Below are 51,187 nucleotides of genomic sequence, written 5' to 3'. Positions count from 1 at the left end.
GGCAAACTGGACATGGCGAGGGCCATGTCCAGTTTAATCCAGGTGTGTTTATTCAAAAATAATACTTAAAAACAACACAAACCCCATTTTCAACAAAGTTGAAATGGGGTTTGTCTACGTTCTGAGAAGATCGACTTTAACTAGTCGATCTTCTTTCATTCTATTAGAGTTCTTTTAAAAATCCTTTTTGTTCGAACCTACTTTTCTTAAAGACTTTTTTTCTTTACAATGAATTATAAGAATATTCTGTAAAGGGTGAAGTCATGAAGTGGGATGATGATCTTGAAAATTTTCCGTATCCGTTTAAAGGTTTGACTTACCGCTACTCAAATAACTCGATTCCTATGAAGACTCCACTTAGTGTAGAAGTTACACGAGATTATATACAAGAAATAATGTTAAAGCGTCACCTCTTAACCCATCATCCAGAACGCTGCTATCAATCACTTTCTCATACTCTTACAGGTCAATGGGAAATTGTTGAGTTGGTGATCGAACATCTCCTTGCACAGTATCCTGACAAGTTTTCATTAGAGACCAATGGAGCACAATGGACATTTTACAATAAAATCTTAAATGAAAAGCATGAGTTTACTTTTGGGGTGGAAACGAGTCTTCCTTGTGAACCATTAAAATTCATAAGCCGTCATGTTCAAGAAGATCTTATTTTAATGATGCAACGGGATGGGGATTTGTATCTTGATGCAGGACAGCTTTGCTTTCCGGCAAACTGGTCATTGGCATTCAATATAGGTATGGACTTCAAAAGCATCCATCATCCTATCCCAGGTTTTCATGAAGAAGGACTAGATGAACGCATTCTGCAATTCCTCATGAGACTTGAAGCAGGTAATCCATGGGAAAGAAAGAACTGGTCGCTCATGGCAGGTGACAGGCTGGATACTTCACTAGAAACGTTTGATCAGTGGGGGAAATTAAGGAAACAGGTGACCAAAGAGAATGCGGGTGAACTTGTGCATATTCGTGTAGAAGTTCAAAAGCTTTTTAGACTCCCTCGTACGAACGCTATCCTATTTACAATCCATACTCATCTACTGTCATTAGAAAAATTGGCTACGAATTCTGAGTGGCTTAAGCAGTTTTATGAAATTCTTTCTGAACTGCCTCCACATATTACAGATTACAAAGGGATTGCTTTATATAAAGAGGCAGTGCTGGATTATTTAGAAGAACGACTGGAAAGCGGGAAAGTTTTATGACCCTTAACGCCGGCTTTGTACCAGGAAAAAGAAAGTATGTCATTTGTGGAGATCAAGAAGGTTTAAAACAATTAAGTTGTTTAATAGAACGGATAAAAGAAGAAGGGTTGTTACATGAAATATTTGTATGGGAAGGTCATGTAGAAGACTCACAGCTATCCAATTATTTAATGGATCAAAAGATGGGGACGTATCTGTATGTGGCCGTGCCCCATAGGCAACTCCAAAAAGTGAAACGAGTTGTGGAGGTCACTGGGTTAACTGACGAAGAAGCCCGATACATCGGTTACGGTGAAAAAGTAATAAGGGTGTTTTGCTGCAGGTGTCATGAAGTAAACGAGGTAACAAGCCATTTAAAAGAAATAAAATGCCACCAATGCAAGCTTGAACTTTCCGTTTCAGATCACTACTCGGTCTATCATAACGCCGTATTAGGTTATGTGGCAAAACTTTAGGGGTGGGTGCTTTGTATAAAGAAAAAACGATTCCGGTTGTTGTTAACGATATTAGGGATGAGACAGCATTTGTGAAAAGATTTAGGCTTTCTTCAATTGATGGTAAGCCACTTCCGAAATTTAGTGGTGGTGCTCATATTTCCACGTATATCGAGGCTAAGGAATTGCTCGTCAGACAATACTCCTTAACCAGCAACCCGGATCATACACAACACTATGAGATCGCCGTCCGCTTAAGCGATATTTCCAGAGGTGGTTCTCGTTATTGGCATAAGAGTATGAAGGTTGGAGACAAGCTACATATCAGCTATCCTAAAAATCATTTTCCTCTTAGTTTTAAAGCGAAGCACCATGTTTTTTATGCAGCTGGCATCGGGATCACACCATTTTTATCGATGATGAAAGAACTGCAATCTAGGAATGCTTCCTTCGAACTTCATTATGCTTCTAAATCAAGAGATGCCTGTGCTTTCTATGATTTTCATCAGAAACATTATCTGAATCATTGCCGTTTCTATTTTTCTAATAAAAAAGAGCGAATCAGCGCATCTTCTTTAGAGGAACACCCTATCGGAACTCATGTCTATTTTTGTGGCCCTGACACATTTATATCAGACCTAACGGGGTCAGCATATCAGCTAGGCTATCCACCATCCGCTGTACATATGGAACGTTTTACCCCGCCACAGCCGAAAGAGATGAAACCATTTCACGTTCAATTAACTGATGGAACGCTGATTCAAGTCAGTAAGGATCAGACGTTGCTCGAAGCACTCCTGAACAATGGAGTTAAAGCACCGTATTCATGCAGAGTAGGCAGGTGTGGCACAAGTGAACTCCAAGTCATAGAAGGCGAGATTGCCCATTATGATTCCTTTTTGAGTGAAGAACAAAAACGGGATCAATCAAGAATCTTAACTTGTGTTTCACGTGCGAAGTCAGAATTGTTGGTGTTAAATGTATAGCTCATAACGAGCTAATCTTTTTTAAAAAAGTTTAATCAGGTGTATAATTTAGGAGTTCAAGCTTTGTTTAAGTCTGTCTGAATTACTTTCAGCAGACTTTTTTATTTCATAATGCTAGGAGTTTTTAGATTGAAGCATCGAACTCTATTGGTCTATCTTGTCGCATTTGCTGCTTTTCTTGGTCCTTTTTCGCAGACCATATACGTACCTCTCATTCCGGAGGTTACGAAAGAACTTCATACTACTTCTTTTTTAGTTAATTTTTCAATATCCATCTATACTATTTTCTTAGCACTCATGCAGATGGTTTACGGACCGCTAACGGATTCGATCGGGCGGCGAAAAGTCATGCTCGCAGGAATCGTTATTTACTTGGTTGCAACGGTTGGTTGTTTTCTTTCGGGCTCCATTGAATCCCTATTAGTTTTTCGTTCTTTACAAGCTGTTGGTATTGCAGCTGGTTCAGTTGTTGCTGTCACGGTAATCGGTGATTTATTTGAAGGAAAAGACCGAATTCAGCCAATGGGCACCTTCCAGATGATGGTTTCGCTTGGTCCAGTTCTCGGTCCTGTGGCTGGTGGATTTATAAGTGGTTCATTTGATTTTCATGTCATCTTTATTGCTTTACTCTGTGTGGGAACGATTGTTTTAGCAGGTAACTTTGTTTATCTAAAAGAAACGAAGCCTCCAAGCAGCAAAAAACAAAACTTTAAGTTCACAGATTTTATTAACATTCTAAAAAATCGAATTGGATTTTCAGTAATCGGTATCGGATTTATCCAATACTACGCGCTTTATAACTTTTTGGTATTCCTACCGGGAATCATGAGTGAACGTTACGGCTTATCTGTAGAACAAAAAGGACTTGTCTTTCTTCCGTTATCACTTGGCATTGTGGTTGGAAGCTTTGTTGGAGGAAAACTGCGACGTTTCGAAGAGAGAAAAGTCGTCGTAGGCACTGCATTCCTTAATGTCTTGTCACTATTATTTTTCATTCTAGTATCAGATGTTTCACTTCGAATGTTAATCGTATCTATCAGCCTATTTGGATTGTTTCTGGGCATGTCTCTGCCTGTGCAGACGGCGTTGCTCACTCAAGAATTTCAGAAGAACCGGGCCACTGCCATTGGCGCTTATAACTTTTTCCGCTATATGGGCATGTCGATTGGACCATTACTAGGAAGCTTTCTTTTCCATATCGGGAGTTATAATCTAGCATACGGTTTCGTCGATGCTATCTTGTTCATGTTCGCCTTGATCATGAGTAACCAACTATTAATGAAACGAAGATCATTCCCATAGATTTGGAATGGTCTTTTTTTGGTATATTGAAAGCACTGACTTCATGAGGTAATCTTAGGTTAAACCAATGTTAAAAAAGGGAAGAGAATCAGTATGTATTTAACTATTAAAGAAACAGCCGAATATTTATCAATGCCTGAAGCGGTAGTGGAGAGTCTGATTCAACAAAAAAAGATTCGTACGATCTTTGACGGGAGTCAGCACCTTATTAACAAGGAACAGTTCAACACACACTTTGAACAGCTTGAGAAGTATAAGAAATTGGTAGAGGAATACTTGAGTGAACCGATTCCAGAAGACTGGGATGCAAAAGATGAAGATTAGTAAAACTAAAAATTGTAAATAGAATTTCCTCGATATATGATTAAGATGACAAGAGAATACGGGAGATTGGGAGAGTGTAAAAGAAATGCATAGAGATAAAGCACTGCATTCTTTTTTAATTGAAAAAACATGGCAAATGACCGAGGAATGGTATGCTTCTATCGATAAAAGCAAAGCCACTGGTGTCTATGCTTCTACAAATCCTAATACGATAGCTACACTAAAAAAGCAGAATCATGAGTTTCATCTACATTTCTGTGAAGTATTTGTTAAAGAGGAGTCAGAGTTTCTAAGTGACTTTGAACCATGGGTCGTCATGATCGCAAAGGATGATGAACATTTAAATACACCTGTGACCGTAATCATGAACGAGTTCTTTAACGTGCAGCGGCAGTATCTTGGGTTCGTAAAAGAGTTTGCAAACCTTCATAAAGGCGAATATACACAAGATACTATAAACTTATGGACTGATATCATCATCAACACATTTAATAAAATCGTGACATGGTTCGTGGAAGAAAACCAAAAGTATAGTGAAGAAAAGTTGTTTGCACAGCAAGAAATGATCAATGAACTGAGCTCTCCTGTTATCGCACTCAATAATCATATGGGACTTCTTCCGTTGATTGGTGTGATTGATACGGCAAGAGCAAAGCTGATCGTAGAAAACACGCTCGAACAATGTACCGAAAAAGACATCTCCCATCTTTTAATCGATTTATCGGGTGTTTTGATCATCGACACGATGGTTGCTCAGCAAATTTTCTCCTTAATAGAGACGCTTGGTTTGATAGGGGTTAAATCAACACTTTCAGGGATCAGGCCAGAGATTGCTTTAACGGCCATACAACTTGGGCTTTCTTTCGACCAAGTTACTATTAAATCAAATCTCGCACAAGCACTCGCTTCAAAAGATTTTTCATAGACTGGGGTTAAACCTGGTCTTTTTTTATGCCTTCCTTTCATAGTAATAGAGTATAGTGAAACATTTCCTGCACACGAACGTTAAAATGAAAAATAGATTGCTAGATTCTGGGGGGATTATCTTCAGTGAAATGGATAACAAGAGTTGTATTTGTCTCGTTAATGGGTTTTCTTGCGTTTTTAATTATAGATGAGATGAGAAAAAAGAATGTTCCGATGCCAACTGAGATCCACCCACTCGTTGCTGAAAAGAGAGATCAACTTGTCCAGAAAGCTGCCCAAAAAGGAATAAGGATTGTGATTACGGATGATTTCCGTTCAGCAGAAGAACAGGATGAACTTTACGCTCGTGGCAGAAGTACGGGAGGAACGGTTGTTACACATGTGGAAGGTGGGGAATCCTATCATAATTACGGGCTGGCGATCGATTTTGCGCTTCAACTGAAGGATGGAAGGGTCGTTTGGGACTTGGAGCGCGATGATAATAAGAATGGAAAGTCTGATTGGATGGAAGTTGTACAGATTGGAAAAGAATTAGGCTTTGAATGGGGAGGGGACTGGATTGGTTTCAAAGACTATCCCCATTTGGAGATGGATTTTGGACTGAGTATACGCGAACTTCAATATGGAGAGCGACCCCCGGTTAATCATAAATGATAAATAAAAAAGCAGGTCTCCTTAGCGGGAAACCTGCTTTTGCTTCTTATTTAAGCTTAAATGAACTCTTTAATGAAACGATTTGATTAAATACGATTTTATCTTCTGTTGTATGCTTTGGGTCCACGTTGAAGTAGCCGTGGCGGAAGAACTGAAACTTGTCATGTGGCTTCACGTCCTTCATGTTAGCCTCGATGAATCCCTGTTTTACGATAAGAGAATCTTTGTTCACATAATCCAAGAATGTCTTGTCTTCGCTGTCTTCCTCGTTATCGATATCAGCATCTAAGATCAATGGCTCATATAAACGGAACTCAGCAGGAACGGCTTGAGAAGCTTCTACCCAGTGAAGTGTCCCTTTTACTTTACGTCCTGTAAATCCAGTACCTGACTTCGTTTCAACATCATACGTACAATGAAGCTCAATCACGTTGCCGTCTTCATCTTTAATGAAGTCTTCACATTTAATGAAGTATGCATGCTTTAAACGTACTTCATTTCCAGGGAAGAGACGGAAATACTTTTTAGGAGGGTCCTCCATAAAGTCTTCGCGTTCAATATAGATTTCACGAGAGAAAGGAATTTGGCGTGTGCCCATCTCTTCGTTCTCAGGGTTGATCTCGGCATCAAGCATTTCAACCTGGCCTTCAGGGTAGTTTGTGATAACCACTTTTAGCGGATCAATGATACCCATCGTACGAGGCGCTTTTACTTTTAAATCTTCACGGATGAAATGTTCCAGCATCGCCGTATCAGCGGCACCAGAGCCTTTTGATACCCCGACAGCTTTTACGAATTCAACGATAGATTCAGGTGTGTAACCTTTTCGGCGCAATCCGGAGATTGTCGGCATGCGCGGATCATCCCATCCATCCACATAGCCTTCGTCTACAAGCTGCTTTAATTTACGCTTACTCATGACGGTATTGACAAGACCTAAACGGCCAAACTCGATTTGCTGAGGCTTGCTCTCCATCTCACATTCTTCTACGACCCAGTTGTAGAGAGGGCGTTGGTCTTCAAACTCAGTTGTACAAAGCGAGTGTGTTACGCCTTCAATCGCATCCTCGATCGGATGAGCGAAAGCATACATCGGGTAGATGCACCACGTATCACCCGTGTTATGGTGAGTAACATGAGATACACGGTAAAGGACCGGGTCACGTAAGTTAATATTTGGTGAGCTCATATCGATTTTAGCACGCAGAACCTTCTCGCCATTACCAAACTCGCCTTTACGCATGCGATCAAACAAGTCTAGGTTCTCTTCAACAGAGCGGTTGCGGTAAGGACTTTCTTTACCAGGCTCAGTAAGTGTTCCGCGGTATTCGCGAATTTCATCTGCGTTCAGGTCATCAACGTATGCCTTTCCTTTTTTAATGAGAAGTACAGCACGTGCGTACATTTCTTCAAAGTAATCAGAAGCATAACGAAGGTTTTCCCACTCGAAACCAAGCCATTCCACATCTTTCTTGATTGCATCTACGTATTCTTGATCTTCTTTTAATGGATTTGTATCATCAAAACGCAGGTTTGTTTCCCCGCCGAATTCATCAGCTAATCCGAAGTTGATGACAATCGATTTTGCATGTCCAATATGAAGATATCCATTAGGTTCTGGAGGGAAGCGAGTCACTACCTTTTTGTGCTTTCCTGATTCCAGATCGTTCTGGATGATTGTTTTAATAAAATTCGAAGAACTATTCTCCATCCCGTATCAAGCCTTTCCTTATATGTAAACTAAAGTATACTTTACATTATAACAAAAACAATTTTCAACTAAACGTATTCTTTTGTTCGTTAAGGATTATATTTAATCACCAATTCGTCTTATAATAATGTAATAAATATTCAAAAGAACGGTGGGGCTAAAGATGAATGTTATCGATCTACATTGTGACGCATTGTTAAAACTATGGGAAACAAAAGGTAAATTGCGGTATGCGGACGCGCAAGAGCTTTCGACAAATAAAAAAAGACTCCAAAAAGGTAAGGTAAAGGTCCAGTTCTATGCGATCTTTGTAGAACCATTCATACCATCCGATCAAAAGTTCCAGGCGGCACTCGATCAAATTCATTACTTTTACAACGAGGTTTTAGGAAAAAATTCAGAAATCAAACATGTGAAGGAATGGAGTGATCTTCCTCAAATAAAAGATGGGGAGATCGGGGCAGTGCTGACGCTGGAAGGTGTAGAAGCGATCGGTGATGATTTAACGAAGCTAAACATTCTTTATCACCTTGGCGTTCGGCTGATCGGGCTTACGTGGAATCATGCAAACCTTGCAGCGGATGGCGCACAAGAACCGCGTGGAGGTGGATTAACGTTATTCGGAAAAGAGATCGTTCGGTTTAACAATCAGCATAAAATTTTAACGGATGTCTCTCATCTATGTGACCAAGCATTTTGGGATGTGATGCAGATTGCGAAGTACCCTTTAGCGAGCCATTCCAACTCTCGGGCATTGTGTGATCATCCACGTAACCTTACAGATGAGATGGCGAAAGAAATGTTCCGAAAAGGCGGCGTGATCCATGTAGTATATAACCCTCCTTTTACAAAGAGTGAGGGGTCATCAAGTATTTCAGATTTGATCAAACATATCGATCATTTCTGCGCACTTGGGGGAGTGAAACAGATTGGACTAGGCTCTGATTTTGACGGAATCGCTTCACATATTGTGGATTTAGAGGACGCTTCTAAGACACAGAACTTGATCAATGAATTGTTAAAACATTACTCAGAAGAAGAAGTGAAGGGATTCGCGCATCGAAACTTCTTAAACTATCTTCCGAAATAATAAAGATTTATAGATTGTAAGGGGGTGTAGTTGTGAAGATTCGAGATCGAGGGATCATTGTCGGAACTTTGTCTACAGGGAAGAAAAACTGTATTACAGATGTAAAAGGCGTGAAGGTCGGTCATGTTACGCTGGATAAACCGATCGATGAAAATGATCATGCATGCACAGGCATTACGGCAATCTTACCGCACGATAGTAATTTGTTTCGAGAAAAAGTTACGGCTGCCAGCTATGTGATCAACGGCTTTGGCAAAACTACAGGGCTTGTTCAGCTGAATGAACTCGGGGTGCTGGAATCTCCGATCATGCTGACGAACGCATTTGGCGTACCTGCTGTTACACAAGGAACGTTGGAGTATATGTTGGAGCAGTGCCCTGAGATTGGTGAGACGACAGGAACGGTAAACGTTGTAGTGGGAGAATGCAATGATAGCTACCTTAATTCGATCCGCCTTTTTCCTGTAAAAGCGGAGCATGCCATCGAAGCCATCCAGAACGCAATGGATGAAGCTGTGGTGGAGGGAGCTGTCGGAGCTGGAAAAGGTATGATCTGTTTTGGTTACAAAGGCGGAATCGGAACCTCATCACGTACCGTATCTGAATCGTATACACTGGGCTGTTTAGTACTTAGTAATTTTGGTAAGAAGGAAGAATTTAAATACGGTCCGTTAAAAGGTGAAAAGGTAGAGGGGTTATCGGAAACGAGTGATGGTTCCATTATGATTGTGCTCGCAACAGATGCACCGTTAAGCGATAGACAGCTTTTACGAGTGGCGAAAAGATGCGGGATTGGGCTCGGACGAACGGGCAGTCATTTTGGCAACGGCAGCGGTGATATTGTGATCGCCTTTTCTACAGCGCACAAAATTCCTCATACTTGCGAGGGTGAAACTGAGGTTCGTACTCAGCTCCGAGAAGATCACCCTGTAATGAACGAACTTTTCACGGCATCTGCAGAAGCAACGGAAGAAGCCATACTGAATTCGTTATCTCAAGCTGAAACAACAACTGGGAGAAAAGGGCATGTCGTTTCCGCTTTTCCTTTTCGATAGCTAGAGCATTTTTACGGTACGTGTTTTTATATTTTATTACACGTTCGCTCAAGATTTCTGAGTTTCGCTCAAAAATGCCGAGTTACGCTCAGAATCGTCGAGCTACGCTCAAAACACCTTTTGTTTCGCTCAGAATTTTCATTTTTCGCTCAACATAGAACTAATAAGACCGTCTCTTATAAAAGGAGGCGGTCTTATTGCCTTCTTTTATCTTACAGCTATGCATAGTTTTAATGGAGCAGGTAAATGAAAGGAGCTTTGTGATGTATTACAGCTATCCGAGTTATCAAAACATGGGATTTAGACAGATGAACGAAGAGTCAAGACCAAATCGATTAACGGTTACTGGTGAGGGTTCTGTTTCAGAAGTGCCTGATCAGGCGATGATCACAATCGGAGTTATTACTGAGAACATGAACCTAAGTACGGCACAATCAGAAAATGCTGCAAAAACATCATCGGTCATCCAGTCTTTAATGTCATCAGGTATCGCACAGCAAGATATCCAGACATCCACTTATCGGATCGAACCGCAATATACTTACGAAAACGGGCAGCAGACATTTCGCGGATACCGTGTGGAACATCAGCTTCAAGTCACAATAAAAGATATTCAAAAAACAGGTCAGATCATCGATCAGGCTGTCGCGAATGGAGCTAATTCTGTTTCGTCCATTCAGTTTTCTGTAACGAATCCAGATGCTTTTTATAATCAAGCTTTGACGGCTGCTATTCATAATGCCCAGCAAAAAGCAGTGGCTATGGCGCAGGCGCTTCAAGTCACACTCCAGCCGGTTCCGATCTCTGTTCAGGAATTGTCGCAGCCTCTTCCGCCGCCTCCAATACCTTTCCAAGCTGCAACGCTTGCACAAGGTGCTGGTACGCCGATTCAGCCAGGGGAGAATAAGATCACGGCTACTGTAAAAATCGAATACACCTACAGGTAGGACAGGAACAAATTGACAACTTCTTTCACTTTGCGCTATACTTAACCAAATGGTTAAATATAATGCTGATAATTTAAATGATGTGTTTTCTGTTTTATCAGACCCCACCAGAAGGAGTATTATCGAGCAGCTGTCAAAGGGGGAAAGGAGTGTTCAAGAGTTAGCAGAGCCTTTTGATATGTCGCTCCCTGCGATCTCAAAGCATTTAAAAGTTTTAGAGAATGCAGGACTTGTAACGAAAAGGAAAGAGGGGCGTTACCGGTATTATGCGATAAAACCCGACTCGATGGAAAATGCGTGCGAGTGGATGGATGCGTTAAAAGAAGTATGGTCAAGGTTTGAAGGGATGTTTGGCTGCAGTAAAAATAAAAAGCAGTGATAAAGGTCTGGAGTGTGAAAAATGGAGTCATCCGAAGAAATTATTAAAGTACAAGGGCTAGTTAAACGATATGGGGATTTTACTGCAGTTGATGGCAGTGAGTTCTCTGTACATAAAGGGGAAGTGTTCGGACTGCTTGGCCCAAATGGTGCTGGTAAAACAACAACACTTGAAATGCTGGTCGGGCTTCGTAAACCTGATGAAGGTACTGCGATTGTTGGCGGGTATGATATTACTCGTGAACTCGATAAAGTGAAGGAAGTCATAGGGGTGCAGCTTCAATCAACGACTCTTTTTGAACTTCTGACAGTGGAAGAGATATTGCATCTATACGGAAGTTTTTATCGGGAACACATCTCGATTCCGGATTTGATTGAAGACATGCTTTTGACAGAAAAGAAGAATAGCAGGATTAAGGGATTGTCTGGAGGGCAGAAGCAGCGTCTTGCGATTGCACTGGCACTCGTTCACGATCCGCAGATTATCTTTTTGGACGAACCGACTACAGGTTTGGATCCGCAAGCGCGAAGAACGCTTTGGGATATTATCCTCCGCTTAAAAGAACGTGGTAAAACGGTCGTGCTGACGACTCACTATATGGATGAAGCACATGTCCTTTGTGATCGCATTGCGATTATGGACCAAGGGAAGCTGATCGCCCTTGATACGCCTGGTGAACTCGTGAAAAACCTCCAATCCGATAGTGCGGTAGAATTTCGGTTTGATGAAGAAGCGGATGTCGTACTGTCAGAAATCGAAGGAGTTAAACAGGTGGGGAGCCAGAAAGATGTACATATCCTTTACACGGATAATCTTCAACAAACACTTACGAGCTTAATCGCAATAGCTTCTGAAAAAGAATTGAGGCTGGTAGATTTGCAAACTAGAACAGCAACACTTGAAGATGTATTTATTCATATGACAGGAAGAAGGTTAAGAGAAGGATGAGAGCCTATTATCAACTGACGTTAGCCCAGCTCCGGATTTTCCTTCGAAACCGGCAAGTATTGTTTTGGACCCTCGCTTTTCCGATCTTTTTAATGATCATGCTCGGATCGTTCTTAGGTAACGGCAATGGCATCTCTTTGACTGTAGCCGTAGTGGATCAGGACAACAGTGAGCAATCGAAGTTATTGGTAAAAGAACTTAAGAAAAACAAGGCCATTACAATCGAGAAAAGTTCAGATGAAAAAAACATGCTACAACTGCTGAAAGATGGTGATCTGCAGCTTGTTGTAACGATTCCAGAAGGATATGCGAAAAGTTTAGCCGCCGGTGAAGGGACGAATCCGTTCAAACTGCCAGTCTATTATAACGAGACGAATCTAACGGTTTCACAGGTTGGACTGCAACTCGTCAATAATGCAGTAGACACGATCAGTAAAAAGCAAGTAGATTACAAGCCGGTTGTTGTTACAGATTCTAAAGGTGTTGAAGCTTTGAATCTGCGCTACATAGACTTTCTCGTACCGGGAATTGTAGCGATGATGATCATGAGCAACAACATGAATGGTGTGGCCGGTCAGATTTCCTCATGGCGTGAGAGAGGAATCTTGCGGAGGATGCAGGGAACAACATTGAAAGCATCCACTTTTATTGCGGCGCAGATTACAGCTCGCTTCATGCTGAACGGTCTGCAAGCGATGATTGTGCTTGGCGTAGCCTGGGCAGTCTTTGGGATTGAGGTCCGCGGCTCATGGCTGACGGTTGTTGCTTTCGTAACTCTTGGGACGTTAGCGTTTATGGCGATCGGTTTTATTATTGCAGGTATTGCGAAGACCCCTGAGAGTGCGGGACCGATCGCGGGATTCCTTTCATTCCCGATGCTGTTCTTAGGCGGTGTGTTTTTCCCGATAAAAGATATGCCAGAGTTTATTCAGCCGATCGTTCAGGTACTGCCGATTGCTCATCTCAGTCATGCACTTCGTGAAACGATGAACGTGGGGGCTTCATTCATGGACCTCGGCATGGAAGCGATTATTCTGAGCTGCTGGCTTATTGGGGCGTTTATCGCCGCAAGTTTTACATTCAAGTGGGAGTAACTTCATAGAGAAAGAGGAGAAAAGATGGAAACACAACATTATAAAAATCATGCACGGACGCACCCGATCTATCATTATGTGTTAAGCTTGCTAGTCGTTGGGGGGCTGATTGCGAGCATCGTATATTTAGTTAAAACAGAGGACGCTTTTTTAGGAGTGATTCTTGTCGTAATGTCCCTTAGTATGGCTGTTACGTTTGCTCTGCTTCGAATATATCCATTGAAGGCACAGGATCGCGCTATTCGTGCTGAAGAGAACCTGCGTCATTATGTGTTAACGGGAAGATTGTTAGATTCGAAGCTGACTCCCGGTCAGATCGTAGCTTTGCGCTTCGCACCAGACAACGAGTTTCCTGGATTAGCAGAAAAAGCAGCGGCAGAGAACATGAATCCAAAAGAAATTAAACAAGCGATTAACAATTGGAAAGCAGATCATCATAGAATCTAGCGATTTCAGATAAAAAAGGGGCTCAACAGGTGAAAGATTATGTTGAGCCCCTTTAATGTGTGAATGAGTCGGGAAATCGGATGTCTTGAGCGAAAAACAGCAGAATCGCGGCGGTTCGACAAGCATCTTGAGCGAAGAAACGCAAATAACGGCGGTTCGACAACAATTCTGAGCGAAACTGGCCAAGGCTAGAGCGAACGTGTAATAAATAAAAGAACACGTACCGTAAAAAAACCACAAAAAACGAACTCAATCATGTTGAGTTCGCTCATTCTCATACCGTCTCCCGCTCAATTAACTTAACAGGAATCTCCTCATGTGTAACACGCTCTCCATCCATGGCTTGATGAAATAGCTTCCGACCGACTTCTACGAGCGGGATTTCTAGTGTAGTAATATGCATCACTTTTGAAATGGGCTGGTTATCGAACCCCATAATCGCTAAGTCTTCAGGAATAAAAATGCCTTGTTCTTTGCAGCAAGTTAATATACCTGCTGCCACCTGATCACTCGTGACTAAAAGTGCTGTCGGCCGCTCCTTCATCTGCACGAATTCGGTCACAACTTTCACTCCGTCTTCAAAATTAAAACACCCTGAAAATATGAAATCTGAATGGAAGGACAAGGAGTTTTCCTTTAAAAAATTAACATAAGCTGAATGTCTTTGTTTACTGTTTGTTCCCGATTTTCTTCCGATACAATACCCAATCCGCGAATGTCCTTTTTTATGAAGATAATCTAAAGCGATAGAAAAACTTTTATAATGGTCAACGAACGTACAAGAAACCTCCTTTTCTCGTGCGTCTTCACAAAGAACGATTGGTCCGTACTGAGTGAAATCCTTGATTGCCTTCCAGTCGCATATCCGCGAACAGATGATTAATGCATCGATTTGCTTATTCTTAAGCATGGTCAACGCTTCAATCTCTTTTTCTTCTTCATAATTCGTTTGGATCAAAACAAGCTTGTAGTTATGCGTGAGAGCAGCATTTGCTATTCCATCGATAAGCAGCCCAAAATAGGGATGGTTTGAGAAAGGAACTACCACGCCTACTAAAAAGGTTTTTCCTTTACTTAAATGTACCGCATTGATATTCCGCTGATAGTTGCATTCCTCCATCGCTTTTCTTACGGCTTCCGCTTTTTCGGCACTCACATAGGGATAATCGTTAAGGACACGTGAAACAGTAGTCACTGATACTCCGGCCATTTTTGCGACATCTTTTATATTTGCCATACTCAGTCCTTCTTTTCTAAAAAGATTTTTCTTGCTTTGAAACGCGTTTCATAAATTATCCTCTGCTTATAAAGTAAAAGGAGGAATAAATCATGGTTATTCTAACAGGTATCATGAGTTTGATTTTCTTGTGCGGAACAATTATTATACTCTCATCATTCCCGATCGCCTTGCACGAAAGTAAGGGTTTTATACGAAAAAAATCTGATCGAAAGGATCCTTTCAGCTATCTATTTGATGTGTATGGTAAATCGAACGGTTAAGTTTATTCTAGTAACATTTGTAAACTTGTTCAACTTCATTGCCGTCTATACGCCAATCAGTTAAACTGTAAAAATATTAATTGTTACATTTTGGGTAGAATGAAGGTAAGTACGAAATTGGAGAGTATGCGTAATGGAGATGGAAAAACAAGAAACATATGACATAATGGCGGTTTGTTTATTGGCAGGTAAAATTATGCTGCAAAGCGGAGCGGAAACGTATCGAGTCGAGGATACGATGATGCGCATTGCAGCTTCTTTTGGTGCCAAACAATCTCACCCCTATGTAACACCGACAGGTATACTTTTTTCTGTTGAAGGAAACGAACCTACGAAAACCAAGCTGATTCGCATTATCGAACGGACGACAGACTTAGAAAAAGTAGCGAATGTTAATGGAATCTCCCGTAAAATAAGTGCTGGCGAGTACACGATCGAGGAAGCATATAAGGAATTAAAGAAGATTAGTGAGTCTGGTTCACCGTATTCGCTTTGGGTGCATGTTCTTGCAGCTGCGATTTCATCTGGCTGTTTTTTAATCATGTTCCAAGGGAACTGGGGAGACTTTTTTCCGGCTTTCGTCACGGGCGGTTTAGGTTTTCTTTCTCTCCTCTATTTTCATCAGCTCGTACCGATTAAATTTTTCTCCGAGTTTTCGGCCTCCCTTTTAATAGGCTTACAGGCTCTCTTTTTTGTTTCAATCGGAATAGGTGGAGAACTAGATAAGATTATTATAGGATCGGTGATGCCGCTCGTACCGGGTCTTTTGATCACAAATGCAGTGCGTGACTTGATGGCAGGTCATCTCATATCTGGGCTCGCAAAAGGTGCTGACGCCTTCCTGACTGCCTTTGCCATCGGGGCTGGGATTGCCGTTACATTTTCATTGTTATAGAAAGGAGCGTCACGATGACGATTATTGAACAGCTTATCACGAGTTTTATCGCGTCGGCGGCTTTCGTTATCATTTTTAATGGGCCGAAACGCTCTTTATTTCATTGCGGCCTAGTTGGAATGGTCGGTTGGATTTTATATTTTCTCTTAGAGACTAATGGGGTGGATATGGTACTTGCAACGGTGATCGCAGCTTTCTCCATCGCGATTGCCTCACAATATTTTGCTAAAAAGTATAAAACGCCTGTTATCATCTACAGTGTTGCAGGTATTATTCCCCTTGTTCCGGGTGGTATCTCCTATAATGCGATGAGAAATTTCGTGCAGAATGATTACAATCTGGCTATAAATCTGGCAGCAAAAGCTTTTATGATATCTGGGTCCATCGCTATAGGGCTCGTATTCTCAGAAGTGATCAACCAGATAATCCGAAAATCAAAGTTAAAGACAATCGTTAATAAGTCTCAGTAAAACCAAACCAGCTGAATCTAAAAGCTGGTTTTTTTATGTGTACATATTCGAATATATTCTACTAGAGAAATGACTGTTATTGGGATTCAACTAGTAACTTGTACGTTACTAAAGATACAAATGTCCATACTGGAAAGAATTTTATCTTGTTTTCTGATTTCTTTTCATTTAATAATAGAAAATACCTAAGTGATGAAACCTGTCACAATTTGTAATCGTATATGATTTATTTTATAATTACAAATAGAGTAAATTTTCAGTCAAATACAAGGGGGTAAAGTTTTGAACAGCTTTGAAACGTTTGTAGGAGATTTAGTTGGGATTCTTTGGAGTCAGCCAATGATTTATTTTTGTTTGGGCGTCGGGCTATTATTTTCTCTTTTAACAAGGTTTTTGCAAGTCAGGCACTTCAAAGAAATGATTAAACTAATGCTGGAAGGTAAAAGTTCTAAAGCCGGGGTATCTTCGTTCCAAGCTTTAGCAATCGCGTTATCAGGTCGAGTAGGAACAGGTAATATTGCCGGTACTGCAACTGCGATCGGTTTTGGGGGACCGGGTGCGGTTTTCTGGATGTGGATGATCGCGTTTATCGGTGCATCCAGTGCTTTTGTTGAATCAGCGCTTGCTCAGGTTTATAAAGTTAAACAGGACGGCGAGTATCGTGGTGGTCCTGCGTATTATATTGAAAAGGGAATTGGCTGGAAGTGGTATGGAATCATTTTTGCTGTATCGGCTCTAGCAGCGATGGCTCTTTTAATGCCTGGTATCCAGTCTAACTCAATTGCTGCTGGAATGGAAAACGCATTTAATATTAGTCCAGTCGTTACGGGTATTTTCTTAATACTCATTTTAGGTACCATTATTTTTGGTGGTGTAAAACGGATCGCAAACGTAGCACAATATGTGGTTCCGTTCATGGCGATTGGATATGTACTCGTTTCATTAATTATTGTGGCTTTCCATCTTACACAGATTCCTGAAGTGTTTTCGCTTATTTTCAGAAGTGCATTCTCTTTTGATTCTGCATTTGGGGGAATTGTGGGTTCTGCGATCATGTGGGGCGTTAAGCGTGGAATCTATTCCAATGAAGCAGGACAAGGTTCGGGACCTCATCCGGCTGCAGCTGCAGAAGTTTCACATCCAGCGAAGCAAGGTTTGGTGCAAGCCTTCTCTGTATATATTGATACTTGGCTCGTATGTACTGCAACCGCCTTTATGATTCTCTTTACTGGAATGTATAATGTTCAAAATGAAGCAGAAGGCAATTTTATTGTTGAAAACATTCCTGGGGTTGAAGCAGGGACTGCCTTTACGCAAGAAGCGATTGAATCTGTCCTGCCTGGTTTCGGTTCTGGGTTTGTCGCTGTATCCCTATTTTTCTTTGCATTTACTACCATTATGGCTTATTACTATATCGCTGAGACAAATATTGCTTATCTCATGCGGGGGCGTAATAACAGAATTCCGATGTTCTTGCTAAAAATCGTACTGTTAGGAACTACGTATTATGGAGCTGTTAAAACGGCTAGCCTAGCTTGGGCACTCGGAGATCTCGGTCTTGGTGTTATGGTTTGGCTGAACTTAATTGCCATATTGATTCTGGCTAAACCAGCATTAGCTGTTTTAAAAGACTATGAGCAACAAAAGAAAGCAGGACTTGATCCAGTATTCGATTCCACTAAACTGGGCATTAAGAATGCTGAGTATTGGGAAGGTGGATATAAGGAAGCAGAAGGAAACAAGGAAGAAAAAGTTTCATAGTCAATCGAACGAGAGACAGGCTGCATTTTGCGGCCTGTTTTTTAATTGGTATGGTTTAAGTTTAATTTCTTGTATTTTCAGGAATTCTTATAAAAAGACATTAAACAGGAGTGGAGGCATACCTTTGATTGAACTACTTAAAAAAGGAAACAAATCGTCCGGCATTGCTGCATTAGGAAACACGGTACTCGCTATAGCAAAAGGGATTGCAGCCGCAGTTAGTGGAAGTGGTGCGATGTTTGCGACCACTCTTCATTCAGCAGCTGATGCCTTGAACCAGGCCTTTGTCTTTTTCGGAAGTGCTCTTTCGGAAAAAGAACCGACTGATAAATACCCAGCGGGATTTGGCCGTGTCGTGAACTTATTTGTCTTAGTGGCAGTCATCGTTGTTTCGATCATGGCCTACGAAACGATATTAAAAGGATGGAAGCTCATTCAAGACCCGCATCCATCCACAAATTTATTGCTGAACATCGGTATCATGATTCTTGCTATCTTAGTTGACGGTTTTATTTTGATTAAGGCGATGAAAGAGATTGTACATGAGACAAGAAGCGAAGCTACGGGATTAGGAATCGTTAAAGAGTCATTTAAAAATGTTAGCTTGGCTGCACCGCCAACTCGTCTTGTGTTTTATGAGGATCTGATTGCGACTTCTGGTGCCGCGTTAGCACTGATCTCAATTCTTCTTGCTGATCTAACGGGTGCTTATATTCTGGATGGAATCGGAACGTTGCTGATCGGTATCCTGCTTGTGGTTGTTGCGTTTAAACTTGGTATTGAGAACACAAGAGGACTGATTGGAGTGGCTGCACCAAAAGTGGTAGAGGACAGAATTGCAGAAACGATTTTGTCTGATAAGGATGTCGTGGATATTAAAGAACTTAGAATTCTTCAAGAAGGAAGAAGATATCATGTGGAGAGCTATATTGAGCTAAAAGAAGGGTTCACCTTAGCAGATGCCGATGACATTAAGTTCCGTGTACGAGATAAACTTTTAGAAGATACTGATATCGGGGACGTTACGATGGGTATCTTGGAAACGGACCACGTGAAAACATGGCCAAAAGAAACAGAAATAGAAGTAAACGGAGAAAAAGATCAGACCGAACAAACCCGCTAAATTTACAATAGCGGGTTTTCTTTTTATTTTTTGAAAGCTTGGTGTTTTATATTATTTTTTCATCTTATGCTATTTGAAGGGAGCCTAAGGTGCAAGACTCCTGCAGGAAGAGTGGGGCAAGTGAGACCACTCAATGTCGCGAAGCGGCGAGGGGGGTCACCGCACACAAGCGAGCAGCCTTGAACGGAAATCAATTCTTTCAATAAGCATCAGTGTATCCATAAAAAAAATAGGATAAGAAGTCGAAATAGTTAAATATTTTTGAGAAAAAGGATAAAATAATAGTAGATTGTTAAGTTCGTTAAACATCTAGGGAGTTCGGGGGATCAATTTATGTGGAAAGTATTTTCTTATTTAAAAACGTACCGGTTGGCTATAGCGGCTGCTCTTTTCCTGACGCTTTCAGAGTTAGCAGTCGAACTCATACAGCCTTTGATCATGGCTAGGATCATTGATGAGGGCATCTTAAAAGGTGACCTGGATGTTGTGAAGTATTGGGGTGCAGTGATGTTAGGGCTGGCTCTTGTTGCTTTTGCTGCAGGGATCGCCAATTCCTTCTTCTCCGCTCATGTCAGTCAGAGATACGGGTTCGATATCAGGCGACGGGTGTTTGAAAAAGTCCAAGCTTTTTCTTTCGTGAACTTTAATAAGTTTCCGGCATCTTCGCTGATTACAAGAATGACCCATGATGTCACTCAGCTTCAGAATACGGTCTTTATGAGTTTGAGGATTATGCTAAGAGCACCGTTGCTTTTGGCAGGCGGGGTCATTATGTCGCTCATCGTCAATTGGAAGCTTGCTATGGTTTTGGTAGTCGCACTTCCTTTTCTTCTTTTTTTCTTAAGCTGGGTGCTTCGAACGGCAGGGGCTATGTTTCGTGATGTGCAGGACAGACTCGATGGTGTAAACCGGGTAATGAGAGAAAACTTGATGGGAATGAGACTGATCAAAGCCTTTTTGCGAAGAGACTTTGAATCAACACGTTTTGAAAAAGCAAGTGATGATCTAAAAGTGAAGACGGTATCCTCACTTCGTTTAATCGAAGTTTCTATTCCTGTTTTGCTTTTGGTCATGAACATGGGAATTTTAGCTATCCTTTGGTTCGGAAGCAGGCAAGTGAACTTAGGGGCTATTGAAGTGGGGGAAGTGGTTGCGATTGTGAATTATTCCTTCCGCATCTCATCCGTTTTAACCATTATATCCTTTATTATTATGGCGTTTTCACGTGCGAAAGCATCTGCTCAGCGTATTGGAGAAGTGCTGGACACCGAGATCGATCTCATTGAATCAGTGGATACCGATCAATCATTACGTATTGAAAAAGGAGACGTAATATTTAAAAATGTTTCTTTTAAATATCCAGAGAGCGATTCGTCCGTACTGCAAAATCTCTCTTTTTCCGTGAAGGCAGGCGAAACATTAGCGATTCTCGGCTCGACAGGTTCAGGAAAAACCTCGTTGTTTCAACTCATTCCTCGTTTATATGACGTAACGGATGGAGAAGTACTCGTCGATAACCGCAATGTAAAGGAATATCCGATCGACTCCCTTCGAAAAGGAATAGGTGTTGTTCCGCAGGAAGCGGTGCTTTTTACAGGCTCGGTATCTGAAAATATTGGCTGGGGAAAAGAAGGTGCGTCTCAAGAAGAGGTGGTTCAAGCCGCCAAAGATGCCCAAATACATGAAACGGTTGAAAAATTACCTGATCAGTATGAAACACGTGTAGGACAGAGGGGCGTGAACCTTTCAGGAGGGCAAAAACAGCGCTTGTCCATCGCACGTGCATTAGTGAGAAAACCGAAAATATTAATGCTCGATGATAGTACGAGTGCGCTTGATTTGAAAACGGAAGCTAAGCTATTGGCAGCGTTAAGAAAGTATTCCTGTACAACGTTTATCATTACACAAAAAATCAGTACGGCGATGGAAGCCGACCACATCTTACTGTTAGATGATGGCCGTATAGAAGCATGGGGAACGCATGCTGAACTACTTGAAAAGTCACCGCTGTATGTCAAGATCGTTCAATCACAGTTTGGGGAGGAGGGTTTCCAGCATGTCAAAGGGTTCAAACAGACCTCATCCACATAATCATTTGTTCGGAGAAAAGGTAAAACCAAAAAATTGGGCAAGTACGGTAAAGAGAATCGGAAGCTACTTTTCGAACCAAAAATGGCTATTAAGCTTAGTACTGCTTATGGTGATCATAAGCTCTGCATTAAGTTTGCTTGGTCCATTTCTGATCGGGATCGCGATCGATACCTATATTGTTGAAAATCATACAGATGGACTGACGAAATTGTTGATCGGTCTGATCTTTGTCTTTGTCGGACACTCTTTATCGATCTGGCTGCAAAACTATTGGATGATCGGCATTGCTCAACAGACGGTGTATCGAATGAGGAATGATCTGTTCAAACAGTTCCATAGACTTTCGATTTCTTTTTTTGATAAGAGGCAGCATGGAGAACTGATGAGCCGTGTAACCAATGATATTGAAAACGTCAGCTCCACACTGAACAGTTCATTTATCCAGGTGTTTTCAAGTATTCTGACGCTCATTGGCACAATTGCTGTCATGATCTATTTAAGTCCGGTCTTGACGATCATTTCCCTTTCCATCGTTCCTCTTATGGTCCTTGGACTGAAATGGATCACGAAAAGAACGGGTGTGAGATTTAAGGAGCAGCAAAGAAACCTTGGTGAAATCAACGGATATATAGAAGAGATCACTTCGGGTCAGCGTATTGTTAAATCATTTTCTCAGGAAAAGAGAGTCATTGAAGAATTCATGGTGAAAAATGAAAGATTGAAAGAGTCTGGCTATTGGGCTCAAACCTTCTCTGGATTTATTCCGAAGCTCATGAACGTGCTCAACAACGGAAGTTTCGCTTTAATCGCCGGAATAGGTGGGGTTTTGGCTTTGAATGGCAAAGTTTCAATCGGGGTAATCGTGATCTTTGTGGAGTACTCCAGACAGTTTACGAGACCATTGAATGACCTCGCCAATCAGTTTAATACACTTCTTTCTGCTGTTGCCGGTGCGGAGAGAGTCTTTGATGTTCTAGATGAGTCGCAAGAAGAAAGAGATGAAGATGATGCGATCGAACTCTCGGCCGTAAAAGGGAATGTAGAATTCAAGGATGTTTCTTTTTCCTATGAAGGTGACGATCAAACCGTATCCGACCTAAGTTTTTCAGTAACAGAAGGTGAAACGGTCGCTCTCGTTGGACCGACAGGAGCAGGGAAAACAACCGTCGTAAATCTACTTTCGCGTTTTTATGATGCCGATACAGGACAGATTTTAATCGACGGTCATGATATTAAGAATGTAAAACGAAGCAGCCTAAGGAGCCATATGGCTTTTGTGCTGCAGGATTCTTTCTTGTTTGAAGGTTCTATATTCGACAACATCCGTTATGGAAAACTGGATGCTACTGATGAAGAAGTTATTGAAGCTGCAAAACTGGCAAATGCCCACTCGTTTATTCAAAAGCTTTCAAAAGGCTATAAGACGATTTTAAATCAAGAAGGAAGCGGAATCAGCCAAGGGCAGAAACAACTACTATCCATCGCGCGTGCTATCCTTGCTAATCCTTCATTATTGATTCTAGATGAGGCTACGAGCAGTATTGACACGATAACAGAGGTAAAAATTCAAGAAGCTTTACAGAGATTGATGAAAGGCAGAACGAGTTTTGTTATCGCTCACAGATTAAACACGATTCAGCAAGCTGACCAGATTCTCGTTCTTCATAATGGCGGAATCTTGGAAAAAGGAACCCATGAGGAATTATTAAATCATAAAGGATTTTACCATTCTTTATATAACAGTCAGTTGAAACAGGAAGCTTAGTGGAGACCAAATTAAAACTTTGGTCTTATGAAAACGACGTTTTTGTCACTATTTTGGGCGATTCTTGAAGGAATCTCCCTTTTTTTGTCGTAATTATAGTAAACAAGCCATTATGAGCAGGGAGTAAAAAATGATCATTGAAAAGCTGCTTTTGCATGTATTGATTGTTATTGCACCGGTACTTAGCTATAGCTTTTTGTTTGAGAGTAAAAAGATAGGAAAATCACCATACTTTTTGGGCGTTCTATATGGTGTATCTGCTTCACTCTGCATGTATTTTGCCTACATGGATTCAGGTCTATATTGGGATTTACGCTATGTTCCCTTAGTGCTTTCTATTTTTTATGGCGGTCCGATCTCAGGGATAATTACATTAACGGCCCTTTTAGCAACTAGAACAGCAATGGATGGAGAAACACTCTACTTAGCATACATAAGTGCATTTGTAGCCTGTATTGTCCCTTTCATGCTTTACAAGTATTTCTGGAGATTTGCTCCCCGAAAAAGAATTTACATATCAATCTTAGCCGGGTTATGGCCTGCTATCGTCCAATTATTAATACTTGTAACCTATCTATACATGAATGGTAAAACAATAAAGGTGGATCAAGAAATCTATTTATACATAGCTGTTTTTGGGATTATTCAAATATTGGCCGTCGTGTTTGGTTCCATCCTAAATGAAGCTGTCATCGAGAGAAACTTAATGAAGGATGAGATTCGTCGCTCTGAGAAACAACATACACTTGGAGAACTAGCGGCATCTATCGCGCATGAAGTTCGGAATCCATTGACGGTAGTGAAAGGATTTCTTCAGCTGATGGAAGGTGAAGATGAAAGGCATAAGCATTACTATCCTTTGATTTTGAGTGAATTAAGCAGAGCAGAAAGCATCATAAGTGATTATTTGAATTTTGCCAAACCAGAGTTTAAAAAGATTGAAACCTTTTCAATCGCTGAATTAGTAACAGAACTAAGTATTTTATTAAATCCGTATGCTTTAAAAGACGGGATTACTCTTTCGCACTCGATTGCAACGGATGTAAAGATTACGACAGACCGAAACCAGTTAAAACAGGCGTTGATCAATATCTTAAAGAACGCCGTTGAGGCTACTCCGAAAGAAGGACGTGTATCCATTAAGCTTGTTCCTGACGGGGAACAAGTCAAGGTTATCGTAAGGGATACAGGAAAAGGTATGTCAAAAGAACAGCTATCCCGAATCGGATCTCTGTTCTTTTCAACGAAGCAGCAAGGAACGGGATTAGGTACGATGGTATCTATTCGTATTATTGAATCCATGGGTGGAAAAGTGGAGTACACGAGCAAGATTGGAAAAGGTACAAAAGTCAGTGTCTCGCTTCCTTTAATCAGCTCGTTTGAAGAAGAGACGGTTTAAAACATGCAAAAAAGGGGAAAATGCTGTAAAGAGGTGAAGCAGCATGGATAACTTTATGGCGGATATTTTTCGTTTTTTAGGCGGCTTCTTGAACGTCAGCTTATTGTTAATCGTCATTATTGTGATACTAATCGTACGGCAGACTAGAAAGAAAAAACCGCGAAATCAAGAAGAAGACTATCTTGAACATGATCATTCAAAAGATAAGAATAAGTAATAAAAGCCTGCATATGAATTGCAGGCTTTTTTGGTGCGTTTAAAGGTTCATTTAAGGAAAAGGACCATTAACTCTTCATCATAATAGGTCTCATTCACTCTAAGTGCTTTCTCTTCTTTTCCATATGTCGTAAAGCCTAGTGAGCTGTAGAGTGCCTTGGCTTTTTCATTGCTAGAGACCACGGTTAAATTAAGTTTCAAAAGGTCAGGTATCTGTTTTGCATGGTTAATCGCAGCTTTAACTAGGGCGTTCCCGGCTCCAGAGTGGCGGTGTTCGGGTTTCACATACATAGCGAATATGTGTGCGCGATGCTTCATCTTTGTGATCTTGTCTTGGACTAAGGTTACGGAACCGATCAGGGAATTTTCCTGAAATGCTCCAAACGTAAAATCACCGTCCACTTTAAGTCTGTTGGCCGTCTGTTCAATTGGATTTTCGCGTTCAAGTGCTTCTTCATAACTTGTTGCAAAGGCTTCAGGATGATTCTTTAATGCTTCAAGGCGCATCTCCCAGTAAGCCTCAGCATCCTCTGGTGTGAGCAGTCTGATCTCCATACAAACAACACCCCTAATATTTATTTTAATTGGTAGTTTAACACAAATGATAATGAGGTGGTATCTGAATATTGATTTCTGAAGAACAAAAATGAAATGAGTTATGTAAGTAGTCGAGAATGGAGCATTTCTATCGGGTGTTTGCTCGTTTTTGGTGCGGGAAATAAATTGTTGGGGGACAGTCCCCCCTAGCGTGAGCGTTTCAGAAGATGTAAAGTGTAAGGGTATGGATTTTGCGGGAAGATAGGAATAACACTGCAAGAAGGGAGGATAAAAGCATGGATCAACCTAAGGATCTCACAGAGAAACGGAAAACAGAGCATATCAGGATCAGCCTTCATGAAGATGTTGAGGGAAAGAATATTACTACAGGGTTAGAGAACTTTCGTTTTATACCCAATGCATTGCCTGAACTATCTTTTGAGGATGTGGAACTATCTGCTTCTTTTTTAAGAAAACCGATGAAGACTCCCTTTTTGATCAGTTCGATGACAGGCGGTACGGAAACGGCGTTTAAGATTAATCAGAACTTGGCCGAAGCGGCACAGGAGAGAGGCTGGGCAATTGGGCTAGGATCCATGAGAGCGGCTGTGGAGAAAAAAGAACTTGCTCACACTTTTCAAATTAGAAAGTTTGCTCCTGACATCCCCGTTATTGCAAACATCGGTGCTGTACAGCTGAATTATGAGTATGGGCTGGAGGAGTGTAAGCGAGCGGTCGAAATCGCTGAAGCGGACGCGATCGTGCTTCACTTAAATACACTGCAAGAGGTGTTTCAGCCAGAGGGTGATACGGACTTTTCTCATTTGTTAAGCAAGATTGAAAAACTAATTGTAAACATGCCTGTTCCTGTTGGTGTGAAAGAAGTAGGGATGGGAATTGATAAACATTCGGCGGAGCGGCTGATTTCAGCTGGTGTTCATTTTATTGATGTGGCTGGAGCAGGTGGTACCTCTTGGGTTCAGGTAGAGAGTTATCGTTCCGAGGATGATGAACGGAAAAAAGCAGCTGAAGCTTTTCTAGACTGGGGTCTTCCGACATCGGAAAGTATAGAAGGTGTCAGGGGAGTTTCAAAAGTGATTCCTGTAATTGCGAGCGGAGGATTAAAGAATGGGGTAGATGCAGCGAAAACATTGGCTCTAGGTGCCGATCTTGCTGGATTTGGCCGAAGTCTGCTTCAGTCAGCGGTAAAGAAAGATGCAGAAGCTTTGATTTTACAGATGGAACGGATTGAGTTTGAACTAAGAGCGGCCATGTTTGGAATTGGTGTGTCTGATATAAATGAATTAAAAACTACGAAACGACTGGTAAAAAATAATAAGGGTTTCTCACTTTAAATCAAGGAATCCCACGTTAAAAGCGGTTATTCCTGGCTTAATTTTAATAATCTCACGAAAAACAGTGATTATCCCACGTTAAAATTTAAATAACCACGAGTCGACATCTTGCGACAAATGATAACATCATACAAATATTAAAAAAGCGCTCCTGCAAGATCAGGAACGCTTTTTTCTATCGATTATTTTACTTCATCTAATGTGTCTTCCATATCATCAAATTGGTTCTGTACTTTTTGTGAAGGATCTTTTGTAAAGATACTTACTAAGATGATAGCAAGGGCACTTAGGAAGAACCCTGGAATCATTTCATATACTTGTTCTTTTAAATCCGGGAATTGTACCCAAGTTAGAACCGTAACAGCACCAACGATGATACCTGCTAAAGCTCCCCACATGGTCATACGTTTCCAGAATAAAGATAGGAGAACAAGTGGTCCGAATGCAGAACCGAAACCTGCCCATGCATAACCAACAAGGCTAAGGATGGTATCACTTGGATTGAGTGAAAGCAATGTTGCGATTACAGCAACCGTTAATACTGAGATTCTACCTATCAAAACTAATTGTTTTTGAGTGGCGTCTTTTTTGAAAAACTGCTTAAAGAAGTCTTCTGTTACAGATGAAGATGTAACGAGAAGCTGTGATGAGATCGTACTCATAATCGCAGCTAAGATCGCCGCTAATAAGAACCCTGTAATAAGCGGGTGGAACAACAGATTAGCAAATTCGATGAAAACTGTTTCCGGATCAGCTAATTTTCTGCCTGCTTTTGCAAACCAAGCTACCCCGATAAATCCTGTTAAACCAGCACCGATTAGTGAGATTATCATCCAGGTCATACCGATTCTGCGTGCTTTTTTAATATCTTTTACCGATGTAATGGCCATAAAACGAACAATGATATGCGGTTGACCAAAGTAACCTAATCCCCATGCTAATAATGAAATTAACCCTAGTGTCGTAAGTCCTTTTGTTAGGTTTAGAAGTGATGGATCAACACCGCGTACTGTGTCGATTACAGTTTGCGTGTCACCTATGTCAGTAAATGCGACGATTGGAACAATAATTAGAGCGATAAACATAATACACCCTTGAACAAAGTCCGTCCAGCTGACAGCAAGGAACCCACCGAAAAGTGTATAAGCAACAACAACTGCTCCAGTTAAAAGCATTCCAGTTGTATAGTCCATGCCAAACGCACTTTCAAAAAGCTTACCACCTGAAACGAGGCCTGCAGAGCTATAAAGAGTAAAGAAAATAATAATTACGAGACCTGAAACAATACGTAAGATCTTTTTCTTGTCATTGAAACGATTTTCAAGATAGTCAGGAATAGTGATTGAATCATCGGCAACCTCGGTATACGTACGAAGTCTAGGAGCAACAAGGATATAGTTCAAGTAAGCTCCAACCGCTAATCCGACGGTAATCCATAGACTGCTAATACCATCTGTAAACATGGCACCAGGAATCCCCATCATCATCCATCCACTCATGTCAGAAGCACCGGCGGATAATGCTGTTACAGCTGGTCCAAGCCCTCTTCCTCCGAGCATGTAATCAGATAGATCATTTGTTTTCTTATATGCCCAGTACCCAATATAAAGCATACCGGCCATGTAAATGACTAAAGAAATAATAACTCCTGTCTGCATGTAAAAAAATCTCTCCTTTTCTTTTTTCATGAAATGGGTCATGTTAGTTTGCTCAACGGATAACAAGTTTATGAAAAAATTGATAGGTTGTATAAAAACTAGAGCTTTTTGTGCAAAAAGAGCTTGTGAGGAGTGACAAAAAAACTTGAAGTCAAAAGCGCGGTGAAAAAACGCATACAAAACATTGCCGGAAAATAGGTACCGGCATCAACAACAAGATAAAAGCCTAAGCCGAAAAAATAGAAAATAGCGGCATCCGTTTTGAGCAAAAAACGTGCCCACTCCTTTTCAGAACATGTTTCTCACTATAACAAAGATTAAGAAAAAACCCAAACTATAACCCAAAGATGCTAATCTGACGCGGTTAAGCTACAATAGTAAATAAGAATTTTACCTTAAGGAATGATTGTGTTTTGAGTATTTTACTAGTCGAAAATTTATATAAAACCTATGGAGAGAAAACGCTCTTTGATAAAATCTCTTTTTCAATCAGCGAAAAACAAAGAATCGGTCTGATCGGTCCGAACGGTACGGGAAAGTCTTCTCTGCTAAAAGCTCTTGCAGGTTTGGACCCCGCCGAAAAGGGGAGCATCACTCACGCTAACCAGTTCAAGATTGAATACGTCGCCCAAGAACCTGAGCTCGACGAAGAACTTTCCATCTTGGAACAGATCTACTATGGCGATTCCACCATTATGCGAACGATGCGTGAGTATGAGCAAGCTCTGCTCGATCTTGAAGCTGATCCTGCCAATGAGAAAAAGCTGCAACGGTTAATGAATAGCCAGCAAAAAATGGACGCGGAAGAAGCTTGGGAAGCGAACACAGTTGCAAAAACGGTTTTAACAAAACTGGGTCTGCGGGATTTTTCAAGACAAGTGAAGTTCTTGAGCGGCGGGCAGAAAAAACGTGTTGCTATCGCAAAAGCATTGATTCAGCCAGCTGATCTTCTAATTCTGGATGAGCCGACGAACCATCTTGATAATGAGACGGTAGAATGGCTTGAAACTTTCTTAGCTGGGTATAAAGGTTCACTGTTAATGGTTACCCATGACCGTTATTTCTTAAACCGCGTAACGAATCACATTTTTGAACTGGATAACGGAAAACTCTATGTATACGAAGGCAATTATGAAACGTATCTAGAGAAAAAAGCAGAGCGTGAAGAGCTAGCTTTGCAGAATGAAGATAAACGCCAAAATACATTGAGACGCGAATTAGCTTGGCTGCGTCGCGGCGCCAAAGCTCGTACGACTAAACAAAAAGCTCGTATCCAGAGGGTAGAGAGTCTGCAGGAAGAAACGGGTCCAGCTTCAAAAGGTAAGGTTGAATTTGCGATCGGATCCCAGCGCCTTGGCAAAAAAGTTATTGAAGTACAAGCATTAACGAAGAGCTTTGATGATAAGAAGCTTGTTGATGGATTGGATTACTTGATCGTTCCCGGGGAGCGTCTAGGAATCATCGGTCCGAACGGAAGTGGGAAAACGACTTTGCTTAATATGCTGGCAGGCAGAATGACACCTGATTCAGGCTCAGTTGAAGTCGGGGAAACTGTTAAAATCGGCTATTATACACAAGATCATGATGAATTCGATGGAAATCTTCGCATGATCGATTATATAAAAGAAACCGCACAAGTTATCACTACAGTGGACGGTCAAACCATTACAGCCGAACAGATGCTGGAACGATTCCTTTTTCCGCGATATATGCAATACACATACATCCGCAAACTTTCGGGCGGGGAGAAACGAAGACTATATATGCTGAAGGTGCTCATGGAAGAACCGAACGTCCTGTTTTTGGATGAGCCGACGAATGACTTGGATATTCAGACGCTTAGTATTTTAGAAGAGTATCTGGAAAACTTCCCAGGTGTGGTTTTAACCGTATCGCATGATCGTTATTTCTTAGATCGTGTAGTAGATCATCTGCTTGCATTCGAAGGTGAGGGTAAGGTCGTCAGGTTCCAGGGCAGCTACTCCGATTATATGGAAGAGAAAAAAGAGCGTGATGAGCTTGCAGCTTCTGTTAAAGCAAGTGCAGTCGTGTCTGAGAGAGCTGAAAGTAATGCCAATCCGCCGCGAAAAGAAAAGCGGAAAAAGCTATCTTATAAAGAGCAGCAGGAATGGGACACGATTGAAGACCGCATCATGGCGCTTGAAGAGAAAAAAGAGCAGATTGAAGCTGAAATCGTAGCCGCTGGCAGTGATTTTGGGCGGATCAGCGAGCTGTATGCAGAACAGAAAAAAGTAGAGACAGAGCTTGAAACGACGATGGAACGCTGGGAAGAACTATCGCTGCTTGTGGAAGAGCTTGAAAAGTAAAATGTAACATATCTTGCCATTGGGCAGGAGGTGTTTTTTTGTGGAGGAGGAGCGGGCGTCCAAAATTCGAGAGACCTAGAAAGAAGACCTAATAATCTCAAATTAGACCTAATTAAAAAAGTCCCCCATCATTTGATGAGGGCACGATACCGATTTAAAACACTTTTGTTGTCCAGCTTTCGCAATTCCAGACTTCATTTGCTACTTCTTTATAAAATTCAGGTTCATGGGAGATCAAAAGCACGCTGCCTTTAAAGGCTTTAAGCGCACGCATCAGCTCGTCTTTTGCCTCAACATCCAAATGGTTTGTAGGCTCATCGAGTACTAATACGTTATTCTCATGATTCACCAATTTACATAAGCGAACTTTAGCTTTTTCGCCTCCGCTCAGAACTTCCACTTTACTCTCGATATGTTTGGTAGTTAATCCGCACTTCGCTAGAGCGGCACGAACTTCATGATGAGAGAAGCCAGGGAACTCATTCCAGATCTCTTCGATACATGTGTTGTAGTTCGCAGATTTTACTTCTTGTTCGAAATAACCAATCTCCAGATTCTCACCGCGTTCTACGGAGCCGGAAACAGGCTTGATCTCTCCTAAAATACTGCGGAGTAATGTGGTTTTACCAATACCGTTCGCCCCGACTAATGCTATTTTTTGACCGCGTTCCATACGCAGGTTTAATGGTTTTGATAATGGTTCATCATAACCGATCACGAGATCCTTCGTTTCAAAGATCAGCTTGCTTGGCGTTCGGGCCTCTTTGAAGTTGAACTCTGGCTTCGGCTTTTCTTTTGCCAGTTCAATGACTTCCATCTTATCAAGTTTCTTCTGACGGGACATCGCCATGTTACGCGTTGAAACACGCGCTTTGTTGCGGGCTACGAAATCTTTTAAGCCGGCGATTTCTTGCTGCTGGCGCTTAAATGCAGCTTCGAGCTGAGATTTTTTCATCTCATATACCGATTTAAAGTGATCGTAGTCACCGACATAACGGTTCAACTCTTGATTTTCCATGTGATAAATCAAGTTGATTACGCTATTTAAGAAGGGAATGTCATGTGAAATTAAGATAAACGCGTTCTCGTACTCTTGTAGATAACGCTTCAGCCATTCGATATGCTGCTCATCCAGATAGTTTGTCGGCTCATCCAGCAACAAAATTTCTGGTTTTTCTAATAAAAGTTTCGCAAGCAATACTTTCGTACGCTGTCCGCCGCTCAGATCGTGAACATCGCGATCAAGACCGATATCATCAAGTCCAAGACCACGTGCGATTTCTTCTACTTTTGCATCAATTACATAAAAATCGTTATTCGTTAACGTATCTTGAATGACACCTACATCCTCAAGCATTTTCTCCAGTTCTTCAGGTGTAGCTTCACCCATTTTTTCATACATAGCGTTCATTTCTGTTTCCATGTCGAGCAGGTATTGAAACGCACTCTTCAACACGTCGCGGATTGTCATGCCTTTTTGAAGAACAGTGTGCTGATCGAGGTAACCAACGCGGACTTTTTTCGCCCATTCCACTTTTCCTTCATCTGGCTTCAACTTGCCGGTAATAATATTCATAAAGGTAGATTTACCTTCACCGTTTGCACCGATCAGACCGATGTGCTCTCCTTTTAGAAGACGGAAAGAAACATCATTAAAAATGGCACGGTCACCAAAACCGTGACTCAATCCTTGTACTGTTAAAATACTCATCTATATAACACCTTTTCTGTCAGTAATGTGTACCTTCTTGATTATAGTATTGAATGGGGAAGGAACTCAATAGGTGTATGTTGAATCGGGGCAATGAAAAAGCACCCAAGGAGAAATATTCCATGAGTGCCATCTTGTTTTACTCTTGTTCATCAGCGCGGTTTTTAAAAGCTTCTTTTGTGACTAAGTTTGTAGAATCCGTCTCGTCACTTTTTTGGACAAGTCTGTTCTGTAGAGTATTATCAGGAAAGCGACCTGGATGGCCCTTTTTCTTATGTTCAAATTCTTTTCCGCGTGCCATGTGTTTTTCAACTCCTCGTCTCTTTTCACCGTATTGTATCCGGAGAGAAGAGAAATTATGAGTATCTAGAAAGGTTTTACTACCATCAATATGATCATTACAACGGCTAGACTGTACAAAAGATACCTATAAGAATCAAGCTGTTTATCAATAGCCCGATAAGCTTCAGGGAGTTTTTCTCCCTCATGTGCTGCAAGAATGTCACCCATTTGTTTTTGTTTCTTAGGAATGATGCCAATAACCAGAATTTGAGCAAGAACATAAATGACAAGAGAAGAGATATACCAAACCTCACTAAAAAGTGCAGAATTTAAATACCCCAAAAAAAGTCCAGTTGCCAAAAGGGTTAAACTTCCGATCTTCGGGAAGATTTCAATTTTTGCATTAACCTCAAGGGCATAACGAGCTTGTTCTGCAGTTTTTGTGAATTTCGTAACGACCGGCATCGCAAAGCTTGCACCGAGACCTACAATGGCTGCAAGAATATGAATCAAGACAATCGTTCCGTATAGTGTCATCTCATGACTCCCCCCGTCTTTAACATGACTTCTTCCCCATTCAATTTATTAAGGGTTACAGGAAAATAGTCCTCTTTTTGATGGTGACTTTTATCCTAAGGAAAGAAGAAGAGGAGTTGAAAGTAATATAGATGATTTGCATTAGATCGGTCATATTTAGACATACAAGATAAGCCTACATACGTATACCTCCAGTCCATAGCACCTGCTACTAGGAATTTGCTACAAAAACGAGCATAAATTATTCCAGTGCAGAATATATCTGAAACACAACTGAATAATCATCTAACGACTACGACACAAACACACGAAGACTCGCTCTTTCTTTATTAGAAGTGGTGAGTTTTTTATTTTGTAAGGGAGGCGGAGATCAAATTATATACCTTTTGTAATTCCTACTTGACAGATAGGTTTTATTGTATTAATTTATTTTAGTTAACTAAAGGGGGGCTTGTAGGTGACTACTTACTTAGTTTTATCGAATATTGCAATTATGCTTATACTTTTAGGTGTTTTGTTTTACATGCAAAAAAAGCACGTCTCGTTTTCAAAACGTGTATTCACAGGACTTGGATTAGGGATTGTTTTCGGTTTAGTGCTTCAGTATGGCTATGGTGCAGATTCTGAAGTTGCTGCAAAATCAACGGATTGGTTCAATCTAGTAGGCGGCGGTTATGTAACGTTCTTAAAAATGATCGTCATGCCGCTTGTGTTCATTTCGATCCTTTCAGCATTTACACGTTTAAATCTTAAAGGAAACATCGGGAAATTAAGCGGATTGATCATCGGGATTCTTATAGGAACAACGGCAATTGCTGCTGTTGTCGGAATCGGGACATCTGTTGCGTTTGATCTTGAAGCAGTACAGATCGAACAAGGAGACGCAGAAGCTGCTCGCGGTGAACAGATGGAAGGTACTTTTGAAGAAGTAAAAGACCTGACTTTGCCACAGCAAATTCTATCCTTGCTGCCAGCCAATCCGTTTTTAGATTTTACAGGAGCTAGACCAACATCAACCATCGCTGTTGTTGTCTTTGCGGCATTCTTAGGAGTTGCTTACCTTGGAGTGAAACGAAAACAGGAAGAACACGCTGAACTCTTTGCAAAGATAGTAGATGCCTTTTACGCAGTGATTATGCGTGTTGTTACGCTGATTCTTCGCTTAACACCATACGGAGTGTTGGCATTAATGACGAAGACCGTAGCACTTAGCGACATGGGTGCGATCGCGAAGCTTGGTAAGTTTGTTATTGCTTCTTATGTTGCATTGCTGATCATGTTTGGTATTCACTTATTGCTATTAACGTTTGCTGGGTTAAATCCAATCACATATATGAAAAAGTCATTCCCAGTACTGTCGTTTGCTTTCACATCACGTACGAGTGCTGGTGCGCTTCCATTAAATATCCGTACTCAAAAGAGTATGGGTGTGCCTGATGGAATCGCCAACTTCTCAGGTTCATTCGGACTATCGATCGGTCAGAATGGATGCGCGGGTATCTACCCAGCAATGCTAGCCGTTATGATCGCTCCGACTGTCGGAATCGATCCGCTATCACCTTCATTCTTATTAACGCTTGTAGCCGTTGTAGCACTTAGCTCGTTTGGAGTAGCAGGAGTTGGGGGAGGAGCTACATTTGCAGCGATCCTTGTATTGTCTGCGATGGACCTTCCGATTGCACTTGCCGGTCTATTAATCTCAGTGGAACCACTAATCGATATGGGTCGAACAGCAGTTAATGTGAGTGGAGCAATGACATCTGGATTGTTAACAAGTAAAGTGCAGAAACAACTTGATACAGATGTTTACAATGATAGCGAAAATCAAGTTGAGGTAAGTGCCTAATAAGTTAATTAGAAAACTAATAAACGATCTTACCTAAGGGTAGGATTGTTTTTTTTATAGGACGAAGAATAATGTTATGCTCTTTATAAATATTCCTATTTAAGAGGTTGAAGCTTTTCCATTTAGGGTAAAAATAGAAAATAAAGCTTTCTAAACCAGTTTTTATCTTGCCAACAGAAGAAGGCTATTCCAAATTCGTGAACATTGTATGTCAAAACTGTGATAAACTTGTGAGCTTTATTTGAAGTTCTCGTGACATTTGGTAAGGGACAAGCTATATTTAAAACGATTCTGATACTATGAAGGCAAAGGATTATTAGATTTTTGTTTTGCCTTTGATATCCATTGTGATTTTTTTCACAATGTACTATAATCACATTTGGTTCGATTGAGTAAAAGGTGAAAAGAAATGCTTTTAAATAGAGAAAGGAAGGTGGACCTGGTGATGCAACGGTTAAAGCCGTTTTTTACAATCGGGTTAGTGATGGCCGTGTTCATGCTGAGCGGCTGCAGCGAGATGGTAGTTTTAGATCCAAAAGGACCTGTTGGTGAGGAACAAAAGGATCTTATTATGTATTCGATCTGGTTTATGTTATTTATCTTACTAGTCGTATATGCGCTTACAGCTTTTATTGTTTATAAATACCGTGACCGCAAAAATCACACGGGCTATGATCCTGATAATGAAGGAAGTCATTTGCTTGAAACGATTTGGTGGATCATTCCTATTATTATTGTTGTTGCTCTATCCATACCGACGGTTAAAACAATCTATTCTCTTGAGGGACCTCCTGCAGAGACAAAAGATCAAAAACCATTGGTGATTCATGCAACGTCTGTGGATTGGAAATGGGTTTTTACTTACCCTGAGCAAGACATTGAAACAGTAAACTATCTTCATATCCCTGAAGATCGACCAGTTCTTTTTAAATTGACTTCAGCTGATTCTATGGCATCATTTTGGATTCCTCAATTAGGCGGGCAAAAATATGCGATGGCTGGCATGGAGACAGAGCTTTACTTACAGGCTAATGAGTCTGGTACGTATAAGGGACGTAACGCCAACTTTACTGGAGAAGGTTTTACAGACCATACGTTTGATGTAATGGCTATGTCTGATGAAGAGTTTGAAAAGTGGGCGAGTGAAACAAAAGCTGATGCTCCAAAACTTTCGAAGGAGCAGTACGATAAGCTGATGCTACCTGGTCACGTGAAAGAAATGACGTTCTCTTCTACTCATTTAAAATTCGTTAATCATGCTGATCAAGCAGATTATGCGCTTGATGCTCGTGAGCGATTAGGTTATAAATCTCTTGTTCCTCACTCTAAAGAAGCGAAAGAACGACGTGAAGAAGAGAAGAAAAAGAAGCAAGAAGAACGAGAAGAATCAGAGTCTCATGGGGATTCACATGCCCATTAACAGAGGAGGCAACTTAAAATGAAATGGGATGAATTTTTCGTAACAGGCGACCCGCTGATTTATGGGGCTGATGTTTCCATTGTCCTAACAATGGTGGGAATCCTGTTTTACTTAACAAAATATAAAAAGTGGAAATGGCTATGGACAGAATGGCTTACAACAGTTGACCATAAAAAACTCGGTATCATGTATATCGTTTCTGCTGTTCTTATGCTTTTCCGTGGTGGTGTGGATGCGCTCTTAATGCGTACTCAACTCGCTATTCCTGAAGCGAAGTTCCTAGATTCACAGCATTATAACGAGATTTTCACAACGCACGGTACGATCATGATCATCTTCATGGCTATGCCGTTCTTGATCGGTTTAATTAACGTCGTTGTTCCGCTTCAAATCGGAGCTCGTGACGTTGCTTACCCTTATTTAAACGCAGTAAGTTTCTGGACGTTCTTTATCGGAGCGATGCTGTTTAATATCTCTTTCGTTATCGGTGGTTCGCCATCAGCAGGTTGGACGAGTTACATGCCGCTTGCGAGTAACGAATTAAGTCCGGGACCTGGGCAGAACTACTACTTGTGGGGACTGCAGATTGCGGGTATCGGTACCCTGTTAACAGGGATCAACTTCCTTGTTACGATTTTAAAAATGCGTGCACCGGGAATGACATTGTTCCGTATGCCGATGTTTACATGGTCATCACTTGTAACAATGGTTATCATTATTTTCGCTTTCCCGATTTTAACGGTAGCACTTGCACTTATGTCATTTGACCGCTTGTTCGGAAGTCACTTCTTCACCCTTCAAGGTGAAGGGATGGATATGCTTTGGGCTAACCTTTTCTGGTTATGGGGTCACCCAGAGGTATATATCGTAATTCTGCCGGCATTCGGTATGTTCTCAGAAATTATTTCTACATTCTCTAAAAAAACATTGTTTGGTTATAAAGCGATGATCTGGTCCATGCTTCTTATCGCAGGATACAGTTTCATGGTTTGGGTCCATCACTTCTTTACGATGGGTTCAGGTGCAGCCGTTAACTCTGTATTCTCCATTACAACGATGGCGATCGGTATACCGACAGGGGTTAAGATCTTCAACTGGCTGTTCACGATGTACAGAGGTAAGATCCAATTTACGACACCGATGTTATGGTCACTTGGCTTTATAGTGAACTTCGTAATCGGTGGGGTTACAGGTGTCATGCTTGCCATGGCAGCTGCTGACTATCAGTACCACAACACATACTTCTTAGTATCTCACTTCCACTATGTGTTGATCGCTGGTACAGTATTTGCATGTTTTGCTGGATTAATCTACTGGTACCCTAAGATGTTTGGCTACAAGCTGAACGAACGTATTGGTAAATGGGTATTCTGGTTGTTTACAATCGGATTCAACGTATGTTTCATGCCTCAATACTTCCTAGGTCTTGATGGTATGCCTAGACGTGTGTACACATACAGCGAGGAGTCTGGCTGGGGTCCATTGAACATGCTTTCTACAGTCGGTGGATTCATGATGGGTATCGCGTTCTTAGTACTCGTTTATAACATGTACTACAGCTTCCGTTTTGCGAAGCGTGAAACAACTGGTGACGCTTGGGATGGCCGTACACTTGAATGGTCAACTCCTTCAGCAATGCCGCCATTCTATAACTTTGCTAAAATTCCAGAGGTTACTGGCCTTGACCATTTCTGGAGACAGAAGCAAGCTGGCAAGGTAGAGAAGCTAACAGCTAAAGATATTAAAAAGATTCACATGCCTAGCAATTCTGGTGTACCGTTTATCATGGGATCGTTCTTCTTTATTCTTGGCTTCGGATTTGTATTCGGTTGGATGTGGATGGCGATTCTAGGTGGTATCGGTGTTATCGGCACATTGATCTATCGTTCGTTTGAATACGATGATGGATATTATGTAAGTGAAGAAGAAGTCATTGAAACAGAAAAGATTTCTAAATAAGGAGGCGTGAAAAAATGGCACATGTAGAAACACACGACCCCAACACGCCTTTAGAGTATCGTTCGGAGACCGGGCGTCTTAACATTCTCGGTTTTTGGATCTTCCTAGGGGCAGAAATTGCGTTGTTCGCAACGTTATTCGCAACGTATATGGTTTTAACGCATCGTATTGCCGACGGTCCCGCTCTTGGGGAACTGTTTGAAGTAAAGAGTTTGCTTATTCAAACCTTCCTGCTTTTAACAAGTAGTTTTACCTGCGGACTGGCAGTTCACGAAATGCGCCGTCATAATGTTAAAGGTTTAATGCTTTGGATGATTATCACCCTTGGTTTAGGTCTTGGATTCCTTTATTTTGAGATTCAGGAGTTCTTACACTTCATCCATGAGGGTGCAAACATTGGTACAAGTGCAGCATGGTCCGGATTCTTCGTTCTTGTAGGTACCCACGGTGCCCATGTAACGTTCGGTATCTTCTGGGTAACCATGGTCTTGATTCAAGTGGCTAAGCGCGGTTTAACGCCAGCCACTTCTGCAAAAGTTTTCATCACCAGTCTTTACTGGCACTTCTTAGACGTTGTGTGGATTTTTATCTTCACTGCCGTTTATCTGATGGGGATGGTGATGCATCATGGCTAATAAAACTGCAGCAAACGAACATGGCGGATTCCCTTGGAAGCACTTGATTGGATTCGTACTATCCATCGTGTTAACGCTGTTTGCATTGTGGATTGCCCTTGAGACTGACTTGTCGCTGACTTGGATTCTAATCATCATTTTCGGTTTTGCGTTCTTGCAGGCTGCTCTGCAGTTACTCATGTTCATGCACGTGACCGAAAACTCAACGAAAACAAAGCTAACGGGACGTGTACAAGTAGGTAATATTCTATTTGCAGCGTTTATAGCGATCATCATCGTTGCCGGTTCGGTGTGGGTAATGACAGCTGGACACGCAAAACATGACAAACATGATGAACCGAAGACTGAGAATCATGGTGGACATGGTGGAGAAGAAAAGTCTGAAGAACATGGAAGTCATAAATAAAATTGAAAAAGCCTCTTGCTTTAAGTAGCAGGAGGCTTTTTTGTATGGAATTTTTGTATGGGCTCTCGTTTGGCAGAGCCTTTGATATTGCTTTTAAAATAAAAAAGCAGTCCCGCTAAAGCGAGACTGTTTTTAAAATGTTCATTTATTATCTAATCTGTCCATTACCTGTCATACGGTATTTAATCGTTGTCAGTGCGGGTAGCCCCATTGGGCCGCGAGCATGAAGTTTTTGCGTGGAGATGCCGATCTCCGCTCCAAATCCAAGCGCTGAGCCGTCTGTAAAGCGTGTTGAAGCATTATGGTATACAGCTGCTGCATCAACGGCATTTAAGAAACTTACCGCAGTCTCAGCGTCTTCGGTTACCACTGATTCAGAGTGCTTCGTACCATAACGCTCGATGTGAGCAATAGCTTCTTCAACAGATCCTACGACTTTTACAGCTACAGCAAGGCTTAAATATTCTTCAGCCCAGTCTTTTTCAGTTGCTGGAATGACGTCTGGCAGTAATTCGATAGCCTTTTCGTCACCATGAACTTCGATCCCATGCTTATCAAATAATGCAACGACACGATCTTTGTTTTTCTCTAACCACGCCTCATGGAAGATAAACGTCTCGGCTGCATTACATACAGCAGGTCGGTCGGTTTTTGCATTTTCTAAAATAGCGAGTGCTTTATCAACGTCTGCAAACTGATCGACATAGATGTGGCAGTTACCGACACCTGTTTCGAGTACAGGGACTGTCGCATTTTCAACGACTGTTTGAATCAGTTTTCCACCGCCGCGAGGAATCAGTACATCGATGTACTCTTTCATCGTAAACAACTGTCCGGCAGCTTCACGGTCTGTTGAAGCGATGAACTGTACAGCATCCTCAGGAATTTTTGTATTAGCTAATGCTTTATGAATAACGGATACGATTGCTGAGTTGGAATGAATAGCATTTGATCCACCTTTAAGCACAATCGCGTTACCTGATTTTAGAGCTAAGCCAGTAGCATCCACCGTTACATTTGGTCTTGCTTCATAGATCATACCGATTACACCTAAAGGAACGCGTACTTGCTCTACTTTTAACCCGTTATCTAACGTCCATCCTGACAGAATTTCACCAACAGGATCTTGAAGTTCAACAACTTCGCGAAGCCCATCCGCAAATTCTTTTACACGCTCAGAAGTGAGACGAAGACGGTCCATAAGAGCTTCTGAGAAACCTTTTTCTTCGCCATTCTCTAAGTCCTTTTTGTTTTCTTTAAGAATATAATCTGATTCTTGCTCTAAAACATCTGCAATAACTAATAGTGCTTCATTTTTCTCTTTCTCACTTAATAAAGCAAGTTTTTTTGAAGCTTTCTGTGCCAGCTTTGCCTGGTCTTCTACAATCAATGGTTTGGTTGTACTTTTAAAAGTACTCATCCAACGCCTCCTTGTAATTTTTAAACGTTTGTTTAACTTTTTAAATATAATCTTAGTGAATAGGGACCGCTAACCGAGTGTGACACACTAAATCATCATTGTTGATCGCTTCTTCTGGACCAACCTCTTCTAATTCGTCTGTCGAGAATCCTTTGATCTTAATGAGTTGTTTTGATGAATAGTTTGATACACCAAGACCAACTTCATTGCCATCTAAGTCCTTAATACGAACGACTGAACCTTTTTTAAAGTGTCCACTTACATAATGAATTCCAGTAGGGTAAAGGCTTTTCAGATCATCGATGCCTTTTTTGGCTTTGTTGGTTACGACAATCTCGCCTTGTGGCCCCGAATGAAACGCAATCCATTGCAGTTTCGTATCTAGGTTGAACTCGTTATTCATAGGAACAAAATAAGTTCCTCGAGCATCACCTGTTACTGCTTTATGAATGATGTCATCAGCTGTCGCGTTACCTAGGAATGAAGAGATTCCGGCAGCCATGGCGATCTTTACTGCATCAATTTTAGAGCGCATACCGCCTGTACCAACATCGCTTCCTGGTTCTCCAGCAGATTCTTCAATCTCTGGTGTGATTTCGCTAACTTTTGTTAAAAGCTTAGCATCTGGATTTTTTCTTGGGTCTTCAGTATAGAGACCGTCAATATCTGAAAGGATGATCAATTGATCGGCATCTACAAGTCCCGCTACTTTTGCAGAAAGTGTATCGTTATCTCCAAACTTTAATCGTTCAACCGTTACAGTATCATTTTCATTTACGATTGGAATGATACCGCGGTCTAACAGGACATTTATTGTATTTCGTGCATTATTGTAACGATCGCGGTTTGCAAAGTCACTTCTAGTGATCAGAATTTGTGAAGCTGTATAACCATGAGAAACAAATCTTTCAGAATAAGCTTCCATTAGAAGACCTTGCCCGATAGAAGCAGCGGCTTGTTTTTCAGATAAAGTAGTGGGGCGGTTCAAGCAGCCTAATCTTCTGTAACCTGCTGCTACAGCTCCGGAAGAAACAAGCAGTATTTCGTGTCCTTCATCTTTTAATTTTACAACTTCATCTACAAGACGCTCTAATTTACGTCTGCTGATATCTCCAAGTCCGCTCGTCAATGAGCTGGAACCAATCTTTATTACAATACGTTTATTCTTTGATTCTTTAAAAGCCATACTGGGTGTTAATCACTCCTGTTTTTATAGTAGTTTTTTGTGTTTTTATTTATTTTTCCGGTCAAAAATTCAACGTTACTGAGTATAACACGGTCAGATTTTATGACAACAGGGTTTGGTGAGATAGTGTAGAAAACGGGCAAAAAGTGAAGAAAATCGAAGAAAAGAGTGATATATGCGTCATAGAAGGTGAGGGGAGATGAGAGACTGATGAGAGGCTTTATACCGTGAAATTCTTTAGGTTTAATTTTCCATTAAATGCAAAAACCCCTCTGTAAGGCTAGAGGGGATCAACATCTTTATTTTAATATTCTTTTTCCATTTTACGTTTCGCCAGGTATGGACGGCCCCAAACCACGTAAGCAGCATAGTGTGCAAAAACGACGTTTGCTATGAATATCGTGATAAAGAAACTATGAACAAACAGGCTTAAGCTGTCATATGCCAAAAATAATCCTACGTAAGTCCATAACAGGGCGATAAACGGTATCTGTGCGAGTGCAAGCTTACGACTATCATTCCACAAGAATAGCGGTGTCGCAGTTGCCACAAATAAGTAAACCATGAATACATCCATTACATATCAACCCCTTGAAGTAGTGTACACGCTTACAATTTTGACAAAATAGCGTCTAAATTGTGAACGATTTGTTACAAATAGTATACCACAATAGAAGGAAAATGCTACATGGATTTGTACAATTTTTTAACAATTCAGTTTTTCATGCATAAAAAAAGAATTCGCAAGCCTAGTATGGCAACGAATTCTTTATTTTGAAAAATTATAGAGGATAACGCCAAAATCGTTCTTTTTGAACCCATTCCAGCATCCCAGGATCCTTTTCTACGCTATTAACAAGCCATTGCGTCTGGGATCTGTGTGCTTTAATACAGTTCATCTTTTCTTCAAATACATCTGAAACGTCTGTAACAATATGAGGTGCACCAAGATCTTCTTCAGAGTTTCTGGCAAAAGCGACACATAAAAGTTCTGGTCGCTCTGATTCGGACATACTCTTAACAGCCCGAACAACAGCTCTTCCCGTTGCTTCATGGTCGGGATGCACACTGTATCCTGGATAAAAAGTAATAATTGTCGAAGGCTTTATTTCATTAATTACAGTCAGAAATTCATCAGCGAGAAATTGTTCATCTTCGAATTCTATCGTCTTATCGCGAAGTCCAAATTGACGCAGATCTTCAATGCCAACAGCAGCACAAGCTTTCTCTAATTCTTTTTGACGGATAAGAGGCAGGGATTCACGTGTTGCAAAAGGTGGATTTCCCATATTTCTTCCCATCTGACCTAAAGTGAGGCAAATGTAAGTTACAGGTGATCCCTTTTTCGTGTGTTTGGCGATGGTCCCTGATACTCCGAAAGCTTCATCATCGGGATGCGGAAAAATAACTAACAAGTGATCGTTCATGTTTCATAACCTCCTTTAAACATCGAATGGGGAAGTGCTGAGCTGTAGAGCAACAGCGAGGCGACCTTCTTGATCATGGCCGGCAAGAAGCAATTTTCCTTCAGAGTCGATCTCCCAATGTGTTAACCCTTCTGCATAGATCCATCCTAGTTCGATTTTTAAACCGACACGAAAAGGGCCGTCTCCCATGATCTTTCCAGACAAAGGGGTTACTTTTCCGTTTCGGATATAGGCATTAACCGTAAGTACTGATTCGTTATTGTGATTGGCATAAGCGCCATTTGTTGTTTCCAAATGCAAATAAAGTTCTTTTCCTATAAATTGATCCAGTGCGTGCTGGACATCATTAGCTTGAATAGGCTGCATACCTTCACACTCCTGCATATGATAGATGTACTTATTATAATTCAAAACAGCAAAATTCGTGTATGATATGCCTAGCATAAAATTTAGCATAGTTATTCTCATATAAAAGGAGGCTGTCCAAAGTAAATGAAGATAACTTATCGGACAGCCCATTTTATAAGATTACTTATTCCATTTATCGCGGTATGCGCCATGCCATGTTGGCCCTACATATTGATTAAGTTCAAAACCAGATGCGATTGCTTCTGTAATAAAGTCTTTCGCCGTAAGAATCGCGTCCCTTGGAGACTTTCCCTTTGCAAGTTCAGCTGTGATCGCAGCTGAGAATGTGCATCCTGCTCCATGTGTCCATGTTGTTTCAATTCTTTCTGACTCTAATACTTCAAACTCGTTCCCATCATATAAAACGTCTACAGCATTTTCGTGTTCAAGTTTTCCGCCGCCTTTTACGATCACGTATTTTGCGCCATTTGCTTGAATCTTGTGAGCTGCTTCCATCATGTGTTCTACCGTCGTAATAGGTTCCATACTAGCTAATTGTGCTGCTTCAAAAAGGTTAGGTGTTACCACTGTTGCTTTCGGTACAAGAACATTTTGAAGTGTGCTCGCTAGTTCAGGGTGAAGCGGTTTTGCGCCTTTACAAACCATAACAGGATCGATAACTACGTTTTGAAGATGATGCTTTTCAATGTGTTCGGCTGTAATTTGGATCGCTTCCACAGAAGCCAGCATACCGGTTTTTAAAGCATCGACTCCAATTCCTGAAACTACTGTTTCCAACTGTTTTTTAAACATATCGTTTGGAAGTAAAAATACTTCATGAAACCAGTCACGGTGTGGATCTTGAGCGACTACAACGTTAAGTGCAGTCATGCCGTAAACACCTAACTCCTGAAATGTTTTTAGGTCTGCTTGTATACCTGCTCCGCCGCTTGTATCAGAGCCTGCGATCGTAAGTGCTTTTTTAGGTGACATTCTATGATCTCCTTTACCATTCGTTTCATCTTCTTTAACAGATTATATCAAAAGAAAATGGGAAAAGGAAAAGTTCCGTGTGTTAGTAAATAACACCATTTAAACGAATGAGTTGACTTATTTGTATATACAGGTTAAATTATTTTTGTGATATGTATATACAAGTTTCTGTTCTATGGAAACGCTTTATATACAGTTTGATTAAAGTATAAGTTTTCATCACATGATAGTTAAGGGTATAGAAGCGATAAGACCTTTTTTTATTAGATGGAATGGAAACGGTTTCTAGGAGGGAACATAAATGAGCAAAATCCGCGAATCGGCTGAACAGATCGTCGAGGCTCTCGGCGGTAAAGAGAATATATCTGCAGCTACACACTGTGTTACACGTCTTCGCCTCGCATTAAAGGATGAAGGAAAAGTTGATGAAAAGGCGCTTGAGGAAATTGATTTGGTGAAAGGATCGTTCTCAGCGAACGGTCAGTATCAAGTCGTTATTGGACAAGGAACCGTTGATAAAGTGTACAACGAGTTTATCGATATTACTGGTTCAGGACGAGCTTCAAAAGATGACATTAAAGATGAAGCAAGCAAGAAAATGAACCCGCTTCAACGTGCGATTAAAGCATTAGCGGATATTTTTATTCCGATCCTACCTGCCATTGTTACTGCAGGTCTATTGATGGGTATTAACAATATCTTGACTGGACCGGGAATCTTTTATGATGACAAATCATTTATTGATGTTCACAAAAATTGGGCTGATCTTGCTGGCATCATTAATCTGATCGCAAACACCGCGTTCGTATTCCTGCCAGGTCTAATCGGGTGGTCAGCGGTTAAGAAATTTGGCGGAAGTCCTTTACTTGGTATCGTACTCGGACTGATGCTTGTCCATCCAGATCTATTAAACGCTTGGGACTACGGTAAAACCAAAGACATTCCAACATGGAACCTTTTTGGTCTGCCGATCGAAAAAGTGGGCTATCAAGGTCAAGTATTGCCCGTTCTGATCGCATCCTATGTACTGGCTAAGATTGAACTCTTTTTGAAAAAACGTATTCCTGATTCCATTCAGCTTTTATTAGTAGCACCTATCACACTTTTAGTAACAGGATTCTTAGCTTTTATCGTGATCGGGCCGATTACGTTCTCGATCGGAAATGCTGTTACAGACTTCTTTGTATCTATTTTTAATAACTTTGCATGGTTAGGCGGTTTAATCTACGGTGGATTCTACTCACTTCTTGTTGTAACAGGTATGCACCATACGTTCTTAGCTGTCGATCTGCAGCTTATCTCAAACACTGGCGGAACGTTCTTATGGCCGATGCTTGCGTTATCTAACATTGCTCAAGGTTCAGCAGCACTTGCCATGTTCGTTGCTTCACGTGATGAGAAGCTTAAAGGTTTAGCTGGAACATCAGCACTATCTGCATATCTCGGTATTACAGAGCCTGCGATGTTCGGTGTGAACTTACGCTTTAGGTATCCATTTATCTTTGCGATGATCGGTTCTGCAATTGCAGGGATCGTGATTACGATTGCCGGTGTAAGAGCATCTTCTATCGGTGTTGGCGGAATTCCAGGATTCCTTTCGATCTTACCTGGAGGCTGGGGCTCATTCTTTATTGGGATGGGTATCGCACTCGTCGTACCATTTGTCCTAACGTATTTCTATGCGAAGGTGAAAAAAGAAAAGAAGTAAACGAAACGAGTAAAACCAAACAACCGGATGTATGTTTTTCCGGTTGTTTTCATGATACTTAAAAATTAATGGCGGTGAAAACATGAAGAATGAACCATGGTGGAAACGATCAGTGGTGTATCAAATCTATCCAAAAAGCTTTAATGATACGACGGGAAACGGAACGGGAGATATTCAAGGAATCATTGATAAACTGGATTATCTGAAGCACTTAGGGGTCGATGTATTGTGGCTGACTCCTATTTATGACTCTCCTCAGCGGGATAACGGATATGACATTCGAGATTATTATAAAATTTATGAAGAATATGGGACGATGGAAGACTTTGACCGTTTGCTTGAGGAAGCGCATAAACGCTCCTTAAAAATCATCATGGATATTGTCGTGAACCATACGAGCACAGAACATGAATGGTTCCAGAAGTCACGGTCTTCTAAGGATAATCCATATCGTGATTTTTACATTTGGAAAGATCCTGTGGACGGTGGCGAACCGACGAACTGGGTTTCAAAATTCGGAGGTTCTGCGTGGGAATTAGATGAAGAGACGGGTCAATATTATCTGCATCTCTTTGATGTGACACAGGCAGATTTGAACTGGGAGAACGAAGGAGTCCGTCAGAAAGTTTATGAAATGATGAACTTCTGGTTTGAAAAGGGAGTAGATGGCTTCCGTCTGGATGTTATCAATCTGATCTCGAAAAATCAGGAGTTTCCTAACGATGATGGATCAGTAGCACCAGGTGATGGACGTAAATTCTATACAGATGGTCCGCGTGTTCACGAATATATGCAGGAGATGAACAGAGAAGTCTTCTCGAAATATGAGGGATTAACGGTTGGGGAAATGTCATCGACAACCATAGATCACTGTATTAAATACACGAATCCTGACCGTAAAGAGTTAAGCATGACTTTCAATTTCCATCATCTAAAAGTGGATTATCCAAATGGTGAAAAGTGGAGCATCGCTGATTTTGATTTCTTGAAGCTCAAAGAGATCTTGTCCACATGGCAGGTTGAAATGAATAAAGGTGGAGGCTGGAATGCGCTCTTTTGGTGTAACCATGATCAGCCAAGAATCGTATCCCGTTACGGAAATGATGGCGAGTACCGGGTAGAATCGGCAAAAATGCTTGCCACTACGATTCATATGATGCAAGGTACACCTTATATTTACCAGGGTGAAGAGTTCGGGATGACAAATCCGAAATTCGATTCAATCGATCAGTACCGTGACGTTGAATCTTTAAATATGTTTCAGCTATTAAAAGAAGAAGGAAGAAGTGAAGAGGAGATTTTAGAAATTCTAAAACATAAATCCCGTGATAATTCACGTACTCCTGTTCAGTGGAATGATGAAGAGAATGCTGGTTTCACATCAGGTGAACCTTGGATCCCTGTTGCGAAAAACTATAAAGAAATCAATGCTGAAGCGGCTATTAAGGATGAAAAATCTGTTTTTTATCATTATCAAAAGCTGAATAAACTTAGAAAAGATCTAGACATTATCACTTATGGAGATTATGAGCCGATTTTAGAGGAACACCCTCAAATTTTTGCGTATTTCCGTAACGGTGATCATAACGAAAAGCTGCTCGTAGTCAATAATTTTTACAGCAAGGAGACTGCGTTCACATTGCCGGTGGAGAAGAAAATGGATGGGTATCAAGCAGATGTGCTCATAAGCAACTATGAAACGGTACCAACAGATTATGCTTCCTTTACGTTGCAACCATATGAATCTGTCGTTTTTCACTTGAAAAAATAATGCTACAATAAGCATGGTGAATAATGATGCGAAAAAGTAAATTTCAAGAAATCTATCAAGAACTTTCTTCTCAAATTGCAGAAGGAGTGCTTCCTGCCAACACGCAGCTTCCGTCTGAACATGAACTGGCTGAACGTTATGAAACATCAAGAGAGACGGTTAGAAAGGCGCTGAACCTTTTGTCGCAAAACGGATTTATTCAAAAGATCCGTGGCAAAGGTTCGATTGTCTTGGAGACGAACAAATTCAGCTTTCCTGTTTCGGGGCTAGTCAGCTTTCAAGAGCTGTCTAAGACGATGGGTAAAAGTAGTGTTACAACAGTACATGAATTCGGATTGATCGAACCAGATAATTTTCTGCAGCAGCAGCTCCAGGCTGATTCAAATGACCTTGTTTGGAAAGTGATACGTTCGAGACAAATCGATGGAGAGACCATCATTTTGGACAAGGACTTCTTTTTAGAAAAATACGTTCCAAAGTTGTCGAAGGAAATAGCCGAAATATCCATTTACGCTTATTTAGAAAATGAGCTGGGATTAACGATCAGTTTTGCGAAAAAAGAAATTGTAGTCGTTGAGTGTACGGAAGAAGATAAACGATTATTAGACCTTGAGGGGTTTCAGCACATCGTTGTTGTCAAAAACTATGTGTATTTAGACGATGCGAGTCTATTTCAATATACGGAATCCCGTCACAGGTTGGATAAGTTTCGATTTGTAGATTTTGCGAGACGGGGAAGATAAGTATGATGAGCGAGGTGAGTACCTCGCTCTTTTTTTGTTGTTTGTTGGATGGATTAGGGGTTCTCCTTGGGGCTCTATATGCAATAGAAGCCCCTCGTAAGTATATAATCCCTTGCTTAATTCGAATAATCACACGAAAAACAGGATTATTCCTTCTTTAATTTGAATAATCCCACGTTAAATGAAAAATAACCATGAGTCGACATCTTCCGACAAAAAACCACTACGCCAAGGGATGAGATCTCTATAATTGGTTGACAGCATCTGTAAAGTCCGTTAGTATGTAAATCAGTTACTAAGTTACTTCAACGCATAAAAGCGTTTAAGCGTGTAAGTGAATGTATGATTATACGAACGGAGAGATACATCATTATGAAAAAACAACTCTCATTACCAATAGCGCTCGTATTGTTTGCAGCGATCTTCGCTGTAATGTTTACGAGTCTTGTTTTTATAAAAGTAGAACCACATATTCCATTGCTTGCTTGTTTAGTCCTACTATCGGCTATAGGTGCAGCATTCGGAGCAAGCTGGAAAACAATCGAAAAGGGAATGTTAAACGGAGTTATCGCAGGGCTTCAGCCGATCATGATCCTTTTAACCGTTGGACTTGTTATTGCCAGCTGGATGCTTAGCGGAACAGTGCCTACACTCCTATTTTATGGGATGGATATCATTCAGCCAGAATGGTTCGCCGTTAGCGCACTTCTTATTACAGCGATTGTTTCATCTTTCACAGGCAGTTCTTTTACCACTGTTGGTACGGTTGGGGTCGCTCTTATGGGAATCGGACACGTATTAGGTGTTAATCCTGCTCTTGCTGCAGGAGCGGTTATTTCAGGAGCATGTTTTGGTGATAAGATGTCACCATTATCAGATTCCACAAACTTCGCACCTGGTGTTGTAGGTGTAAACATGTTTGAACACATTCGCCATATGATGTGGACAACAGTTCCAGCATTCATTCTTACGACGATTACATTTTTTGTTCTTGGTGGGAAGGCGACGGGAGCATCGAAATTTCAAGAAATTCAAGAGATCCAATCTGTACTCTCAAATGAATTTCCGATTCACATGGCAACTTTGATTTCACCGATCATTGTATTAGTCTTAGCGTTTAGAAAATTACCGATCATTCCGATCCTTTTAGCAGGTGTGGTCGCTTCAATCGCGGTTTCCTTCTTCCTATTGCCAGACTTAACCGTACAAAAAGTGATGAACGTGATGCAGAACGGTTTACAGATGGAAACAGGAAATGGAACAGTAGACAGCATCGTAAACAAGGGCGGATTAATGTCAATGATGTGGTCGATCTCTCTCGTGTTGATCGCATTAGGATTAGGCGGAGTCATTCAAGTACTTGGTATGTTTGATCTATTGTTTGGTGCTGTGAAAGATTCAGCTCAAAAGGCAGGGAAGCTGATTGGAACAACATTAGCTTCTTCTGTAGGAATCAACTTGCTAGCAGGCGAGATGTACTTATCGATTCTGCTGCCTGGGCAAGCGTTAAAAGATGCATATGTAAAATCAGGTGTACCATTGAAGAACTTATCACGAACAGTAGAAGATGGAGGTACACTCGTGAACCCGCTCGTTCCGTGGAGTGTGAGTGGAGCATTCTTCGCTTCAACATTAGGTGTACCCGTAATAGAATACATCCCATACGCATTGTTCTTATGGTTATCACCAATGTTTACCCTGTTACTCGCATACACAGGGTGGAGTATTGGACAGAAGAAATCACTATCTGATAATGATGAACATGCAGTGGCATAAAAAGCAAAGGGGCTTGACTCAAAAGTGTACAACTTTGAGTGCAAGCCCCTTTTTATATAAAAAAGGCCTATTGATTAATCAAAACTAGAGTCGGTATTGAAATTTGTAAGATTCCATGAAAAAGGTGACTGCATAACCAGCCGTTTTGGTGCGAAGTAAGACTTGGGTCAGCAAGTTTGAGCGAAAGTCACTCATTCTGAGCGAAAATAAAGGATTTTGAGCGTAGGTCGGTAATTCTGAGCGTAACTCGAGTTTTTTGAGCGAAAAGTGGATCATCTTTAAATTAGTCTTAAAAGTGGAGACATCCTTGTGAGAATTCTTTATACTTAAACAAAACTAATTTAGGGGACGTGTCCACATGAAAAGAAAGTCTTTAGAGTACCGAGAATATGTCGCGAAGCTTG

At 41.1% G+C, this 51,187-nt stretch carries 48 protein-coding genes; 34 read left to right on the top strand and 14 right to left on the bottom strand.

Features of this window, described 5'->3' with window-relative positions; translation table 11 throughout:
* The first annotated feature begins 263 nt into the window (after nucleotides 1-263).
* From M3206_RS16700 to M3206_RS16670, 7 genes are all read left to right on the top strand, one after another.
* On the top strand, nucleotides 264-1,220 hold the full coding sequence (locus M3206_RS16700) for a heme-dependent oxidative N-demethylase family protein (RefSeq protein ID WP_251313644.1): 957 nt from the start codon (nucleotides 264-266) through the stop codon (nucleotides 1,218-1,220).
* Nucleotides 1,217-1,675 carry a hypothetical protein gene (locus M3206_RS16695; RefSeq protein WP_251313643.1) on the top strand — a complete coding sequence of 153 codons (459 nt, stop codon included), beginning with the start codon at nucleotides 1,217-1,219 and terminating at the stop codon, nucleotides 1,673-1,675. Before M3206_RS16700 ends, M3206_RS16695 begins: the two co-directional genes overlap by 4 nt.
* Before the next feature lie 11 nt (nucleotides 1,676-1,686).
* Nucleotides 1,687-2,640: a PDR/VanB family oxidoreductase gene (locus tag M3206_RS16690; RefSeq protein ID WP_251313642.1), complete on the top strand. Its 954-nt coding sequence runs from the start codon at nucleotides 1,687-1,689 to the stop codon at nucleotides 2,638-2,640.
* 129 nt (nucleotides 2,641-2,769) lie between these two features.
* The gene (locus M3206_RS16685) at nucleotides 2,770-3,942 is read left to right on the top strand and encodes an MFS transporter (protein ID WP_251313641.1); all 1,173 of its coding nucleotides are present in this window, start codon (nucleotides 2,770-2,772) and stop codon (nucleotides 3,940-3,942) included.
* A 93-nt stretch (nucleotides 3,943-4,035) separates the two neighbouring features.
* Nucleotides 4,036-4,266: an excisionase family DNA-binding protein gene (locus tag M3206_RS16680; protein WP_251313640.1), complete on the top strand. Its 231-nt coding sequence runs from the start codon at nucleotides 4,036-4,038 to the stop codon at nucleotides 4,264-4,266.
* Nucleotides 4,267-4,351: 85 nt separating this feature from the next.
* Nucleotides 4,352-5,191, top strand: a complete 840-nt coding sequence (locus tag M3206_RS16675) for an STAS domain-containing protein (RefSeq protein ID WP_251313639.1) — start codon at nucleotides 4,352-4,354, stop codon at nucleotides 5,189-5,191.
* A 161-nt stretch (nucleotides 5,192-5,352) separates the two neighbouring features.
* Nucleotides 5,353-5,847, top strand: coding sequence for a M15 family metallopeptidase (locus M3206_RS16670; RefSeq protein WP_251313647.1), 495 nt, complete (start codon nucleotides 5,353-5,355; stop codon nucleotides 5,845-5,847).
* Nucleotides 5,848-5,893: 46 nt separating this feature from the next.
* Here the strand turns inward: M3206_RS16670 and M3206_RS16665 are convergent, their stop codons facing one another.
* Nucleotides 5,894-7,558, bottom strand: coding sequence for a glutamine--tRNA ligase/YqeY domain fusion protein (locus M3206_RS16665; RefSeq protein WP_251313638.1), 1,665 nt, complete (start codon nucleotides 7,556-7,558; stop codon nucleotides 5,894-5,896).
* 163 nt (nucleotides 7,559-7,721) lie between these two features.
* On the opposite strand from M3206_RS16665, the gene M3206_RS16660 reads away from it, so the two are divergent.
* The 7 genes from M3206_RS16660 to M3206_RS16630 all read left to right on the top strand — a co-directional run bounded on the left by M3206_RS16660 (nucleotide 7,722) and on the right by M3206_RS16630 (nucleotide 13,518).
* Nucleotides 7,722-8,648, top strand: a complete 927-nt coding sequence (locus tag M3206_RS16660) for a dipeptidase (RefSeq protein ID WP_251313637.1) — start codon at nucleotides 7,722-7,724, stop codon at nucleotides 8,646-8,648.
* Nucleotides 8,649-8,680: 32 nt separating this feature from the next.
* Complete coding sequence (locus M3206_RS16655) at nucleotides 8,681-9,703, top strand: P1 family peptidase (RefSeq protein ID WP_251313636.1); 1,023 nt, start codon at nucleotides 8,681-8,683, stop codon at nucleotides 9,701-9,703.
* Nucleotides 9,704-9,966: 263 nt separating this feature from the next.
* Complete coding sequence (locus M3206_RS16650; protein WP_251313635.1) at nucleotides 9,967-10,650, top strand: SIMPL domain-containing protein; 684 nt, start codon at nucleotides 9,967-9,969, stop codon at nucleotides 10,648-10,650.
* 49 nt (nucleotides 10,651-10,699) lie between these two features.
* Entirely contained in the window at nucleotides 10,700-11,029 is a 330-nt protein-coding gene (locus tag M3206_RS16645) for an ArsR/SmtB family transcription factor (RefSeq protein ID WP_251313634.1), read from the top strand.
* 21 nt (nucleotides 11,030-11,050) lie between these two features.
* Nucleotides 11,051-11,977 (top strand): ABC transporter ATP-binding protein, encoded by a 927-nt coding sequence (locus tag M3206_RS16640; RefSeq protein WP_251313633.1) that lies wholly within the window; start codon nucleotides 11,051-11,053, stop codon nucleotides 11,975-11,977.
* Complete coding sequence (locus M3206_RS16635) at nucleotides 11,974-13,071, top strand: ABC transporter permease (protein ID WP_251313632.1); 1,098 nt, start codon at nucleotides 11,974-11,976, stop codon at nucleotides 13,069-13,071. The genes M3206_RS16640 and M3206_RS16635 overlap by 4 nt, the downstream gene beginning before the upstream one ends.
* 24 nt (nucleotides 13,072-13,095) lie before the next feature.
* The gene (locus M3206_RS16630) at nucleotides 13,096-13,518 is read left to right on the top strand and encodes a DUF6526 family protein (protein ID WP_251313631.1); all 423 of its coding nucleotides are present in this window, start codon (nucleotides 13,096-13,098) and stop codon (nucleotides 13,516-13,518) included.
* A 274-nt stretch (nucleotides 13,519-13,792) separates the two neighbouring features.
* On the opposite strand, the gene M3206_RS16625 is transcribed toward M3206_RS16630, so the two are convergent.
* The gene (locus tag M3206_RS16625; RefSeq protein WP_251313630.1) at nucleotides 13,793-14,755 is read right to left on the bottom strand and encodes a LacI family DNA-binding transcriptional regulator; all 963 of its coding nucleotides are present in this window, start codon (nucleotides 14,753-14,755) and stop codon (nucleotides 13,793-13,795) included.
* 92 nt (nucleotides 14,756-14,847) lie between these two features.
* Here M3206_RS16625 and M3206_RS16620 point away from each other — a divergent pair, with 92 nt between their 5' ends.
* From M3206_RS16620 to M3206_RS16580, 9 genes are all read left to right on the top strand, one after another.
* Nucleotides 14,848-15,018: a hypothetical protein gene (locus tag M3206_RS16620; protein ID WP_251313629.1), complete on the top strand. Its 171-nt coding sequence runs from the start codon at nucleotides 14,848-14,850 to the stop codon at nucleotides 15,016-15,018.
* Nucleotides 15,019-15,151: 133 nt separating this feature from the next.
* Nucleotides 15,152-15,913, top strand: a complete 762-nt coding sequence (locus M3206_RS16615; protein ID WP_251313628.1) for a threonine/serine exporter family protein — start codon at nucleotides 15,152-15,154, stop codon at nucleotides 15,911-15,913.
* A gap of 14 nt (nucleotides 15,914-15,927) precedes the next feature.
* Nucleotides 15,928-16,383 carry a threonine/serine exporter family protein gene (locus M3206_RS16610; protein WP_251313627.1) on the top strand — a complete coding sequence of 152 codons (456 nt, stop codon included), beginning with the start codon at nucleotides 15,928-15,930 and terminating at the stop codon, nucleotides 16,381-16,383.
* Between the two features lie 339 nt (nucleotides 16,384-16,722).
* On the top strand, nucleotides 16,723-18,144 hold the full coding sequence (locus M3206_RS16605; RefSeq protein WP_251313646.1) for an alanine/glycine:cation symporter family protein: 1,422 nt from the start codon (nucleotides 16,723-16,725) through the stop codon (nucleotides 18,142-18,144).
* A gap of 118 nt (nucleotides 18,145-18,262) precedes the next feature.
* The gene (locus M3206_RS16600) at nucleotides 18,263-19,267 is read left to right on the top strand and encodes a cation diffusion facilitator family transporter (protein ID WP_251313645.1); all 1,005 of its coding nucleotides are present in this window, start codon (nucleotides 18,263-18,265) and stop codon (nucleotides 19,265-19,267) included.
* A 333-nt stretch (nucleotides 19,268-19,600) separates the two neighbouring features.
* The gene (locus M3206_RS16595; protein ID WP_251313626.1) at nucleotides 19,601-21,358 is read left to right on the top strand and encodes an ABC transporter ATP-binding protein; all 1,758 of its coding nucleotides are present in this window, start codon (nucleotides 19,601-19,603) and stop codon (nucleotides 21,356-21,358) included.
* On the top strand, nucleotides 21,324-23,123 hold the full coding sequence (locus M3206_RS16590) for an ABC transporter ATP-binding protein (protein WP_251313625.1): 1,800 nt from the start codon (nucleotides 21,324-21,326) through the stop codon (nucleotides 23,121-23,123). Before M3206_RS16595 ends, M3206_RS16590 begins: the two co-directional genes overlap by 35 nt.
* 130 nt (nucleotides 23,124-23,253) lie before the next feature.
* The gene (locus M3206_RS16585) at nucleotides 23,254-24,522 is read left to right on the top strand and encodes an ATP-binding protein (RefSeq protein WP_251313624.1); all 1,269 of its coding nucleotides are present in this window, start codon (nucleotides 23,254-23,256) and stop codon (nucleotides 24,520-24,522) included.
* A 43-nt stretch (nucleotides 24,523-24,565) separates the two neighbouring features.
* Nucleotides 24,566-24,739, top strand: a complete 174-nt coding sequence (locus tag M3206_RS16580; protein WP_251313623.1) for a hypothetical protein — start codon at nucleotides 24,566-24,568, stop codon at nucleotides 24,737-24,739.
* 47 nt (nucleotides 24,740-24,786) lie between these two features.
* Here M3206_RS16580 and M3206_RS16575 read toward each other — a convergent pair whose 3' ends face one another.
* On the bottom strand, nucleotides 24,787-25,293 hold the full coding sequence (locus tag M3206_RS16575; RefSeq protein ID WP_251313622.1) for a GNAT family N-acetyltransferase: 507 nt from the start codon (nucleotides 25,291-25,293) through the stop codon (nucleotides 24,787-24,789).
* Nucleotides 25,294-25,571: 278 nt separating this feature from the next.
* On the opposite strand from M3206_RS16575, the gene fni reads away from it, so the two are divergent.
* Nucleotides 25,572-26,630 (top strand): type 2 isopentenyl-diphosphate Delta-isomerase, encoded by a 1,059-nt coding sequence (fni, locus tag M3206_RS16570; protein WP_251313621.1) that lies wholly within the window; start codon nucleotides 25,572-25,574, stop codon nucleotides 26,628-26,630.
* Between the two features lie 182 nt (nucleotides 26,631-26,812).
* On the opposite strand, the gene putP is transcribed toward fni, so the two are convergent.
* Nucleotides 26,813-28,288 carry a sodium/proline symporter PutP gene (gene putP / locus M3206_RS16565; RefSeq protein WP_251313620.1) on the bottom strand — a complete coding sequence of 492 codons (1,476 nt, stop codon included), beginning with the start codon at nucleotides 28,286-28,288 and terminating at the stop codon, nucleotides 26,813-26,815.
* Between the two features lie 98 nt (nucleotides 28,289-28,386).
* Nucleotides 28,387-28,557, bottom strand: a complete 171-nt coding sequence (locus M3206_RS16560; protein ID WP_251313619.1) for a hypothetical protein — start codon at nucleotides 28,555-28,557, stop codon at nucleotides 28,387-28,389.
* Nucleotides 28,558-28,701: 144 nt separating this feature from the next.
* On the opposite strand from M3206_RS16560, the gene M3206_RS16555 reads away from it, so the two are divergent.
* Nucleotides 28,702-30,615: an ABC-F family ATP-binding cassette domain-containing protein gene (locus M3206_RS16555; protein WP_251313618.1), complete on the top strand. Its 1,914-nt coding sequence runs from the start codon at nucleotides 28,702-28,704 to the stop codon at nucleotides 30,613-30,615.
* 154 nt (nucleotides 30,616-30,769) lie between these two features.
* On the opposite strand, the gene M3206_RS16550 is transcribed toward M3206_RS16555, so the two are convergent.
* From M3206_RS16550 to M3206_RS16540, 3 genes are all read right to left on the bottom strand, one after another.
* Nucleotides 30,770-32,326 carry an ABC-F family ATP-binding cassette domain-containing protein gene (locus tag M3206_RS16550; protein WP_251313617.1) on the bottom strand — a complete coding sequence of 519 codons (1,557 nt, stop codon included), beginning with the start codon at nucleotides 32,324-32,326 and terminating at the stop codon, nucleotides 30,770-30,772.
* Nucleotides 32,327-32,465: 139 nt separating this feature from the next.
* A complete protein-coding gene (locus tag M3206_RS16545) occupies nucleotides 32,466-32,627 on the bottom strand; it encodes a hypothetical protein (protein ID WP_251313616.1) in 162 nt (53 codons plus the stop codon).
* Between the two features lie 65 nt (nucleotides 32,628-32,692).
* Nucleotides 32,693-33,145, bottom strand: coding sequence for a DUF2269 family protein (locus M3206_RS16540; RefSeq protein ID WP_251313615.1), 453 nt, complete (start codon nucleotides 33,143-33,145; stop codon nucleotides 32,693-32,695).
* 493 nt (nucleotides 33,146-33,638) lie between these two features.
* On the opposite strand from M3206_RS16540, the gene M3206_RS16535 reads away from it, so the two are divergent.
* The 5 genes from M3206_RS16535 to qoxD all read left to right on the top strand — a co-directional run bounded on the left by M3206_RS16535 (nucleotide 33,639) and on the right by qoxD (nucleotide 39,411).
* Nucleotides 33,639-34,991 (top strand): L-cystine transporter, encoded by a 1,353-nt coding sequence (locus M3206_RS16535; RefSeq protein ID WP_285877008.1) that lies wholly within the window; start codon nucleotides 33,639-33,641, stop codon nucleotides 34,989-34,991.
* A 442-nt stretch (nucleotides 34,992-35,433) separates the two neighbouring features.
* Nucleotides 35,434-36,411: a cytochrome aa3 quinol oxidase subunit II gene (gene qoxA / locus M3206_RS16530; RefSeq protein ID WP_251313613.1), complete on the top strand. Its 978-nt coding sequence runs from the start codon at nucleotides 35,434-35,436 to the stop codon at nucleotides 36,409-36,411.
* Between the two features lie 18 nt (nucleotides 36,412-36,429).
* Nucleotides 36,430-38,370 carry a cytochrome aa3 quinol oxidase subunit I gene (gene qoxB, locus M3206_RS16525; RefSeq protein WP_251313612.1) on the top strand — a complete coding sequence of 647 codons (1,941 nt, stop codon included), beginning with the start codon at nucleotides 36,430-36,432 and terminating at the stop codon, nucleotides 38,368-38,370.
* Nucleotides 38,371-38,384: 14 nt separating this feature from the next.
* The gene (gene qoxC / locus M3206_RS16520) at nucleotides 38,385-39,005 is read left to right on the top strand and encodes a cytochrome aa3 quinol oxidase subunit III (protein ID WP_130297134.1); all 621 of its coding nucleotides are present in this window, start codon (nucleotides 38,385-38,387) and stop codon (nucleotides 39,003-39,005) included.
* The gene (gene qoxD, locus M3206_RS16515) at nucleotides 38,998-39,411 is read left to right on the top strand and encodes a cytochrome aa3 quinol oxidase subunit IV (RefSeq protein ID WP_251313611.1); all 414 of its coding nucleotides are present in this window, start codon (nucleotides 38,998-39,000) and stop codon (nucleotides 39,409-39,411) included. The genes qoxC and qoxD overlap by 8 nt, the downstream gene beginning before the upstream one ends.
* Nucleotides 39,412-39,559: 148 nt before the next feature.
* Here qoxD and M3206_RS16510 read toward each other — a convergent pair whose 3' ends face one another.
* From M3206_RS16510 to pdxK, 6 genes are all read right to left on the bottom strand, one after another.
* Complete coding sequence (locus M3206_RS16510; protein ID WP_251313610.1) at nucleotides 39,560-40,831, bottom strand: glutamate-5-semialdehyde dehydrogenase; 1,272 nt, start codon at nucleotides 40,829-40,831, stop codon at nucleotides 39,560-39,562.
* Between the two features lie 52 nt (nucleotides 40,832-40,883).
* Entirely contained in the window at nucleotides 40,884-42,017 is a 1,134-nt protein-coding gene (gene proB / locus M3206_RS16505) for a glutamate 5-kinase (RefSeq protein WP_251313609.1), read from the bottom strand.
* A 304-nt stretch (nucleotides 42,018-42,321) separates the two neighbouring features.
* Nucleotides 42,322-42,594: a spore morphogenesis/germination protein YwcE gene (locus M3206_RS16500; RefSeq protein WP_251313608.1), complete on the bottom strand. Its 273-nt coding sequence runs from the start codon at nucleotides 42,592-42,594 to the stop codon at nucleotides 42,322-42,324.
* A gap of 205 nt (nucleotides 42,595-42,799) precedes the next feature.
* Nucleotides 42,800-43,444: a bacillithiol biosynthesis deacetylase BshB2 gene (gene bshB2 / locus M3206_RS16495; protein ID WP_251313607.1), complete on the bottom strand. Its 645-nt coding sequence runs from the start codon at nucleotides 43,442-43,444 to the stop codon at nucleotides 42,800-42,802.
* 15 nt (nucleotides 43,445-43,459) lie between these two features.
* A complete protein-coding gene (locus M3206_RS16490) occupies nucleotides 43,460-43,810 on the bottom strand; it encodes a YojF family protein (protein WP_251313606.1) in 351 nt (116 codons plus the stop codon).
* Between the two features lie 162 nt (nucleotides 43,811-43,972).
* Nucleotides 43,973-44,785 carry a pyridoxine/pyridoxal/pyridoxamine kinase gene (gene pdxK / locus M3206_RS16485; protein WP_251313605.1) on the bottom strand — a complete coding sequence of 271 codons (813 nt, stop codon included), beginning with the start codon at nucleotides 44,783-44,785 and terminating at the stop codon, nucleotides 43,973-43,975.
* 301 nt (nucleotides 44,786-45,086) lie between these two features.
* Between pdxK and treP the strand changes: the two genes are divergently transcribed.
* The 4 genes from treP (at nucleotide 45,087) to nhaC (ending at nucleotide 50,783) form a co-directional block, all read left to right on the top strand.
* Complete coding sequence (gene treP / locus M3206_RS16480; RefSeq protein WP_251313604.1) at nucleotides 45,087-46,493, top strand: PTS system trehalose-specific EIIBC component; 1,407 nt, start codon at nucleotides 45,087-45,089, stop codon at nucleotides 46,491-46,493.
* Between the two features lie 82 nt (nucleotides 46,494-46,575).
* Nucleotides 46,576-48,264 (top strand): alpha,alpha-phosphotrehalase, encoded by a 1,689-nt coding sequence (gene treC, locus M3206_RS16475; RefSeq protein ID WP_251313603.1) that lies wholly within the window; start codon nucleotides 46,576-46,578, stop codon nucleotides 48,262-48,264.
* A 26-nt stretch (nucleotides 48,265-48,290) separates the two neighbouring features.
* Complete coding sequence (gene treR, locus M3206_RS16470; RefSeq protein WP_251313602.1) at nucleotides 48,291-49,007, top strand: trehalose operon repressor; 717 nt, start codon at nucleotides 48,291-48,293, stop codon at nucleotides 49,005-49,007.
* A gap of 372 nt (nucleotides 49,008-49,379) precedes the next feature.
* Complete coding sequence (nhaC, locus tag M3206_RS16465) at nucleotides 49,380-50,783, top strand: Na+/H+ antiporter NhaC (RefSeq protein ID WP_251313601.1); 1,404 nt, start codon at nucleotides 49,380-49,382, stop codon at nucleotides 50,781-50,783.
* Nucleotides 50,784-51,187 lie beyond the last annotated feature (404 nt).

Origin of the sequence: Fictibacillus phosphorivorans (assembly GCF_023715845.1) — a bacterium.
GTDB classification, from domain to species: Bacteria; Bacillota; Bacilli; order Bacillales; family Fictibacillaceae; genus Fictibacillus; species Fictibacillus phosphorivorans_D.
The sequence above is the reverse complement of the archived record's forward strand: the minus strand, read 5'-3'. Positions and strand labels throughout refer to the sequence as shown.

What these genes read in the sequence shown, in the direction of transcription:
- M3206_RS16700 (WP_251313644.1), top strand. Translation starts at nt 264, where the DNA reads ATGAAGTGGGATGATGATCTTGAAAATTTTCCGTATCCGTTTAAAGGT.
- M3206_RS16695 (WP_251313643.1), top strand. Translation starts at nt 1,217, where the DNA reads ATGACCCTTAACGCCGGCTTTGTACCAGGAAAAAGAAAGTATGTCATT.
- M3206_RS16680 (WP_251313640.1), top strand. Translation starts at nt 4,036, where the DNA reads ATGTATTTAACTATTAAAGAAACAGCCGAATATTTATCAATGCCTGAA.
- M3206_RS16675 (WP_251313639.1), top strand. Translation starts at nt 4,352, where the DNA reads ATGCATAGAGATAAAGCACTGCATTCTTTTTTAATTGAAAAAACATGG.
- M3206_RS16670 (WP_251313647.1), top strand. Translation starts at nt 5,353, where the DNA reads ATGGGTTTTCTTGCGTTTTTAATTATAGATGAGATGAGAAAAAAGAAT.
- M3206_RS16665 (WP_251313638.1), bottom strand. Translation starts at nt 7,558, where the DNA reads ATGGAGAATAGTTCTTCGAATTTTATTAAAACAATCATCCAGAACGAT.
- M3206_RS16660 (WP_251313637.1), top strand. Translation starts at nt 7,722, where the DNA reads ATGAATGTTATCGATCTACATTGTGACGCATTGTTAAAACTATGGGAA.
- M3206_RS16650 (WP_251313635.1), top strand. Translation starts at nt 9,967, where the DNA reads ATGTATTACAGCTATCCGAGTTATCAAAACATGGGATTTAGACAGATG.
- M3206_RS16645 (WP_251313634.1), top strand. Translation starts at nt 10,700, where the DNA reads ATGGTTAAATATAATGCTGATAATTTAAATGATGTGTTTTCTGTTTTA.
- M3206_RS16640 (WP_251313633.1), top strand. Translation starts at nt 11,051, where the DNA reads ATGGAGTCATCCGAAGAAATTATTAAAGTACAAGGGCTAGTTAAACGA.
- M3206_RS16635 (WP_251313632.1), top strand. Translation starts at nt 11,974, where the DNA reads ATGAGAGCCTATTATCAACTGACGTTAGCCCAGCTCCGGATTTTCCTT.
- M3206_RS16630 (WP_251313631.1), top strand. Translation starts at nt 13,096, where the DNA reads ATGGAAACACAACATTATAAAAATCATGCACGGACGCACCCGATCTAT.
- M3206_RS16625 (WP_251313630.1), bottom strand. Translation starts at nt 14,755, where the DNA reads ATGGCAAATATAAAAGATGTCGCAAAAATGGCCGGAGTATCAGTGACT.
- M3206_RS16620 (WP_251313629.1), top strand. Translation starts at nt 14,848, where the DNA reads ATGGTTATTCTAACAGGTATCATGAGTTTGATTTTCTTGTGCGGAACA.
- M3206_RS16615 (WP_251313628.1), top strand. Translation starts at nt 15,152, where the DNA reads ATGGAGATGGAAAAACAAGAAACATATGACATAATGGCGGTTTGTTTA.
- M3206_RS16610 (WP_251313627.1), top strand. Translation starts at nt 15,928, where the DNA reads ATGACGATTATTGAACAGCTTATCACGAGTTTTATCGCGTCGGCGGCT.
- M3206_RS16605 (WP_251313646.1), top strand. Translation starts at nt 16,723, where the DNA reads ATGATTTATTTTTGTTTGGGCGTCGGGCTATTATTTTCTCTTTTAACA.
- M3206_RS16595 (WP_251313626.1), top strand. Translation starts at nt 19,601, where the DNA reads ATGTGGAAAGTATTTTCTTATTTAAAAACGTACCGGTTGGCTATAGCG.
- M3206_RS16590 (WP_251313625.1), top strand. Translation starts at nt 21,324, where the DNA reads ATGTCAAAGGGTTCAAACAGACCTCATCCACATAATCATTTGTTCGGA.
- M3206_RS16585 (WP_251313624.1), top strand. Translation starts at nt 23,254, where the DNA reads ATGATCATTGAAAAGCTGCTTTTGCATGTATTGATTGTTATTGCACCG.
- M3206_RS16580 (WP_251313623.1), top strand. Translation starts at nt 24,566, where the DNA reads ATGGATAACTTTATGGCGGATATTTTTCGTTTTTTAGGCGGCTTCTTG.
- M3206_RS16575 (WP_251313622.1), bottom strand. Translation starts at nt 25,293, where the DNA reads ATGGAGATCAGACTGCTCACACCAGAGGATGCTGAGGCTTACTGGGAG.
- fni (WP_251313621.1), top strand. Translation starts at nt 25,572, where the DNA reads ATGGATCAACCTAAGGATCTCACAGAGAAACGGAAAACAGAGCATATC.
- putP (WP_251313620.1), bottom strand. Translation starts at nt 28,288, where the DNA reads ATGCAGACAGGAGTTATTATTTCTTTAGTCATTTACATGGCCGGTATG.
- M3206_RS16550 (WP_251313617.1), bottom strand. Translation starts at nt 32,326, where the DNA reads ATGAGTATTTTAACAGTACAAGGATTGAGTCACGGTTTTGGTGACCGT.
- M3206_RS16545 (WP_251313616.1), bottom strand. Translation starts at nt 32,627, where the DNA reads ATGGCACGCGGAAAAGAATTTGAACATAAGAAAAAGGGCCATCCAGGT.
- M3206_RS16540 (WP_251313615.1), bottom strand. Translation starts at nt 33,145, where the DNA reads ATGACACTATACGGAACGATTGTCTTGATTCATATTCTTGCAGCCATT.
- M3206_RS16535 (WP_285877008.1), top strand. Translation starts at nt 33,639, where the DNA reads ATGCTTATACTTTTAGGTGTTTTGTTTTACATGCAAAAAAAGCACGTC.
- qoxB (WP_251313612.1), top strand. Translation starts at nt 36,430, where the DNA reads ATGAAATGGGATGAATTTTTCGTAACAGGCGACCCGCTGATTTATGGG.
- qoxC (WP_130297134.1), top strand. Translation starts at nt 38,385, where the DNA reads ATGGCACATGTAGAAACACACGACCCCAACACGCCTTTAGAGTATCGT.
- qoxD (WP_251313611.1), top strand. Translation starts at nt 38,998, where the DNA reads ATGGCTAATAAAACTGCAGCAAACGAACATGGCGGATTCCCTTGGAAG.
- M3206_RS16510 (WP_251313610.1), bottom strand. Translation starts at nt 40,831, where the DNA reads ATGAGTACTTTTAAAAGTACAACCAAACCATTGATTGTAGAAGACCAG.
- proB (WP_251313609.1), bottom strand. Translation starts at nt 42,017, where the DNA reads ATGGCTTTTAAAGAATCAAAGAATAAACGTATTGTAATAAAGATTGGT.
- M3206_RS16500 (WP_251313608.1), bottom strand. Translation starts at nt 42,594, where the DNA reads ATGGATGTATTCATGGTTTACTTATTTGTGGCAACTGCGACACCGCTA.
- bshB2 (WP_251313607.1), bottom strand. Translation starts at nt 43,444, where the DNA reads ATGAACGATCACTTGTTAGTTATTTTTCCGCATCCCGATGATGAAGCT.
- M3206_RS16490 (WP_251313606.1), bottom strand. Translation starts at nt 43,810, where the DNA reads ATGCAGCCTATTCAAGCTAATGATGTCCAGCACGCACTGGATCAATTT.
- pdxK (WP_251313605.1), bottom strand. Translation starts at nt 44,785, where the DNA reads ATGTCACCTAAAAAAGCACTTACGATCGCAGGCTCTGATACAAGCGGC.
- treP (WP_251313604.1), top strand. Translation starts at nt 45,087, where the DNA reads ATGAGCAAAATCCGCGAATCGGCTGAACAGATCGTCGAGGCTCTCGGC.
- treC (WP_251313603.1), top strand. Translation starts at nt 46,576, where the DNA reads ATGAAGAATGAACCATGGTGGAAACGATCAGTGGTGTATCAAATCTAT.
- treR (WP_251313602.1), top strand. Translation starts at nt 48,291, where the DNA reads ATGCGAAAAAGTAAATTTCAAGAAATCTATCAAGAACTTTCTTCTCAA.
- nhaC (WP_251313601.1), top strand. Translation starts at nt 49,380, where the DNA reads ATGAAAAAACAACTCTCATTACCAATAGCGCTCGTATTGTTTGCAGCG.